Source organism: Streptomyces sp. NPDC107581 (genome assembly GCF_055657175.1).
The window spans coordinates 345102-401849 of the sequence record NZ_JBVKBH010000001.1; the positions used below are offsets into that span (position 1 = coordinate 345102).

A 56748-nucleotide genomic window follows, 5' to 3' on the forward strand; every position below is an offset into this window, starting at 1 on the left:
TGTTGTTATTGTTGTTGTTGTTCCCGCCTCCGCCGTTGTTGTTGTTATTGTTGTTGTTCCCTCCTCCGCCGTTGTTGTTGTTGTTATTGTTGTTGTTGTTCCCGCCTCCGCCGTTGTTGTTGTTATTGTTGTTGTTGTTCCCGCCTCCGCCGTTGTTGTTGTTATTGTTGTTGTTCCCTCCTCCGCCGTTGTTGTTGTTGTTATTGTTGTTGTTCCCTCCTCCGCCGTTGTTGTTGTTATTGTTGTTGTTGTTCGCGCCCTTGCCCTTGTGACGGTTATTGTTGTTGTTATTGTTGTTGTTCCCGCCTCCGCCGTTGTTGTTGTTATTGTTGTTGTTGTTCCCGCCCCCGCCGTTGTTGTTGTTATTGTTGTTGTTGTTCCCGCCTCCGCCGTTGTTGTTGTTATTGTTGTTGTTGTTCGCCCCTCCGTTGTCATTCGGCGCCGTTGCGTGAGTTCCTGTGGGTGCTGGGGCTGCGAAGGCGGCAGAGGGCGCCAGCGCGCCTCCCGCGGCAAGAGCGGCCGATGCGGTCAGCACTGCGGTACGCTGTGCGATCTTGCTGAGCATGATGGTTCCTTCCGCTGCGTATGGATTCTCTCGATTCGCGGCCAATCGCTTACGGAACGCTCTCCGCAGAATGCGCCGCCAGGTCGGTTCCCGAGGGTTCGAGTTGATCCACGCGTTTGTCCCGATGGACCGACCAGGCCCGCCCTGGCACGTCCACCGCTTCGCCCTCCGGAATCTCGTGACTCGACAGACGACGGCAACCTGGTGTGTCCGGCACTTTTTGGCTGGATTCGCTGCCGGTCGTTTCGGAGGCGTGGGGTGAGCGACATGTACCGCACGGGCCTGCGTGAGCTTCGAACCGGGAGACCCGGGTTCTGGAACTCTTCGGCCAGCATGCCCTTCAGCGGCCGGGGACACATCGGGTGAACACCCCAAGTTCCGCCCCCGCCACACCCCACGTCCCACCCCGGTGCACCTCACATCCCACCGTGGCGCGCCCCACCGCATCCCACGACACCACCCCATCGGCCGACCTGCCTTGATCGGTCCGGATCTTTTGCGCGGCTCCGGCCGCGGAGGGAAACTGGCTGGTGATGGACCTGCTAGAGCGAGAGGCCGTACTCCGGGACCTCACCGGTCACCTGCAGGCGGCCGTGAGCGGCCCTGGACGACTGGCCCTTGTGCGCGGCGAAGCCGGCATCGGCAAGACCAGCGTCGTCCACCGCCTGGCGCAGCTGACCGATCCCGACATCCGGGTCCTGGTCGGTGCTTGCGACCCGCTGGCCTCCCCCCGCCCCCTGGGCCCTCTCATGGACTTGGCGCCGCGCCTGGGCCGGGCGGTACGCACTGCCCTGACCGAGGCGCTGGGCGGCGCCTGCCGTTCCGATGAGGTCTTCGACTGTCTGCTCGCCGACCTGAGCGCCTATCCCAGCCTGCTGGTCGTGGAGGACATCCACTGGGCCGATGAGGCCACGATGGACCTGCTGCGCTACCTGGCCCGGCGGCTGCCGAGCGTTCCGGCGCTGGTGGTGGCCACCCACCGCGACGACGAGATCGGCCGCACCCACCACTTGACCGCTCTGCTCGGCACCCTGGCCGGCTATCCGTGGGTCCACCGCCACGACCTGGCCCCTTTGAGCCTCCGGGCCGTGGCCCGGCTGGCCGCCGGACACGCTGTCGACGCCGAGCAGCTGTACCACGTCTCCGCAGGCAACCCGTTCATCGTCACCGAAATCCTGGCCTCCCCCGCCGAACCCATCCCGGCCACGGTGCGCGAGGCCGTCTCCGGCCGCCTGGCCGGCCTGTCGGCCGCGGCGCGCGTGGTCGTCGACGTGCTGGCCGTCCTGGGGCGCCGGGTTCCGCTGCCGCTGCTGGCCGGCGTCCTGCCGGCCCCGGAGGAAGCGCTCGATGAGGCCGTGGCCTGCGGAATTGTGCGTACCGACGGGCAAGAGACCGAGTTCCGCCATGAGTTGACCCGGCTGGCGGTGCTGGAGGCCGTCCCCGCCGCCTCCCGACTGCGGGTACACCGGCAGGTGCTGGCGGCGATGCGGTCCGGGCCGGTCGCCGCGGACGATCTGGCGCTGCTGGCCGATCATTCCGAGGGCGCCGGCGATCCGGACGCCGTACTGGAGTACGCGCCCGCGGCGGCCGCCCACGCTGCCGCGTCGGGCGCGCACCGGGAAGCAGCCGCCCAGTACGCCCGTGCCCTGCGGCACGCCGATCGCCTTCCGCGTGACCAGCAGACCTCCTTGCTGGAGGGCCATTCGCGGGCCTGCCTCCTGTCCGGCCGGCTCGATGAGGGCATCGCTTCCCGCCGTAGGGCGGTGCGGCTGCGCCGTGCGCTGGGCGACCGGCTGCGCGAGGGGGAGGACCTGCGCTGGCTGTCGTGCTGGCTGTGGCCGGCCGGGCGGACCGCCGAGGCCGCACAGACCGGTCTGGATGCGGTGCGGGTGCTCGAAGGGCTGGGGCCGAGCCGGGAGCTGGCACGGGCGTACCTGAACCTCTGTCAGCTGGCCTGCTACGAGCACGAGGGGGCGGCGGTGACCGCCGCCTACGCCGAGAGGGCGATCGCCCTGGGTGAGCGCTTCGGCGATGCGGGAGTGGTCGTCCAGGCGCGCTTCCATGCCGCGGTGGCCCGCACGCTGAGCGAAGGGGGCGGCTGGGCGGACTGCGACCGGGCGGTGTCCAGCGCGATGGCGCAGGATCTGCCGGTGGACGCGGGCTTCATGGCGCTCGTCATGTGCTGGTCCGCCGCGCTGCAGCACGATGCCGCCCGGACCACTGCGGCCGTGCGCCGGGCGGAGGGCTATTGCCTCGACCACGACCTGCTGTCCTACGTGCTGTGCACGAGGGCCTGGGGCAGCTGGGGACTGCTGAACCGGGGCCTGTGGACTCAGGCCGCCGATGCCGCGCAGAAGGTGCTGTGCCACCCCGGCTCACCACCGGTCGTCCGGGCCCTGGCCCTGACCGTCCAGGGCCTGGTGCGGGCCCGTCAGGGCAAGGCCCAGGTGTGGCCGCTGCTGGAGCAGGCGGCGAGCCTGGTCGACTCCAACTGCCTGCTGGACACGGGGCTGGGGTGGGAGGCGCGGGTCGAGGCGGCCTGGCTGGCCGGTGATCACGAGCTGGTCCAGGAGGAGGCCCGATGCGGTCTGGCCGCGCTGGCGGAGCGTACCCATCCCTGGCTGTCCGGGCCCCTGGCCTGCTGGATCCGCCGCGTGGGAGGAACACCCCCGCAGCTGCCTGCGGCCGGACCCTACGCGCTGGAGCTGGCCGGTGACTGGGCCGGCGCCGCGACACGATGGGACGAGCTCGGTTGCCCCTACGACGCCGCGCTGGCCCGCCTGGCCGGCGACGCACCCGCGCTGCACCAGGCTCTGGCCGCCTTCGAGACGCTCGGCACCCGGCCGGCCGCGGCGCGCACCCGCGCCGTGATGCGCGCCCGCGGTGTCCGCCCGATCCGGCGTGGGCCGCGGGCGTCCACCCGGGCCAATCCGTACGGGCTGACCAACCGGGAGCTGGACGTCCTGAAGCTGCTGAACGAGGGCCTGTCGGACGCCGAGATCGCCGCCCGCCTCTACATCACCCCCAAGACCGCCGGGCATCACGTGGGCGCGGTACTGACCAAACTCGGTGTCCACACCCGCCACGAAGCCGCCCGCAGACTCCACCCCTCCGGACGCTGAAGAACAGCACCGCAGCACCTCAGTCCCGCAGTCCCGCAGTCCCGAATTGAGGAAATCCACAGATGTCGACTCGCCTGCGGGGAAACGGACGGGAATCAGATCGGGCCGCTCGGCCGCATTTCCCGTATGGAGGCCGGGAGATCATCGGGCGGTCCCCGTCCCCGCCGTGCGACAATGGAACGCGTCGGTTCACTCGCAGCTTTCAGGGTGATGCAGATGCAGAAAGCAGCCTTGCGGAGTGTCGGTCCTGCGGCTGCGGCCGTCTGCTGCATGGTGCTCGGCGCATGGGGCGCGTCACCGATTGAAGCAGGTGCCCTGCCACGGAAAGCCCAGACCGCACCCGCGGCGGAGTCGGCACTTCGATGCTATGCGACACGCGGAAATCCGAACGGAATCGTGTGCTACCGCAATTCATGGAAGGCCGAATACAGACACGGCGCCATGGTCTATGTCCCCATCCTCATCCAGGTGCCCACGCCTTCGAATCCACCGTCCGTGACGGTCGTCGACAGCCTGAACGACATTCACCCGAGCCGACCGGAGTGAGACCGCCGGGACCGACGGCAGACCCGCGGCACCTGACGCGCCGCCCCGACGGCCGCGGAACTCCGACCACGAGACAGGCGCACATACACCGAGAGACAGACGCACATAACCGACTACGGCCGCCCGTCCCGCCCGTTCCGCCCGGAGGCTCTCAGGCGTCGAGAACCTGACCCGCCCGCTTCACGACAGGCGGTTCGACCGACCACGGGAAGTTGATCCAGTCATCCGTGCGCTTCCACACGTACTCGCACTTGACGAGCGAATGCGGCTTTTCGTAGATGACCGCGGAACGCACCTCGGCGACGTGGTCCAGGCAGAAGTCGTGCACCAGCTTGAGCGTCTTGCCCGTGTCGGCCACATCGTCCGCGATCAGAACTTTCTTGTTCGAGAAATCGATCGCATTGGGCACCGGGGCCAGCATGACGGGCATTTCGAGAGTCTGACCGACTCCCGTGTAGAACTCGACGTTCACGAGATGGATGTTCTTGCAGTCGAGGGCGTAGGCGAGCCCGCCGGCGACGAACACGCCGCCGCGCGCGATGCTGAGCACGATGTCGGGCTCGTACCCGTCGTCGGCGATGGTCTGCGCCAGTTCGCGGACGGCGACCCCGAACCGCTCGTAGGTCAGGTTCTCCCGTACGTCACTCATGTCGTCCTCGCCCTCACACCTGGGTCCGATGGAAGTTCTGGAAGGACCGCGATGCGGTCGGCCCGCGCTGCCCCTGGTACCGGGAGCCGTAGCGCTCGCTGCCGTACGGGAACTCGGCGGGCGAGCTGAGCCGGAACATGCACAGCTGACCGATCTTCATCCCCGGCCAGAGCTTGATCGGCAGGGTGGCGAGGTTGGACAGCTCAAGGGTCACGTGGCCGCTGAACCCCGGGTCGATGAACCCGGCGGTGGAGTGTGTGACGAGCCCGAGCCGCCCGAGCGAGCTCTTCCCCTCGAGTCGCGAGGCGAGGTCGTCGGGAAGCGAGATGACCTCGTACGTGCTCGCCAGCACGAACTCACCGGGGTGCAGGATGAACGGCTCGTCCCCCTCGGGCTCGACCAGTCTGGTCAGGTCGGCCTGCTCGATCGAGGGGTCGATGTGGGGGTACCGGTGGTTCTCGAACACCCGGAAGTACCGGTCCAGCCGGACGTCGATGCTCGACGGCTGCACCATGGAATGGTCGTAGGGATCGATCCGTACCCGCCCGGCGTCGATCTCGGCCCGGATGTCCTTGTCTGAGAGAAGCACGCCCCGAGGATACGCAAGGCGCGCGGAGCCGTGACAATCGTGACGACCCGCGCGCCTTTCGATCTTCCCGGTCCGGTCGGCCGTCCCGCCCGCTACCGCTTCTGCAGGGTGACCGGCACCACACTGCGGAGCCGGGCGCAGCGGGGGCACCTCACCAGCCGGCCGGGGCCGAGCCGCTCGGCCTGCTGCATCGGGAACGAAGCGCTGCTGAAGACATGCCCGTCCGCACAGCGAACGACGGTGCGTTGCATCAAATCCCTCAAGTCCCTTCCCCAAGAGCCGCGTCCGGCTTACTGCCCTGACGACAAAAGCCACATTACGGGATCAAAGAGACGACTCTCCAGGAGGCTCTCCGGCCCCACCCGGACCCTCTCCCACTCCCCCACGGTACGCCCCAACTCGGGCCCTCCGCAGGGGGATCCCATGCCTCCGCCACACCCCGCCCCGGTGATCCACACACGGGGTGTCTGCGATGAGGTACAGTGAGCGAGCGTTCGGACATCAACTCTCCAAGAGTCAATCTGTCCATATTACGCGGGTGTAGTTTAATGGTAGAACATCAGCTTCCCAAGCTGAGAGCGCGAGTTCGATTCTCGTCACCCGCTCCATGACAAAGGCCCAGGTCATCGACCCGGGCCTTTTTGCTGTCCATCGTGATCAGTCGTCGCGTGCCAGATTCGTGCCAGAAGGCTTCCCGGCGGACTTCTTGGCCCATGACGGCCTCGAGGAGGCGGTATGTCCTCGGTGTTGGCGCCGGGTGTCGGGGTGTGCCACGTTCAGGCGGTGCCGGGCGCCCGCGTGTCGCCGAGCAGTCTGTCCACGAGCAGTTCGGGGTAGCCGGTGGCCGGGAGGTCGATGCCGAAGATCGCCCGAAGGCAGAGCGGGCGCGATGAGCTGGTCCAGGATCCCCTCCAGGGGCGGAGGGGTCTCGCCGCGGGCCACCGCCCGTTCCCGGATGCTCTCGACGGAGGCGATCCGGCGCCGGAACTGCTGCGCGCGTTCCCCCTGCGCGGTGGCACCGCCGGGCATGGACAGGGCGACGGCGCGGATGAGGAGCCGGCCCGTGGTCGTGCCGACAAGTCGGCCGACAGAGGGAGAGGCTGTCACCACAGCTGTGCAGGCCCCGGGCAGGCGTTGGGCGAGGCAGCATCCCCAGCCCGAGTCCGGGACTCGCGGCTGTACGTTCCTGCCACTTGCTGCCACTTGCTGCCACTTGACGCCACTTGACGCCGATGTCATGCAGCAGGCGGAGGTGTGACAACCGGTGGGTTGAGGCGGGCGAAGCCTTCCTGGCGCTGGTAAGGGAAGTACGGGTAGGGCGCCGTCTTGCCACTCGCCGCATCGAGTTTCGCCATCTGGTCGGGCGTGAGCGTCCAACCGACGGCACCGAGGTTCTGGCGAAGCTGCTCCTCGTTGCGGGCACCGATGATCACGGAGGAGACGGTCGGTCGCTGCAGCAGCCAGTTGATGGCGATCTGCGGAATGGTCCTGCCGGTCTCCTGCACGATCTCGTCGAGGGCGTCGACCACGCGGTAGAGGTGTTCGTCCTCGACCGGCGGGCCGTAGTCCGCGGTGTGGTGCAGCCGGCTGTTGGCCGGGAGCGACTGGCCGCGGCGGACTTTGCCGGTGAGCCGCCCCCAGCCCAGCGGGCTCCAGACGAGGGCTCCGAGGCCCTGATCGAGCCCGAGGGGCATCAGCTCCCATTCGTAGTCACGGCCGACGAGTGAGTAGTAGACCTGATGTGCGACATAGCGCGGGTGGCCGTACCTCTCCGCACTCGCGAGGGACTTCATCGCCTGCCAGCCGGAGAAGTTGGAGATGCCGAGGTAGCGGACCTTCCCTGCTCGTACGAGATCGTCGAGTGTGCACAGGACTTCCTCGATCGGCACGCCGGCGTCGAAGGCGTGCAGCTGGAACAGGTCGATGTAGTCGGTACCGAGCCGGCGCAGGGCGTCCTCACACGCGGTGATCAGGCGCGAACGAGAGGAGCCCGCATCGCCCGGGCCGTCACCCATCGGCAGGCCGGTCTTGGTGGACACGATCACCTGGTCCCGGCGGCCTTTGATCGCTTCGCCCAGCACCTCCTCGGAGGCTCCGCCGGAATAGACGTCGGCGGTGTCGAACATCGTGATCCCGGCGTCGAGGCAGATGTCCACGAGACGGCGGGCCTCTCGCGCGTCGGTGTTGCCCCAGGCACCGAACAGCGGCCCTTGGCCGCCGAAGGTGCCGGCGCCGAAGCTCAGTGCAGGGACCTTGAGGCCGGATGCGCCCAGCCGCCTGTATTCCATGGCTGTTCCTCTCTCGTCATCTCTCGCCGCCCGGACTGGCTAATGGTCCTGGCGTTCCGTTAACGTGTTTCCCAACGTAGCAGATGCGGGTGATTAACGGAACGGGAGTCCCGTTATGGAATTTGAGAGTGCGGATCCGGGGACCGTCCGTCCCGGAGGGCGCACGGCGCGGGTGCGGGCGTCGGTGCTGCGAGCGGCTGGGGACGCCTTGGCGGAGCATGGCTTCGCCCACCTGGACCTCGCCGACATCGCGCGCCGTGCCGAGGTGGGCAAGACCACCGTGTACCGCCGCTGGGGAACAGTGACCGGCCTGGTGGCCGATTTGCTGCTGGACATGGCCGAACAGTCACTGCCGCGTACCGAGAGCGGCTCGCTGCTCGGTGATCTCAAGGCCAACGCCCGGCTCGTGCAGCGCACCTTGGCCGACCCGCGGCAAGGAGCGCTGTTCAAGGCGGTGATCGCCGCCGCCACCTGCGAGGCGAAGACAGCCGAGGCCCTGCACCGCTTCTACGACATCCGCGTCGAGGAATGGGCACCCTGCGTCCAACAGGCCATCGACCGGGGCGAGGTGCCCGAGGGCACCGATGTCCACGAGGTGATCCGTGCCGTCTCCGCCCCCCTCTACTACCGCCTGCTGACCAGCGGCGACCGCCTCGACGAAGCCGCCGCAGACCGGGCCGCCGAGGCCGCAGTGGCTGCAGCGCGTGCGGGGGCGTACCTGCGGGGCGACGAAGGTCGCGCGTGACCGGCTCGCCGCATCCGTCGCTGAGCGCGGGTCGCCGTGAGTGATCACCTGGCGCATGGTGACGCCAGGTCCCTCCGGCCTCTTCGGCGAGCCGGGCTGCGTTCTCGTCGTTGCAGCCGGGCATCGGGGCGATCACCGGGGCCGGACCAACCGGAGTCGACCTTGGAAACGAAGTAGGCATGCGGCCCGGAGGAGGGCAACATGGCTGCGTGAGCCAGGAGCAGGGCGCAGGCCGATTGATGGCGGCGCTCCGCGACGCCGAGTCGGAGTCATGGTCTTGCAGAGCTGCCGCAGGCAGGCAGCTGGCGGCGATTGCAGGCCGGGAAGATGTCACATCGGTCCTTGAACGGCTTCTGCTGGACCCTCACGACACTGCTGTCACGCAAGAAACGGCGGAGGCGCTGCTGCAACGACGGGATCTTCTTGGTCTGCGTATCGTTCTTGCGACGCTGTCACGGGCTGAGGCGTGGTGCACTGCCGACCAGCTCGACGGCGAGGTGTTCAACCATCAGAGCTGGATGATCGCCGATGGCCGGCGGGACGAGTTCGTGCAGCAACTCGAGGCACTTACAGCCGACGCGGACGCCGACGTCCGCGGGGAGGCTCTGCGGTTGCTCGGGAGCGACCCGGGAGTGGAGGACCGAGCGCCGTAGATCCGTGCCGTGAGCCACGCGGCGGCAGCGGTCGCCACCACCATCTGGGCCGCCGCGGTGGCCTGCTGCCGGGCCGCACCCGCCGGGGAACGGCTCTGTGTTTGTTGACCGCCGAGGCCCAGTCGAGGTTCACGCCCATGTCGGCGTACATCTTCGCGTAGCCGACGTAGCAGTTGAACTTCTCGACCTTGCCGTTGTGCAGGTACCAGAAGGGAATCCCCAGGTCGGTGACCTGGGGATTGTCTGTCGTCGAGTGCAAGGTGGGGGCGCCCGCTGTGCCACCGCCGCCGACGAGGCGGAACGGCCGCGGGCGCCGGGGCGGCTACCAGGAGAGGGCGTCCGCCGCGTTGTCCTGCCAGTAGGTGACGGTGGCCGTGCTGTTGAAGAAGACACCGCCGTCCGGCAGCTTCAGGGTCTTCTCCGTGTTGATCGCGTTGCCCTTCCTGTCGGCGAAGAACACGCCCAGGGTCTTCGTCTTGTAGCCCCCTTCGCCCTCGGGGGTGGACGTCGTGATGCCCGCGTACGCGGACTGGCCCGGCCCGAGCGTCACCACGGCCTGCGGCGTGGTCTCCTCGGCCCACGCCAGCGGGGCCTGGGCGTCGGCACCGGCCCTCAGGAAGGGGGCGATGTAGGCGTAGCAGGACTTGGTGCCGGTGTTGGTCGCCGTGAGCAGCAGGTGGTTGATCGGACGGTTCACCTTGGTGACGCTCAGCTTGGTGTTCGCCGTGGTGCAGGTGACCACCGAGGCCGCCTTCTTGGTGGCGGCGGAGGCGCTCTGCTCGGTGGCCTGGAAGCCGGCGAGCGCGACGGCGGCGACGACCAGGGAGGAGGCGGCCGCGCGGGAGGCGAAGCGAGTGGCGATACGCATGGGTGGACTGCTTTCTCTGAATATTAGGAAGAGGATCTTCCGCTTGCAGGGAGTGCCGGTCTGTCCTGCTCTTGGCCGTGCTGCGTGTGGTGTGCGCAGGCGCGCCGGATGTGCGGGCCGTGAACGCGGAGTTGAGCGAGGACGATCGCCATGTCCGGCGAGGCGTCGTGCCCGGCTGACGCAAGCCTGTGCCATGCGGCGCTCCATCCGCCATTCCCTTCGGGAGTTTCGGGATGCTGGAACGCGCGAACGGGCTCTGAACTGCGGAAACGCAGCCTTCCTGGGATGCCGGATGGGATGGAGGATGGGAGATGGAGGATGGGGTTCGACTCCGACTCCGACATCGGCTTCGACATCAACACCGGCTTCGACCTCGGCATCAACCTCGGCTTCGACCTCGGCACCGGCACCGGCACCGGCATGGACGGCCAGGAATTGAGTCCTCGTCCGGACGGACGACCCGTCGCACGGCTCAGGAGCACAAGGGCACAGGGACACAGGGACACAGGGGCACAGGGGCACAGGGGCACAGGGGCACAGGGGCACAGGGGCACAGGGGCACCGATGCCTGATGGGCGCGGCCACGGTTCCGGGACGGCAGGCCCTACTCTGATCCACGTGAGGCAGGCAGGCGCTGGGAAGGGTGATCGGCGATGACGCCCCTGAGCACCCGGGACCCGGAGTCCATAGGCGGGTACACCCTCCTCGGTCGGCTCGGGGCGGGCGGCATGGGAGTCGTCTATCTGGGAGTCTCCGCCTCGGGACGGCAGGTCGCGGTCAAGCTCGTGCACGAGCCGTATGCCCAGGAGGAGGAGTTCCGGACGCGCTTCCGGCAGGAGATCGCGGCGGCGCGCAGAGTGAGCGGTGCCTTCACCGCGCCCGTCGTGGACGCCGACCCGGACGCCGACCGGCCGTGGATGGCGACGCTCTACGTGCCGGGGCTCGACCTTGCCGAAGTCGTGGACAAGGACGGCCCGCTGAACCGGCGTGAACTGCGCGCGCTGGGGCTGGGGCTCACCGAGGCGCTGCGCGACATCCACCGGGCGGGCCTGGTGCACCGGGACCTCAAACCGCGCAACGTCCTGATGACCGAGGACGGGCCGCGCGTCATCGACTTCGGCATATCGCGCGCCTCCGACAACCAGAGCCTCACCACGACCGGACGGATGATCGGCACTCCGCCCTTCATGTCGCCGGAACAACTGGAAGCTCCCCGCGACGTCACCCCGGCCTCGGACGTGTTCTCACTGGGGTCACTGCTGGTGTTCGCGGCCGTCGGCACGGGACCGTTCGACGCCGGCAGCCCGTACATAACCGGCTATCAGGTGGTGCACGGAGCACCGGACCTCGGCGGAGTGCCCGAAGCGCTCCTGGGCATCGTCGAGCGCTGCCTGGACAAGGACCCGGCCGCACGGCCGGAACTGACGGACATACACCGCATGCTCCGGGCGCTGCCGGAATCCGACGCCACGGGGTCCCCGACGACCGGGCAGTCCGCGCGGCCCCCGCGCCGCCCCGCTTCTCGGAGCGCGGCCACCGCCTCCGCGGACGTCGAGACCGGCACCGGCATGAGCACCGGCACCGGCAAGCGACGCCGAACCCGGGTGCTGCTCACCGGCCTCGGCGCGCTGCTGGCCGTCACGGGGCTGTGTATCGGGGTGGGCGTCTACGCGTCCGGTTCGGGCACCACCACCGCCTCCGGCGCCACCGCCACGGACGCCGCCCGTGCCGCGTCACTGCCCGACGGCTGGCGGCCGTGGCAGACGAAGCTGCGGTACGACGTGAAGGGCGTCCCCCTCGACTACGACAGCCCCGGGTGCGTGGCGGAGGGAAGCGCCCTGTTCTGTGGCGGTACGGGCTTCACGGCCGCCAGGATCGACGCGGCCTCCGGCCGCACCCTGTGGCGGACCGGCACCCGCCCTCAGGGGGTGCAGCCGATCGGCGTTCGCGACGGGCTGGTCTACATGTACGAGGAACCGGACGACAGGACCAGACGCGTGGTGGCCCTCGACGCCGGTACCGGGCACCGGCGGTGGCAACGCGACATCAGCCTGTCCGAGGAGGCGGTCCTGTACGACGGCGGACTGCTGACCCTGTCTCCCGACAACTCGTCGTTCGTGGCCTACGGGCCTTCCGGCAAGAAGCTGTGGCGGGCGCCCTCGCTGGACGAGTACTGCACCCCGTCGGTGCTGGGCGGCGTCCCCCACGCCCTGTGCTCGGCGGGCACCGAGCCCGGCCAGGCCCCGGTCGAGCTGATGAAGCTCGGACCCGGCAGCCTGACCGAGACCGCCACACTGCCCAAGAAGGCGGAAGCGCTCGGCGCCGTCGGCGGGCAGCCCCTGTTCCTCGCCCCCCAGACCGCGAAGGACGTGTACGAGGCCGGGTACGAGCGGCCGTACAACGCGCTGCTGCGGGTGGCCTCGGAAACCGGTCAGGTCAGACGGATACCGCTGGCACATCCGCTGACCGGCGCGGCCACCCTTGTGGACGGCGTCGTCTATTTCGTCCGGTCGGACGGGACGGTCACCGCGGTGTCGGCGGACAGCGGCAGACAACTCTGGCAGAAGGTGACGGACGTGGAGAGCCTGTCCGCGCCCGCGGTGTCGGCGACGTACAAGCGGGTCTATTTCGCCAACCGCTTCGGCCGTCTGCTGGCACTGGACAGCCGCACCGGAGCGGAGGTCTGGCGCACCTCCGCACTGGCCGACGCCGGTGACAAGGCGCAGGACTATCCGCCGCGCGTGCTGCTCGTCAGGGACGCGATCGTGGCGATGGCCGGCTACACGGCCTTCTCCCGGAGCCCGGACGGACCCGCCTGACGGGCCGCGGCCGTTCGCCCGGGTCGCGTCCTCAGGCGGTCCGGCGTTCGAGGGAGCGCAGGCAGATCCGGGTCAGCGGAAGCAGTGCCCAGCACAGGGGCGCCCAGTGCGTGACGAGGGCGACGGGTATCGACATCAGGAACGTCACGATCATCGCGGTCACCCATCCCAGGGTGTCGGCGACAGCCTCGGGCGGGGTGTGGGCGCGCAGCATCCCGGACCTGCGCAGGTCCGAGAAGGCCAGCCTGAAGAACAGCCCCGTCAGTGCCTGACCGGCCGCGTACACGATGAACTGGACCTGAAAGGCATCGGCCTCGCTGGTCAGCAGCTTTGTCGTGAACGGTGCGAGGACGATCATGAGCAGCCACAGCAGGTTCCATCGGATGACGCCGCCCGCCAGTCCGGTCGCGTAGCGGAAGAGGCGTTGATGGATCATCCAGTGCATGGCGATGGCCGAGAAGCTGACCAGAAAGGCCATGTATTCCGTCAGGTGGTCGCGCAGGAAGTGCAGCACACCGGTGTTGCCGTGGACGTTCCCGGTGGGGACCGGCAATTCCAGGGCCAGCAGGGTGATGGCGATGGCCACCACCGCGTCCGAGAAGTAGATCAGCCGCTCCGGACTGACCAACTCGCTCTCGTCGGCCCGCTCCCGCGTCCCTGCGGTGCTCCGCACCGTGGTCCCGGCCATGTTGTTGCTTCCTTCCATCAATGTCGAACCGGCATGTGGCGAACGGCCGGAGCCGGCCCTGTCGAACCGTCATGTGGCGGTCGACCGGAGCCGGCCGGATGCCGAACCGGCATGTGGCGATCGGCCGGAGCCGACCCGTCGATGTCATCGACCCGGGCCGGCCGGCGCGGCGGCCACGGTGCGGGAGTGGTCATGCCATGGCTCGTCCGGAGCCGGCCTTGGCCCGCTCGGCGTAGCGGCCGCAGAGGACGAACGGGACGACGAACGCCAGGATCTGGACGGTGACCAGCGGCAGGGCCTCGGCGTGGTCGTAGTGGACGATGGCGGCGCAGGCGAGCGCCGCGATGGTGAACGCGGTTGCCCAGATGGCGGTCAGGACCATGTTGACCCTGATGAACCGGGGGGCGTGCCAGAACTCAGGGGGCACCTGGGCCCGGGCGAAGGACGAGGTGAAGGGGCGCCGTACGGCGAGGGAGGTCAGGGCCGTGACCGCCAGGGTGCCGTTCGCCAGGGCGCAGATCCAGTGCTGCAGTGACGAGGCCGGGTCCGCTGTCGCGATGGCGGCCATGGCCACGAAGAACGCACAGGTGGCGGCGCCCAGCAGATCGATGCTGCGGGCGCGGAGCTGCCCGGCGAGCAGGAACAGAGCGGCCAGGGCAGCGGCGCATGTGCCCAGCCGCCAGTCGACCGGGCTCAGGGCCGCGTAACACAGCCAGGGCGCGAAACCGCGGACGTAGTTCACCGAAGACCTCCCCACTTGTGTCCAATGTTGGACGGTCCAAGTATGACCGGTCGACCATGCATCGTCCAGCCATGACGGGTGAAACCCGGAACGGTAGGGTGAGGCCATGAGCCTGCCCCACGCCCTTCTCGGGCTCCTCGCCGAGAAGCCCGCCAGCGGATACGACCTGCTCAAGCGCTTCGAGACCGGCCTGGACGCCGTGTGGCCGGCCCAGAAGAGCCAGGTCTACGGCGAGTTGGCCAAGCTCAGCGAGAGAGGTCTGATCGAGGTCACCGGGACAGGCGCCCGCCAGCGCCGCGAATACGGCATCACCGAGGCCGGACGCACGGAACTGCGGCGCTGGCTCACCGAGCCCGACCTCGACCTCGCGTTCCGAAGCGCCGCCCTGCTCCGCATCTTCTTCCTGTGGACCCTCACCCGGGACGAAGGCACCGCGTACCTCGAGAAGTTCGCCGACCAGAACCGCGACCGCTTCGCCATGCTGGAAGCCATCCGCGACAACGCCGAATGGATCGGCGACCCCGTCCAGGTCTGCGGCTGGCTCATCCTCGAATACGGTCTCCGGGGCTCCCGGACCGCCGAGCAATGGGCGCACTGGGCCGCCGAGCAGCTCACCGAGCATCTGTAGGCCACCGCACCCGACCGGCAAAGGTGTTGTCACTCCTCATCAAGAACGCGACGGAGCCACATCCCCGGCCGAGCGGGCGAGTTCGAGTCGCGTCACCCGCTCCACGCTGAAGGCCCAGGTCAGAGACCTGGGCCTTGTTGTTCTACGGGGACCCCTGAGCCGGATCCCTGCCACAAGAGGCCTCGGTAGCCCTGCCGGCCGGTGCTGATCCTCGCCCCGACGACCGTGTTGTACGAACCGCATTGCAGTCGGACGGCCGGGGTGGTGGTCGGGTCAGGTGCGCAGGTGGTGGGAGGCGGCGAGGCGGGAGGACAGCCATGTCGCCTCTGCGCGGTGGATGATCGGGCCGGCGACTGTGATCATCCCGTCCATCGGACCGTCGAGCCGAATCGCGTGGTCGTCGAGCCCTGTCAGCGCCCATGGCGACCATCCTCCGCATGCTGTCCTCGCTGCGCTGCCGAGCTTCGTCGTCGTAGTAGTTCTCCAGGATCTCGAGGAACAACTCGCCTCCGGCATAGGCGGCAAAGCGCCGGAAGCGCTGGGCGAGTGCGAAGTCACCGTGGAGGACGGACTCTTGAGCCACGTCCTCCAGGGGCCTGCCCTTGCCTTACGTCCCACCGAGGCCGCACATGACGTGCAGCACCGCGTCGACGCGCTCCCGGACGCGCGCATGCTCGGTGAGGTCCCGCGCCGTCCGGACCATTTGCCAGAGCGTGAAGCCGGACCGAAATGTCGTCACGCGGGCACCCTGGGGCCGGGCACTGACAACCACGCCTGGCGAAAGTACGGGTTGGTTGATGCCGCCCCGCCCTTGGCGCAAGAGTGGCATGCCTGGTTCAGGAACGCCGCCACGTCCGCGGGTCGGTGGTCGTCTGGTCGCCCGTGGCGAGGTCCTTGACCTCGTGTGCCCGGCCTTCGGAGAACGGTGGGAACCACACGAACGGGATGCCCTTGCGGGAGGCGTACCGGATCTGCTTCGCCACCTTGTCCGCCTGGTGGTACAGCTCGACGTTCAGGCCCCGCCCCCGCAGCGTGGCGGCCACTTCGGCGGCGGCGGTGCGCTGTTCGTCCCCCGGCAGCACCACCAGCACGTCGCTCGGGGACGACGGCCCCGCGGCCACCAGGCCCTCCGCGAGCAGCTTGGCGAAGATACGGGTCAGGCCGATCGACATGCCGATGCCGGGCAGGTTCCTGCGGATGTAGGAACCGGCCAGGTTCTCGTACCGGCCACCGGAGCAGATGCTGCCGTAGTGCGGCCAGTCCTTGAACTTCCCCTCGTAGACGGTACCCGTGTAGTAGTCCAGACCCCGGGCGATGGACAGGTCCGCCACCACGCTGCCCTCGGGAAGGTCGCGCAGCGCGTCCATCACGAAGGCCAGTTCGTCCAGTCCCTCGGTGAGCAGTTCGGAGCGCACTCCGGTGGCCCGAACGGCGTCCACCACGGAGGCGTGCGTGGCACGCACGGAGGCGAGTTCCAGAAAGGCGCCCACCTGACGGTTCGTCAGGCCGTCCTTGGAGGAGAGCAGTTCGCCGACCCCGGTGGCACCGATCTTGTCCATCTTGTCGACCGTGCGGATTACCTCCAGCGGATCGTCGATGCCGAGCCCCTGGTAAAAGCCCTGCAGGACCTTCCGGTTGTTGATGTTGAGAGTCCACTCCGGCAGGCCGAGTCCGGTCATCACGTCATGGATGACGCGCGGGAGCTCCGCATCGAAGTGCAGCGGCACGTGGTCGACGTTGATGACGTCGATGTCGCACTGGGTGAACTCCCTGAAGCGCCCCTCCTGGGCCCGCTCCCCGCGCCACACCCGCTGGATCTGGTACCGCTTGAACGGGAACACCAGATCGTTGAAGTGCTGCGCCACATAGCGGGCGAACGGCACGGTCAGATCGAAGTGCAGGCCCAGCCGGGAGTCCGAGGAGTCCTCCGCGTCCTCCTGGAGCCGCCGCAGCGCGTAGACCTCCTGCGACGTCTCGCCCTTCGCCATCAGCACGTCGAGGGACTCGACCGAGGGCGTCTCGACGGAGCAGAAGCCGTACCGCTCGAATCCGGCTCGGACCACGTCGAGCCAATGCTGCTCGACGAGCCGCACCTCGGGGAGCCATTCGGGGAAGCCGCTGATTGCCGCCGGGCGCACCATCTGCTGATCGGTCATGCGTGCCGCTTTCCTTGATGCGGGATACGGGATACGGGGGCGGGGACGTGACGGCTGCCGCCGGATCCGCGGTGCTCACCATCCCGCCGACGTGCACGTCCGTCGCATGGAACCGGATCATCGTACGTGGCCGCCTCGCCCGGCGGGGCGGCGTGCGGCCGTACATCACGGCGAGCAGGCCCCGTTGGCGATCCGGCGAAGGGCAACATGTTCATTCCGGTCGAGGGGCGGCCGGTGTGCGGAGGCACCCGGGAATGATTGTCTGGCCCCGGCAATCACACCCCGACCCGGCCCGGCCGGCAGGAGGACCCCGCAGCCATGAGCAGCCCCTACGCGTACGAATACAAGGTCGTCACCTTCCGGGAGTCGCTGATCGGCGACGCACTGGACAGCGACAAACTGGAGAAGGTCCTGAACAAGCATGCCGAGGACGGCTGGGGCCTGAAGGCCATCACCTCCGCCGACGTCAAGGGCCGCATAGGTCCCGGGGCCGTCGAGGGACTGCTGCTGACCTTCGAGCGTCCGCGCGCCTGACCGGACCGCCGTGGCCGGTCCCCCCGGAGACGCGGGGACCACCGTGGCCGGTCCCCCGGAGACGCGCCGGACCCAGCGGCGCTTCACTCCGGGCGGTTCATCCGCGTATGCCCCATGCGTCCATGCGTCCATGCGTCCGTGCGTCCGTGCGTCCGTGCGTCCGTGCGTCCGTGCGTCCGTGCGTCCGTGCGTCCGTGCGGGCAGTGGGCAGCGGGCAGGCCCTCTTCGGTCCGTCCCTGGGCGGGCCGAAGGGGCTTACCGCATACAGCCGTTGCGTGCTTTCGGCAGCCGGGAGCGCGGTGGACCGGTGACTCGGACGGTCAGGCCGGTGATGCGGGCGGTCACGCCGGCGACTTGGACGGTCAGGCCGGTGATGCGGGCGGTCACGCCGGTGACTCGGACGGTCACGCCTGAGACGTGGCCTCCGCGGCCGCACGGGCCGGCTCCTGTACGACGCGGCGGCGCCTGACCGGCACGAGTGTCGGGTTGGCGACGCCCCAGGCCGCGCCTTTGCAGATCAGCTCCTTGTAGACGGCGGCGAACCGTCCCGTCAGGGCCGCCCGGACGGCGCGGTCGTCGGCGGTGACGTACTGGATCAGGCCTTCCCTGCGGCCCAGCGAGATGCACTGGTTGAAGTAGCGCAGCGGCACGTTCGGGAGCTTCCCGCCGGTCAGCCGCGCCGCGATGGCGTCGGCGGCCTGCCAGGCCATGGGCGTGCCCGAGGCGCAGGACATCCGCAGCGGGCGGTCCCCGGCGCCCATCGCCATGGCCGCGTCGCCGACGGCGTACACGTCCGGGTGGGAGACCGAGCGCATGGTCCCGTCGACCACGATCCGGCCCGTCTCGGTGACGTCCAGGGCCGTGGCCCGCGCGATCGGATGGACGGCGAAGCCCGTGGTCCACACGGTGACCGCGGCCGGGACGGACCTGCCGTCGGCGATGGTGACCCGGTCGGCCCGCACGCCGGTGACGGCCGCGTGCTCGTGCACGGTGATGCCGAGCGCGCCGAAGACCTTCCGCAGGTGCCGGCGGCCCTTGGGCGAGAGCCAGTCGCCGAGGCCGCCGCGGGCGGCGAGGGCCACGTCGAGGTCCGGGCGGGCCTCGGCGATCTCGGTGGCGGCCTCCACTCCGGTGAGGCCGCCGCCCACCACGAGCACGGTCCGGCCGGCGCCCAGGCCGGCCAGGCGCTCGCGCAGCCGGAGCGCTCCGGGGCGTCCGGTGATCTCGTGGGCGTGCTCGGCGGTGCCGGGGACGCCCTGGTCGTTCCAGCCGCTGCCGAGGGCGTACACCAGGGTGTCGTACGCCAGTTCCCCGGCGCCTCCGGCGTCGGTGACGGCGACGGTCCTGCGGTCGACGTCGACGCCGGTGACCTTCGCCGGCCTCAGTTCGACGCCGGTGCCCGCGAACATCTCGCTCAGGGGCCGGGGCCTGAGGTCCTGGCCGGTGGCGAGCTGGTGCATCCGGACGCGCTCGACGAAGTCGGGCTCGGCGTTGACGAGGGTGATGGCGACGTCCTCGCGGCGCAGCCGCTTGGCGAGGCGCCCGGCGGCGATGGCTCCGGCGTACCCGGCCCCGAGGACGACGATGCGGTGCTGCATGTCCCGACTCCTGTCTTCAGCGGATTCGCCCCTTGAACCGGGCGGCCCGCCGTTTCCTGACAGGTACGGGTTGTGAAGCAGCTCACATCGGGGTCAGAAGGCCCTGAGCGCGGGTTCGCCGTGGGCGGCGGACGCCCATCGCCGGGTGGCGCGTTCGAGCTTGTCGGGGTTGACCTGGTTGCGGAACGCGGCGATGCCCTCGGCGGTGATCTCCAGGCACATGACGCCGATGACCCGGCCGTCGACGACCGCCACGACGGCGGGGCCGCCGTTGGCGGTCGTGACGTGGAGCTCGGGCGAGCCGCCGACCAGGGCGCGCTTGGCCTTGCCGGGTTTGAACAGACCCCGCATGAACGTCGCGACGGCGAGGGCGCCTTCGAACGCCTTGGCGCGGGCCGGGACCTTCCCGCCGCCGTCGCCGATCGCGAAGGCGTCCTGGGTGAGCAGCCGCACGAGCGGCTCGGTCCGGCCGCTGGTGGCGGCCGCGAGGAACTCGTCGACGATCCGCCGGACGGCGGCCTCGTCGATCTCGGTGCGGGTCCTGCCGTCCGCGACATGCTTCTTGGCGCGGTGGAAGATCTGCTGGCTGGCGGCCTCGGTGAGGTCGAGGATCTCGGCGATCTCCCGGTGCGGGTAGTCGAAGGCCTCCCGCAGCACGTACACCGCCCGCTCGTTCGGGGAGAGGCGCTCCAGCACGGCGAGGACCGCGTACGAGACCGATTCGCGCTGTTCGGCGGTGTCGGCGGGGCCGAGCATCGGGTCCCCGGCGAGCAGCGGCTCGGGGAGCCATTGGCCCACATAGGTCTCGCGCCGCGCGCGGGCCGAGGTGAGCTGGTTGAGGCACAGGTTGGTGAGAACCTTCGTCAGCCATGCCTCGGGGACCTCGATATGGCCGACGTCGGCGGCCTGCCAGCGCAGGAACGTCTCCTGCACGGCGTCCTCGGCCTCGCCCGCGGAGCCGAGAAGGCGGTAGGCGATGGCCTCCAGGCGGGGCCTGGACGCCTCGAACCGGTCCACGTCGCTCATGGTCAGGGCCATGGCCCTGGATCCTAGCCCTCGCGCTGCGCACCGGACAGGTCGTGCCCCGGTCACCGGCGCCCGCGGCGCAGCAGAACTGTCACGGCCAGTACACATCTGCGTCTCCGCCGGGGTTAGGGTTATGGCACCGGACAGAGGGGGCCGATCCTTCGGAACACGGGTGCCGCGCCCGCCCGGGTCCCTCGCCGCGCTCCCGGAACGAAGGTGCCATGCCCGCCGAGAACCCCCCTGTCGCCGGCCATCTCGACGATGACGACTACCCCGCGTACACCATGGGGCGGGCCGCCGACGTTCTCGGTACCACCCCGGCGTTCCTCCGCGCCGTCGGTGAGGCCGGGCTGATCACTCCGCTGCGCTCGGAGGGCGGCCACCGGCGCTACTCCCGCCGACAGTTGCGCGTCGCCGCCCGCGCCCGCGGACTCGTCGACCAGGGCACCCCCATCGAGGCCGCGTGCCGCATCATCACCCTGGAGGACCAGCTCGACGACGCCCTGCGCCGCAACGAGGAGATGCGACGGAAGCTGGACGACCACGGCTGAATATCTAGTGCCGCCGATGCAGAAATTCACGCCGCGGCGGCGCGAGCGCCTCTCTGTGATCAAACGCATGGGGTTTTCGCCCCGCCTGTGTTAACGTGATAGCAGTTGCAGTTTTGGTTACCAGAGACTCGTACAAGTGACTTGTTTCTTTGCAGAGCTTTCCGGATCTTTCCGGAGGGGTGATCATCGCGGCGACTCGGGCCCGTAAAGTGCGGAGTCCGGCACTGCCCCCCAAGGGAGATTCAATATGGCATCTGGCACCGTGAAGTGGTTCAACGCGGAAAAGGGCTTCGGCTTCATCGAGCAGGACGGCGGCGGCGCTGACGTGTTCGCCCACTACTCGAACATCGCCACCTCCGGCTTCCGCGAGCTTCAGGAAGGCCAGAAGGTTACCTTCGACGTCACGCAGGGCCAGAAGGGCCCGCAGGCCGAGAACATCGTTCCCGCCTGACACTGACGCGAACGTCGCGAGCCGTGCGGCTCGCGCATCATGTGGCTGGGACCCGCGCTCTTGGGGTGCGGGTCCCAGCTCATTGTGTTCCGGGATTCCCGGACCTCCCGGATTCTCCGGATTATCGACAGCCCCGGTCTCAGCACTGACAGGGCTCGGCTTTTCGCATTTCCCACGGCTCATTCTTGTGAATCTCGTGCGGCATCTCGCCGTTGGACGGAATTCCTCGATACGCCGAATCGAGGAAGGTTCCTCCATGAACCGCACCCGCGGTACCGGCGGCAGTTCCGGTCGCTTCCGCACGGACAGAAGTTCCACACGCTCGGCAGGCTCCGCTCGCGGCAGCCGCTTCCGCGCCCAGGAGACGGGCCGGCAGGGTCCCCGCCCGGGCGCCGGGCGCAAGAGCGACGGAGCACGCTCCAGCACCCGCCGGCAGGAGTTCGCCCTGCCGGTCACCGTCACCGAACCGCTCCCGGCGGTCGAGACGTTCGCCGAGCTCGACATGCCCGCACGTCTGCTGGCCGCGCTCGGCGCCGAGGGCGTGACCGAGCCCTTCCCGATCCAGGCGGCCACGCTGCCGAACGCGCTGGCCGGCCGGGACGTCCTGGGCCGCGGGCGCACCGGCTCGGGCAAGACGCTCGCCTTCGGTCTGCCGCTGCTGGCCCGTCTGGACGGCCGGCGGGCCCAGCCCCGGCAGCCGCTCGCCCTCGTCCTCGTCCCCACCCGGGAACTGGCCCAGCAGGTCACCGACGCGCTCACCCCCTACGCCCGCGCCCTGCGGCTGCGGCTCGCCACCGTGGTGGGCGGCATGTCGATCGGCCGCCAGGCGAGTGCGCTGCGCGGCGGCGCCGAGGTCGTCGTCGCGACACCCGGCCGCCTCAAGGACCTCATCGAGCGGGGCGACTGCCGGCTCGACCAGGTCGCCGTCACGGTCCTGGACGAAGCCGACCAGATGGCCGACATGGGCTTCATGCCGCAGGTGACCGCGCTGCTCGACCAGGTCGGCCCGGACGGCCAGCGGCTGCTGTTCTCGGCCACCCTGGACCGCAACATCGACCTTCTGGTGCGCCGCTACCTGAACGACCCCGTGGTGCACTCGGTCGACCCGTCCGCGGGCGCCGTCACCACGATGGAGCACCACCTGCTCCATGTGCACGACGCCGACAAGCACACCACCGCGACCGAGATCGCCGCCCGCGACGGGCGAGTGATCATGTTCCTGGACACCAAGCACGCGGTCGACCGGCTGGCCAAGCACCTGCTGTCCGTCGGAGTGCGCGCCTCGGCCCTGCACGGCGGCAAGTCCCAGCCCCAGCGCAACCGGACGCTCGCCCAGTTCAAGGACGGTCACGTCACGGTCCTGGTGGCCACCAACGTCGCTGCCCGCGGCATCCACGTCGACAACCTCGACCTCGTCGTGAACGTCGACCCGCCCGCCGACCACAAGGACTACCTGCACCGCGGCGGCCGTACCGCCCGCGCCGGCGAGTCCGGCACCGTCGTCACCCTCGTCCTCCCGCACCAGCGTCGCGCGATGGACCGTCTGATGGCCGACGCCGGCATCACTCCGAGCTCCGCACGGGTGCGCCCGGGCGAGGACGAGCTGCACCGCATCACCGGCGCCCGGACCCCCTCGGGCGTACCCGTCACCGTCACCCCACCGGTCGCCGAACAGAGCGAACGCACGGGATCCGGCTCCCGTGGCCGCAGGGGGCGGGCCGGCGGCCGCGGTGGCAGCGGGCGGACCGCCTCCCGGAGCCGTCGCTCCACCCCGAGGAACAACCCCTAGGCCAGGCACCGGGACTTGCTCCCGGCGATCGGGGCGAGCCTCCACTCGTCCTGCCCGTCCCGACGAAGAGGAGAAGCCCTTGACGCCGACTCCGCCAGGCACGCCGCGGGCCGGGAACACCGACGGCACATCGCTGACCGCCCGTGACGCCATGCACGCTCCCGGCCCCCAGGTGGACGACCGCATGACGGTCGACGTGGCCCTGTCCGTGCTCATCGGTGCCCGCGTGCCGCACCTGCTCGTCCAGGACGCGGACGGACGGTGCGCGGGACTGGTCACCCGGGCCCAGCTCGCCGCACACCGCCGCGGCTCGCGGCACGGCGACCGGCCCCGGCTGCGGGACATCCCGCTCGACCGCGGACCGTTCACCTCGTCCGGGGCCGGGCTCGGCGAGGCGGTGGACGCCATGCGGGGCCGGACCCTGCACGCGTCCCCCGTGATCGACGAGCACGGCTACGCCCTGGGCGTCCTCGCCGTCACGCCCTGACCGCCCTGCGGCCGCCGCCGCGCGGCCGCCCTCCCGTGTTTCTCCCCCAACTCTGCGGAGGCATCCATGCGCTGTGTCATCGCCCGGTTCCCCTTCGACCTGATCAAGAGCGAGGTCGAACACTCGATGAGCGGCATCACGCCCGAACCCGTCATCGGGGTGTCCGTGACCATCGGCAGCCGCGTCTACCCCGTGATGCAGGTCGGGGAAGTGATCACCAGACAGAACCGACGCGACTTCACGGCGGGCGAGATGCGCCGGGCGCTGACCCGGCTCGGCTTCACCTGCCACGACGCGCCCGCGGCCGCGCCGGCCCAGGACACGCGAGCCGACGAGGGCGCGCTGGGCTGGTGACGCACGCTCGGCGGGTGTGGGACGCCGAAGGACCGGGAGCCCCGACCGTGCGCCGGTCCGGGCCGTGCGCCGGTCGGGGCCCGCGTCACCGCACCGTCCACGTCAGAGAGTCGGACGTCTGTGCCCGGACCGCGGGGTCCCGTACGGCCGTCGTGCGGTCGGTCACGGTGGCCGTGATCTCGTGGCCCCGGCCGTGGACGCCCAGCCGGTGCGGCGTCACCGACCGGAGGCCCGTCGCCGACGGGACCTTCCTGCCATCGACGTACCAGGTCAGTTCGAGGTCCGCCAGACCGGTCAGCGGGGCGAGACGTACGGTGATCCGCCGCCCTGGCCCGACCGGCCGGGCCGTGGGGACGGACGAGGTCAGCGCGTCCGCGTCGGCGTAGAAGCCGGCGATCATCGCCTCCCGGCCGACGACATTGAACTCGGTCGAGGCCAGGTCCCGCATGATGGACGTCACGGTCGGCCGGTAGATGCCCGTCTCGTAGTACCCGCCGCCTTCGTACGTGCCCACCACCGAACCCGTCGGGTCGGCGGCTCCGAGCCAGCGGTACCACTTGGTCGTGCCCGGGTCGCGGCGGAGTGTGAGGTTGGCCGCGGCCGGTTCATCGGCGTTCGGGTAGGCGCCGTAGCCCGGGTACTGGTACTCGTCGGCCAAGTGGCCTATGGAGTGGCCCAGTTCATGGGCTCCTATGAGGTACGACCTGTCGTTGCCGGACGACATCGTCGCCACGCCGTGGAACGGCGAGCCCGACGGCAGGTCGACGGCGGAGTAGCCCGCGCCGCCGTACTTGGCGGAGTGGGCGACGACGAAGACGATGTCGGCGTCCGGGGCCCGGGCGGCGTAGTGCGCGACCTGGTCCGTGTCGACGCACAGGAGGCGTTCGAGGTCGTCGCAGTAGAAGTGGGCGCCCAGCGCGGTGTCCTTCACGACATCGGCCGTCGGGTCGCCGGAGACACCGGACTCGCGGGAGACGGTGTTGACCAGCCAGAAGTTGAACAGGCCGCGGTAGCTCCGGTACGGCTCGACGGCGAAGATCTCGTCCAGCTTCTGCTCGGCGTCCGCGGCGAACTCGCCCTGCTCGTCCGCGGTGTAGCCGTCGCCCATCACCACCAGGTCGAGCCGCCCGGTCACGGGTCCGGTCCGCTGGAGTGCCCGCACCGTCGGGGCGGCGCCCACCGCAGCCGGGGCGCGGCGGGCCGTGCGGGCCGGGGTGTCCGCCGGGACGGCCACCTGGCGGGGCTCCGCCGCGGGGCCGGGGAAGTACTCGACGTGCCGGGTGCGAGCAGGGGCCCCGGCCGCCTCGGCCGGCCCGGGGTGCACTCCGACGACCAGTGCCGCCGCGGCGGCGAAGGCGGCCCCGGCGGCGGTGATCCAGCGCGTACGCGATCTTGCGCGGTGCGGCACGGAAGCCTCGCTCAAGTAGCCGGTTAAATGGACTTAAGATCACGGTTAACGTAGAGGGCCGGGCTTGAATCGGCAAGGCTTGCAGCACAGTTGACGGAACATCAGGAATATGCGGAACCCCGGTGGGGACCTCGCGGCGATCATCGGGGACCGGCATGTGACGCGCCGCCGGCCGTGGGCGCCGGACGGGAACCCGCCCCGCCGAAGGACGGCAGCGCGCCGGCTCCGTTCAGGGCGCCCTCTAGTCTGGGGACCTGGACCGGCTTGTGAGACACGGGATTCGGGAAAGGTGACCGGCGATGCCGCTGAGCCCCGGAGATGCGGAGTCCATAGGCGGCTACGCGCTGACCGACCGGCTGGGCAGAGGCGGCATGGGGGTCGTCTACCTGGGACGCTCGGCATCGGGGCGCCAGGTCGCGGTGAAGGTGGTGCACGCCCGGTACGCACAGGACGAGGAGTTCCGGGCGCGCTTCCGGCAGGAGGTCACGGCGGCCCGCAGGGTGAGCGGAGCGTTCACCGCGCCGGTGGTGGACGCCGACCCGGACGCCGAACTGCCCTGGATGGCCACGCTGTACGTGCCGGGCCGCACGCTGTCGGAGCAGGTGACCGAAGAAGGACCCCTGCGCGGAAGCGAGCTGCGCACGCTGGGGCTGGGGCTCGCCGAGGCCCTGCGGGACATCCACCAGGCGGGCCTGGTGCACCGCGACCTGAAGCCGAGCAACGTCCTGATGGCCGAGGACGGACCACGCGTCATCGACTTCGGCATCTCACGCGCCGCCGACAACGAGACCCTCACCGTGACCGGACGGCTGATCGGCACCCCCCGCTTCATGTCCCCGGAGCAGTTCAGGTCGCCGCGGGACGTCACCGCGGCCTCGGACGTGTTCTCACTGGGGTCGGTGCTGGTGTACGCGGTCACCGGCACCGGTCCGTTCAACGCCGAGAGCCCCTATGTGACGGGCTATCAGATCCTGCATGAGTCCCCGCTCCTTGAGGGGGTCGGGGAACCGCTCCTGGGCATCGTCAGGCGTTGCCTGGACAAGGATCCGGCCGCCCGGCCCGACACGGCCGAACTGCACAGCATGCTCCGGACGCTGCCGGATTCCGCCGCAGCCGCGACCGCGGCGGAACCCCGGGGCCCGCGACGGAACCCCGGACCACCGGACGCGGCCTCCCTGCGGACCGGGGACAGCACGGCCGGAAGGTGGACCGGCCGCGGACGCCGCGGACGCCGGCTCGTCATCGGCCTCACCGCGGCCCTGGCCGCCACCGCGCTGGGCCTCACGACGCTGCACTTCGTGTCGCGCTCGGGCCCGGACACGGACGCGGCCACGACGGCATCGTCCCCGCACGCCGCCGGCCCGCGCCCCGCAGCGCTGCCCACCGGCTGGAAGCCCTGGCGGACGGACCTGGCCCACGGCTCGGGCCGCATCGACCCGATCTTCTACACGGAGGGCGGGTGCGTGCCCGGCGGGAGCGCCGTCTACTGCGCCGGAACCGGCTTCACGGTCGCCAAGGTCGACGCCGCCTCCGGCCGCGCCCTGTGGCGGGCCGGCACCAACCCGCAGGAGGTGCGGCCCGTCGGCGTCCGGGACGGGCTCGTCTACGTCTACCAGCAGCCGGACGACGCGGCCGCGGGCAACAGGGCCCTGAAGCTGGTGGCGCTGGACGCCGGCACCAAGCAGCAGCGATGGGCCCGCCGTATCGACGACGACAACGGAACGGCGCACCTGTTCAGCCGCGGGGTGCTGACGACGTCGGCCTCCGGGACGCGGTTCGTGGCCTACGGGCCGTCGGGCAGACAGCTGTGGACGTCGTCGGCCACGGCCCCGGGCGGCAGGTCCTGCGTGCCGCTGGTGCTCGGCGACACCCCGTACGGACTGTGCTCGTCGGACGAGGATCCCAACGGAGCCCCGATCAGCCTGCTGCGGCTCGACGCGTCCGACGGCACCCGCCGCGACCTGGCGACGCTGCCGCCGACGGCCGAGCCGCTCGGTGTCGTCGGCGGACAGCTCCTGTTCACCGTCCAGCAGGACCCGGACAAGGTGGCGCAGTCCGTGGGCGACGAGTCGTACACGGCCCTGGTGCGGGTGGACCCGGGCACCGGTGCCGTCGGGCGGACACCGCTGACGGGATCGCCGCGCGGCGCCGCCGCCCTGGTGGACGGCGTCGTCTACGTCGTACGGCAGGACGGAGTGGTCACCGCGGTGTCGGCGGCCTCCGGCAGGCAGCTGTGGCGCAGGGCGACACAGGTGGAGAACCTGTCCGCGCCGGTGTACTCGGCCTCGTACGGCGAACTCTGCTTCGCCAACCACTTCGGCCGTGTGCTGGCGCTGGACCGGGAGACCGGCGCCGAGCGGTGGCGCACGGCCGCGATGGACGACCTGGGGAACTCGGCGGACGGGATGGCGCCGAGCCTGCTGCTCGTCAAGGACGCGCTGGTGGCGGTGACGGGCGACACGGTCTTCTCCCTGCGTCCGGACCGTCCCTCGGCCCCGCCGTCGCCGGTCGCCCGCGACTGACCGCATCGGGCACGGCCGGCTCAGCTCGCGGCCGGGACCAGCGGTCCGAAGGACGCTGCGGCCATCTGCTGGATGCAGCGCATCTCGGTGCCGTCGAGGTTGGTCGGGTTGAGCGAGTAGACGATCTTTCGGGAGAGGTCGCGGGTGGCGAACACACCGCTGGTGTAGCCGGGGCGGGAGCCGGTCTTGCCCCAGACCTCCACGCCGTTGGCGGCCCTGACCCGCATCAGGCCCATGCTCATGCAGGCCCGGCCCGCGTCGGACTCGGTGCGGCACTGGCTGCTGTGGAAGCTCGGCACGTCGGGGACGGCGAAGAGCTTCGCCTGCTGGGCCGGCGGGAGCAGACGGCCGCGCAGGAGCGCGGTCATGAAGCGGTCGAGGTCGGCCGGAGTGGAGATCATGCCGCCCTCGGCCCAGGGCCAGGGGCTCTGCTCGGTGACGTCCGCCGGATGCGTGGTGCCGTCCGCCGCCCTGACCGTCAGATAGGCGTGGGAGTGCGGGGCCGGCAGGCGCGGGTCGTCGGCTCCGGGGACGTAGGTGTCGTGCAGGCCGAGCGGCCCGGTGATGCGGGACCGTACCTCGTGCGCGAAGCTGTGGCCGGTGATCTTCTCGACCAGCAGGCCGGCGACGTAGTAGTTCTCCCCGCTGTACTGCTGCGCGGTGCCCGGCGCGAACTGCATCGGTTGGTCCGCCATCAGATCGATCACCCGCTGCGGGGTGAAGCTCTTCAGCCGGTTGGCGGCGAACCACTCGGGGCTGCCGTCGCCGAAGTCCGGGGTCTGCGCGGGATGCGGCAGACCGCTGGTGTGGTTGAGGAGCTGGCCGACCGTGACGGGCGGGATGCCGGCGGGCAGGACGCCCGGCAGGTACTGCTGGACGGGCGTGTCCAGGTCGATCCGGTGCTCGGCGGCGAGCTGGAGGACGACAGTGGCGGTGAAGACCTTGGAGATGCTGCCGATCCGGAGGTACGCATCACGCGGAACACCGTGACCGGTCTCCAGGTCGCCCACGCCCGAGGTGCCCGTCCAGTGGCCCGCACTGCCGGTGATCCGCAGCAGGGCACCGGTGACGTCCGCGCTCGGCAGGCCGGCGATGGACGCCCGCAGCGCGGCCGGGTCGAGGGCCGGCAGCGGTGCGGTGGCGGCAGCGGCCACCGGGCGGGACGTGGCTGCGGAGGCCGGGGCGGCCATACCTGCGGCCAGGGCCACCAGCACGGCACCGGAGGCGGCCACGGCGGTCCAACGGCTTTGTCGCACAGTGCGGTTCACGAACTGTCTCCCCGTAAGAGTGGCGGTCGGCCCGGCGCACGCCCGGCCCTGCCACGAGTCTCCGCCGCACCGGCACCCCCGCTCATCAGGGAACTGCCCTGAGCAGACCCTGACCGAACCCCTACAGCCCCCCAGGCCCCAGGCCCCAGACCTCAGACCTCAGACCTCAGACCTCAGACCCCAGGGTGCCGGGTCCCAGTCCCAGCCCTCAGACCCCAGGGTGCCGGGTCCCAGTCCCAGCCCTCAGGCCCCAGGCCCCCAGGTGCCGGATCCCGGCCCTCCAGCCCTCAGGCCCCAGGCCCCAGGCCCCCAGGTGCCGGATCCCAGCGCAAGGCCTCCACGTGCCGGATCCCAGCGCTCACCGGGACCGGGCGAACTCCCCCATGCCCTCCTCGAAGTCCACCTCCGGCTTCCAGCCCAGTTCCGTGCGCAGGCGGGACGAGTCCGCGGTGATGTGGCGGACGTCGCCCAGCCGGTACTCGCCGGTGACCAGCGGCTCGGGGCCGCCGTGCGCCGCGGCCAGGGCGCGGGCCAGGTCGCCGACCGTGTGCGGGGTGCCGCTGCCCGTGTTGTACGCGGTGAAGGTGCCGGGGCGTGACGCGGCCTCCAGGGCGGTGACGTTGGCGGTGGCCACGTCACGCACATGGACGAAGTCCCGGCGCTGGCGGCCGTCCTCGAAGACGCGCGGGGCCTCGCCGCGTTCCAGGGCGGAGCGGAAGAAGGAGGCGACCCCGGCGTACGGGGTGTCGCGGGGCATCCGGGGACCGTACACGTTGTGGTAGCGCAGGGAGATCGCCGTGCCCTCCGTGCAGCGGGCCCAGGCCGCGGCGAGGTGCTCCTGGGCGAGCTTGGTGGTGGCGTACACATTGCGCGGGTCGACGGGGGCCTCCTCACCGACCAGGCCCGGGGACAGCGGCGCCCCGCACACGGGACAGCCCGGGTCGAAGCGGCCCGCCCTCAAGTCCGTCTCGGCGCGCGGGCCGGGGCGTACGACGCCGTGTTCGGGACACTCGTAACGGCCCTCCCCGTACACCACCATCGATCCGGCCAGCACCAGCCGGCGCACGCCCGCCTCGGCCATCGCGGCGAGCAGGACGGCGGTGCCCAGGTCGTTGCGGGAGACGTACTCGGCCGCGTCGGCGACACCGTTGCCGAGGCCGACCATGGCCGCCTGGTGGCAGACCGCGTCGACACCGGACAGGGCCGCGGCGACGGCCGCGGGATTGCGCACGTCGGCGCCGGGTTCGTCCCGGACGTCGTACACGACCGGCTCGTGCCCGCGCGCCCGCAGCGCGTCGACGACATGGGACCCGATGAACCCGGCACCGCCGGTGACCAGTACACGCATAGGGCCACGCTAGGTCCGCGACGCGCCCGCGGCGGCTACGACGGGCGGTACGTCACCTCTCCGTAAGATGCCCGCCCCTCAGGGCCCCTCTGTGAGAAGCCCGCACCCCCAAGGCCCCCTCCGCAAGAAGCCCGCACCCACAGCCCCCTCCCACAGGCCCCCGCCGCAACAAGCCCGCACCCGCAGCCCCCCTCCCGCAGACCCCCACCGCAACAAGCCCGCGCGCAGGAGCCCGCGCGCAGCAGCCCTCACAGCGGCTTGGCGGGCCAGTCCAGCAGGCGGGCGCCGATCACGGCCGTCTGGAGCATGTAGCGGTGCGCCGGGTCGGCCGGGTCGGCCCCGGTCAGCTTGTGGATGCGTTCCAGACGGTAGGTCAGCGCGCGCACGCTGAGGGAGAGTCGGCGGGCGGCCTCGGTGGCCACGCAGCCGGAGTCGAAGTACGCGGTCAGGGTGTCCAGCAGGGGCTGCGCCCCGCCGCGCGCCGCGGTGAGCGGGCCGAGGGTGTGGGAGACCAGGTCGGCCAGCGCCTGCCGGTCCCGGGCGAGGACCGGGTAGACGAGCAGGTCGGCGGCGCGCAGCAGCGGCTCGTCCAGACCGAGCCGGCCGGCCATCTCCAGGGTGGCGAGGGCCTCTTCGTAGGACTGCACGACCCCGCCGGCACCGGGCTGCGGGCGGCCGACCGCGACCCGGCCGCCGTCGGTGGCCGCGTACGCCTGCTTGGCGAAGTAGTTGACGACGTCGTCCTCGTCGCCGGGCGCGATGCACAGCAGCCGGCCGTTCTTGGTGGTCAGCAGGATGCTGCGGGCGTCGAAGCGGCCGAGGACGGCCCGTTGCACCTGCCGGGCCACCCGGTCGCCCTCGGTGTAGGCGGCCGGGCCCTCGGCGACGGCGACCGCGTGCGCCCTGGACAGTCTCAGGCCGAAGCGCTCGGCGCGCTCGGCGAGCCGGCCCAGGTCGCTGCGGCCGTAGAGCAGGTCGTCGATGAACTCCCGGCGTGCGGCCTCCTCACGGCGCACGGCGAGCCGCTGGGCGCGTTCGTAGCCCTCGGCGAAGGCGTCGATGGCCTGCTGCACGGCGGCCAGGGTGCTGTCGGCCGACCCGGGTGTGTGCGGCCAGGCGGCGCGGGCGGCGGCCAGGTGCGCGACGACCAGCGCGCGCAGCCCGTGACCGGCGTCGGCGGCCTGTTCGCCCAGGGAGCGGCGGGCGGCCAGCTCCTCGCGGGTCAGCCGCCGGCCGGTGGCCGCGACCTCGGCCAGGGTGGCGGCATAACCGCCCAGATAGTGCTCGGACATCGCCTGTTCGGTCACGCCGTCCCCGCTCCCCCGTGATCTTGACGTGCCGGTGACGCTTTCTTAGCGCCCCTCCGGCATCGAGAACATAGTGAACGCTGCCGGAGACCGGCAATGCGCCGGGGTGCGCCCCTCGTGCACCATCACGCAAGGGGAGCACTACAGATGGTTGCGGTGCCGGACACCGGCAGGTGTCCGGCACCACGACCGGAGCTCTTCCGTCTCCTTCGTCTGACTCACAAGGACGTATTCCATGGAAGCGCTCGGCGTGCTCGTCGCCGCCTGTCTCGTCGTCGTACTGCTCGCGCTGCTCGCCTTCTCCCGGCTGTACCGGAAGGTGGACCAGAGCCAGGCCCTGATCGTGTCGAAGACGCGGCAGGTCGGCGTGTCGTTCACCGGACAGGTCGTGCTTCCGGTCCTGCACAAGGCCGAGGTCATGGACATCTCGGTGAAGACGATCGAGATCAGCCGCTCCGGCCGGGACGGGCTGATCTGCCGGGACAACATCCGTGCCGACATCCGGATCCTGTTCTTCGTGAAGGTCAACAAGACCGAGCAGGACGTCATCAAGGTGGCCCAGTCCGTCGGCACCGAGCGCGCCAGCCACCAGGACACGCTCCAGGAGCTGTTCCACGCGAAGTTCTCCGAGGCGCTGAAGACCGTCGGCAAGCAGATGGACTTCACCGACCTGTACACCAAGCGCGAGGAACTTCGGTACCACATCATCGAGTTGATCGGTGTCGACCTCAACGGTTACCACCTCGAGGACGCGGCGATCGACTACCTGGAGCAGACCCCGCTCGCCCAGCTGGACCCGGCCAACGTCCTCGACGCCCAGGGCATCCGCAAGATCACCGAGCTGACGGCGATCGAGCACGTGCGCACCAACGAGGCGCAGCGCAACGAGCAGAAGGAGATCACCCGCCAGGACGTCGACGCCCGCGAGGCCATCCTGGAGCTGGAGCGCCGGCAGGCCGACGCAGAGATCAAGCAGAAGCGGGAGATCGAGACGTCCCGGGCCCGCGAGGAGGCCGAGACCGCGCGGGTCGTCGAGGAGGAGCGGCTGCGCTCGCAGGGCGCCTTCCTGCGCACCGAGGAGCAGCTCGGCGTCCAGCGCGAGAACCAGGCCCGCGAGATCGCCGTCGCCGCGAAGAACCGCGAGCGGGTCATCGCCGTGGAGAGCGAGCGGGTCGAGAAGGACCGGATGCTGGAGGTCATCGCCCGGGAGCGGGAGACCCAGCTGACGAAGATCGCCGCCGAGAAGGAGGTCGAGGCGGAGAAGCGGGAGATCGCCGAGGTCGTCCGGGAGCGGGTCGCGGTGGACCGTACGGTCGCCGAGCAGGAGGAGTCGATCAAGAAGCTGCGCATGGTCGAGCAGGCCGAGCGCGAGCGGCAGGCCCTTGTCATCTCCGCCGAGGCGGAGGCCCAGGAGAAGCTGGTCAAGGACATCAAGGCCGCCGAGGCCGCCGAGCAGGCCGCGACGCACCGCGCCGCCGAGGAACTCACCCTCGCCGAGGCCCGGCTGAAGACCGCCGACCTCGACGCGCGGGCCAAGCTGCGGCTCGCCGAGGGCACCCAGGCCGAGGCCGCCGCCGAGGGGCTCGCCGCCGTGCAGGTCCGCGACAAGGAGGCCGAGGTCATCGAGAAGTCCGGCCGGGCCGAGGCCCGGGCCGCCGAGGCACGGCTGCGCGCGGAGGCCGAGGGCACCCAGGCCAGGGCGCTCGCCGAGGCCGAGGGCGCGCGGGCGAAGGGACTCGCGGAGGCGGAGGGCGCGCGGGCGGCGGCGGAGGCCACCGAGGCGCGGCTGAAGGCCGAGGCGGAGGGCGCGCGGGCGAAGGCGCTCGCGGAGGCCACCGGCATCGGGGAGAAGCTGAAGGCCGAGGCGGCGGGCCTGACCGAGAAGGCCGCGGCGATGGCCGCCCTGGACGAGGCGTCCCGGGGGCACGAGGAGTACCGGCTGCGGCTGCAGGCGGAGAAGGAGATCCGGCTGGCCGGCCTGGAGACGCAGCGGCAGGTCGCCGAGGCCCAGGCCACGGTCCTCGCGACCGGCCTGGAGAACGCCGACATCGACATCGTCGGCGGGGAGTCGGTCTTCTTCGACCGGCTGGTCTCGGCGGTCTCGTTCGGCAAGGGCGTGGACGGCTTCGTCGACAGCTCACGGACCGCGCAGGCGCTGGCCAAGCCCTGGCTGGACGGCTCGGGCAGCTTCACCGACGACCTGGGCCGGATCCTCGGCTCGTTCAGCACGGCCGACGTGCAGAACCTCACCGTGTCGGCGCTGCTGATGAAGCTGATGAACTCCGGCGGCCCGGACGCCTCCCAGTTCCGGCAGCTCCTCGACCGGGCGGGCGAGCTGGGCCTGGCGGACACGCCGCTCACCGCACTGAACGGCGCCGCCCGCAACCAATGACCGGTGGCCGGGCCGCTGTACGGGGGTCGGCGGCCCGGCCACCTCCTGTTTCCCCGCAGTACCCGACGCCCTTGAAGGGATGCACTCTCCATGGCCACCGCCCCGGAGACGGGCTCGTACGACAGCGTCGACGCCGGCACCTACGAGGTGCTGCGCGACCGGCTGGCCGCCCAGGCCGCCGACCTGGCCCGGCGGGCCGAGGCGCTCAACGCGCGCCGCGCCGAGGAGTTCGGCTCCGCCGGGCTCGCCCTGCGGGCCACCGCGCAACTGCGCACCGCTCACGCGTGCGTGCCCTGCGACGTCGTCGCCGTCGGGGACGTGCTGCTGTTCGGCGGCAGCGGACGGACGGACGACGGCACCGGCGCGGCGGTGTCCGACGTCCTCGCGCTGTACGACCGGGATCTGAACCGGCTGCCCGAGGACGCCGTGCCCGCACTGCTCGACGACCCGGCGTTCGTCCGGGAGTTCACGGCCCTGCACCGCTACTACCGGCAGACCCGGCTGCTGCGGCTGCGCCACGTCGACGGCCGGCTGCTGGCGGTGTTCCGCACCGGCGAGAAGGCCGACGACGTCCGCGCCCTGCGCTGGGGTCCCGCAGCGGACGGCCGCACCCGGTTCCTGGACGCGCGCGGCGACCGCGACGACGTCTTCCCGCCGGCGTACGACTTCGCCTGGACCGACACCACCCGCGAGGACCACGTCCTGGGCCGGGACCCGTATGTGACGGTGCCGGGCGGGGCGGGCGTGGCGACCGTCGGCGGGCGGCTCACCGTGCGCGGCCCCGAGGGCGAGGAGCTGTACGCCGAACCGGTCGAGGAGCCGCTGCAGTCGCTCGCCGACGCGGCCGTCGCGCACGCGCGCGTGGGCGCGCTGGTCCTGCTGCGGGTGCGGCCGTACAAGGAGGACGGCGACCGGTATCTGGTGTTCAACACGCTGAACCGGTCGGTGGTCCGGCTCGACGGCATCGGGCAGGCCTGCCGCCGGCTGCCCGACGACCAGGGCATCGTGTTCCCGGGCGGGTACTGCCTGGCCTCGGGTGCGCACAAGACGTACGAACTCGACACCCACGGCCTGGAGTACGAGCGGGAGGTGCGCTCGCCCAACGGGGAGGACGTGCTCTACGCGTTCCGCTCGCGCGCCGGGGGCCGCACGCTGCTGCTGTCGTACAACACCCTGCGCAAGGAGGTCGCCACCCCGCTGCCCTGCCGGGGCTGGGCCCTGTTCGAGGACGGCGGCCTGGCCGTGCTGCGCGCCGAGGGCGACGAGCCCGCGCATGCGCATCCGCTCCAGTGGTGGGCCTCGCCGTACGTCTCCGACACGCATGCGGCGGCCCTGCGCACCGGCACCGGCGCCCTGGCCCGGGTCGGCAACGCGGACCTCGTGCGCGGGCTCGCCGACTGCCTGTCCGTCGCCCGGCTCGTCTCCGAGGGCATCGGGACCGGCGAGGGCTACCGCGCGCTGGCCGCCGCCTGCGTACGCGCCGCCGACACGCACCACTGGCTGCGCGATGCCGAACTCGGCTCCCTGAGCACGCCGTTGGACGACGTGCGGGAGACCGCCGAGCAGGTGCTGGCCGAGTTCGAGACCGTGCGCGCGCTGTCCCGGCAGGCCGCCGAGGCCCTGGACGAGGCGGCGGAGCGGATCGCCGCCGTGGTCCGCCGGCTGCGCGGCGAGGCCCCGCGGGACGCCGCCGCCTGGGTGCGGGGCCTGACCGAACTCCGGCACGCACACGGCCATCTGCTGACCCTGAAGGAGCTGCGGTACGCGGACACCGCCCGGCTGGACGAGCTGGCCGCCCGCGCGGAGGACGATCTCGCGGCCTTCGGGCGGCGCGCGGTGTCCTTCCTGGCCCGCGAGGACGCGTTCGCGGCCCACCACGCGGACGTCGAACAGCTGGTGGGGCAGGCGGCGTCGGTCGAGACCGTCGCCGCGGCCGCGCCCGTCGCCGCCCGGCTGGACGACCTCGCCGACGGGCTGCACACGGTCACCGAGGTCGTCACCGGCCTGGAGATCGCCGACGCCACCGTCCGTACGGCCATCCTGGAACGGATCGCCGAGGTGCTCGGCGGCGTCAACCGGGCCCGCGCCACCCTCGACGCGCGCCGCCGCGGCCTCCTGGACCGCGAGGGCCGGGCCGAGTTCGCCGCCGAGACCGCCCTGCTGGCCCAGGCGGTCACCGCCGCGCTCGCCCGGTCCGGCACCCCCGAGGCCTGCGACGACCAACTGGCCGCGGTGCTCGCCCGGGTGGAGGACCTGGACGCCCGGTTCGCCGAGTTCGACGACTTCCTCGGCGAACTCGCCGAGCGCCGTGGCGAGATCTACGAGGCCTTCGCCGCCCGCAAGCAGTCCCTCGCCGACGCCCGCGCCCGCCGCGCCGAGCAGCTCGCCGCCTCCGCCGCCCGGGTGCTGGAGACGGTCGCCCGCCGCGCGGCCACGCTGGCCGACACCGACGCGGTCACCACCTACTTCGCCTCCGACCCGATGGTCGCCAAGGTCCGCCGCACCGCCGGCGAGCTACGCGCCCTCGGCGACAGCGTGCGCGCCGAGGAACTCGACGGCCGGCTCAAGGCCGCCCGCCAGGAGGCCGCCCGCGCCCTGCGCGACCGCGGCGACCTGTACGCCGACGAGGGCCGCACCCTGCTGCTCGGCGGCCACCGCTTCGCCGTCAACACCCAGCCGCTCGACCTCACCCTGGTCCCGCACGGCGAGGGCCTCGCCTTCGCGGTCACCGGCACCGACTACCGCCGCCCGGTGACGGATCCCGGCTTCGCCGAGACCCGCCCGCTGTGGGACCGGCACCTGCCCTCCGAGGCGGCCGGGGTCTACCGCGCCGAACACCTCGCCGCCCGTCTGCTGGCCGAGCACGGGCCCGCCGCCCTCGCGGCGGCCGACCTGCCCGCCCTGGTCCGGGAGGCGGCGCAGGCGTCGTACGACGAAGGCTACGAGCGCGGTGTGCACGACCACGACGCCACCGTGATCCTCACCGCCCTGCTCCCGCTGTACGACGGCGCCGGCACACTGCGCCACGAGCCCGCCGTGCGCGCCGCCGCCCAGCTCTTCTGGGCGCACGGCACCACGGTGGAGGCACGGGAGGTCTGGACGCGGCGTGCGGTGTCCCTGGCCCGTGCCCGGGAGGCCTTCGGACCCGTCGCGGGGATCGCCGCTCTGGTGACGGAGCTGGCCGGGGCGATCGGGACCTGGGACCCGGAGGCCGGGGCCCGGGGAGCCGCCGCGTACCTCTTCGACGAGCTGACCGCCGGCGGGGCCTTCGTCCTGGGCGCGGCCGCGCGCACGCTGCTGGAGAAGTTCCGGCACACGGTGGGGGGCACGGAGTACGCAGCGGACCTGGAGGCGCTGCCCGGCCTGGCCGAGCGCCGGCAGCTGGCGCAGGCGTGGCTCACGTCGTACGCCGCCGCCTCCGGCGCCGGGGCCGCACCCGGCGAGCTGGCCGAGGCGGTCGCCGCCGAACTCTGCCCCGCCCTGCCCCGCTACGACGGCGACGCCCCGCTGACCGCGACCGCCGAGGGGCTGCTGGGCACCCATCCGCGCGTGGTGGGCGGCCGGTTGCCGCTGCGCCTGGACGAGTTCCTGGCCAGGACCGCGCGGTTCGCGGAGCGGGAGGTCCCCGCCTTCCGCGCCTACCAGCGCCGCCGTACGGCCCTGGTGGCGGCCGAACGCGACCGGCTCCGGCTGGACGACCACCGTCCCCGGGTCATGTCCGCCTTCGTCCGCAACCGGCTCGTCGACGAGGTGTACCTGCCGCTGATCGGCGACAGCCTGGCCCGGCAGCTCGGCACCACCGGCGCGGCCAAGCGCACCGACACCGGCGGGCTGCTCCTGCTGGTCTCCCCGCCGGGCTACGGCAAGACGACGCTCATGGAGTACGTCGCCGACCGCCTCGGCCTGATGCTGGTCAAGGTCAGCGGCCCGGCGCTCGGCCACACCGTCACCTCGCTGGACCCGGCCGACGCCCCGGACGCCACGGCCCGCCGCGAGATCGAGAAGATCAACTTCGCGCTGGCGGCCGGCAACAACACCCTGCTCCACCTGGACGACATCCAGCACACCTCACCGGAGCTGCTGCAGAAGTTCATCCCGCTGTGCGACGCCACCCGCCGGGTCGACGGCGTGTGGGAGGGCCAGCCGCGCAGCTTCGACCTGCGCGGGAAGCGGTTCGCGGTCTGCATGACCGGCAACCCCTACACCGAGTCCGGCGACCGCTTCCGGGTCCCCGACATGCTCGCCAACCGGGCGGACGTGTGGAACCTCGGCGATGTCCTCACCGGCAAGGAGGACGCCTTCGCGGTCAGCTTCATCGAGAACGCGCTCACCGCCAACCCGGTCCTCGCCCCGCTCGCCGCCGGCGACCACGCGGACCTGGACCTGCTGGTCAGGCTGGCCGCCGCGGACCCCACGGCCCGTGCCGACCGCCTCATCCGCCCCGTCCCGCCCGCCGAACTGGACGCCGTCCTCGCGGTCCTGCGCCATCTGCTCGCCGTGCGCCGGACGATCCTCGCGGTCAACGCGGCCTACATCGCCTCCGCCGCCCAGTCGGAGGCCGCCCGCACCGAGCCGCCGTTCCGCCTCCAGGGCTCCTACCGGGACATGAACCGCATGGCCCAGCGCCTGCGTCCGGTCATGAACGACACCGAACGCGAGGCCGTCGTCACCGACCACTACACGGCCGAGGCGCAGACCCTCACCACCGGCGCCGAGGCGAACATGCTGAAGCTGGCCGAGCTGCGCGGCACCCTCACCGCCGATCAGTGCACCCGCTGGGCCGAGGTGAAGACGGCCCATGTCCGCTCCCGCACCCTCGGCGGCCCCGAGGACGATCCGCTGACCCGGGCGGTGGCCGCCCTCGGCCTGCTCGCCGACCGGGTGGCGGCGGTGGAGGCCGCCATCACCCGGGCGACCGGTTCCCGTTCCGTCCTGTCCGGCCCGGAACGGCCGGAGGGCTGATGCTGTACTTCCTCACCCCCCTGTCGGCCGCCCTCGCCCTGGTGGCCCTGACCACGTACGCCCTGATCCGCCGGGACCGGCGGCGCTACGGGAGGCCGAACTCCCGCGCATGCGGCGCCGATCCCCGTCTGTAGGTGCCGCTCCGCAGGTGCCGCCCGTCCGCGGCCGAGGGTGTCCCGCAGGGCGGTACGGTGCTCGTCCCGGTGCGGGGAGGGCGAACGCTCCCGTCCTGCCGCACACGGCGCCCGCGCCGCCGTGCACGATCTGCCGTGCACGATCTGCCGCGCACGGTGCCCGCGCCGCCGTGCACGATCTGCCGTGCACGATCTGCCGCGCACGGTGCCCGCGCCGCCGTCCGGCAGCGGGCAGTCGCCGCGTGGCGGCAGGAGTTCCGGCCGTTGCTCCGGTCGCCCCGCCGAAGCGGAATCCGTGCGGAGCAACCGCGCGTGTCCGCGTCCGTACGACGTCGTCGATCTTGGCATCCTTCCGGACGAACCAGTCGAAAGGACCGCCATGTCACGACGGACCCCCAAGCCCGCCCGCGCCCTGATCGCGGCGCTGCTCACCGCACCGGTACTCGGTGTGGGCCTCCTCGCCCCGCCGGCCTTCGCGGACACACCGCCCGGTCAGAAGGCCGACACCACCGTCCTCGGCAGGATCTGCCAGAACGTGAACGCCGACACCGACGCCGAGGGCGGTCCGGGGCTGTCCTGCGAGAGGGACATCGCACCGTTCCTGTCACGTTTCGTCGACCCCGGGTTCCCGATCACCTGCGAGGACAAGTCCCCGACCGCCGTCGTCTGCCGCGCGGAGGACAAGTAACGGCCGCCCTCCCGCCGAAAGGACAAGTGACGGCCGTGGCCGCCCTCCCGCCGAGAGGACAAGTGGCGGCGCCCGCACGCCCGGAGGACACGTGACGGTCGCCCGTACGCAGGGAACGGCCGCTCACGCCCGCGCTGTCGGCAGGGTCACCTCGAAACGGCAGCCGCCCGGGATGTTGCGTACGGTCGCCCGGCCCTGGTGGGCCTCGACGATGCCCCGGACGATCGCCAGGCCGAGTCCCGCACCCGCCGGCGGTGTGCGTGCGTCCGTGCCGCGCCAGCCGGTGTCGAAGACGCGGGACAGGTCCTCCTCGGGGATGCCGCCGCAGCCGTCGGTCACCGACAGCACCACGCCCTCGGGAGCCCGCTCGGCGGCCACGGCGACCGTGCCGTCGGCGGGGGTCCGGCGGATGGCGTTGACCAGCAGGTTGGCCAGCACCCGGCTCATCTCCTTGCCGTCGACCTCCACCGGCAGCGGCTCCACCCCGTCCCCGACCAGCCGCACGCCCTGCTCGCGGGCGAGCGGGCCGACGCCGTCGAGGGCGTCGCCGACCAGGTCGTAGAGGGAGATGCGGGCCGGGCTGAGCGGGAGCGTTCCGGCGTGGATGCGGGAGAGTTCGAAGAGGTCGCCGACCATCTCGTTGAGGCGTTCCACCTCGGTGCGGATCTGCTTGAGGTAGCGGTCGGGGTCGGCGGCGACTCCGTCCTCCAGCGCCTCCGACATCGCGCGCAGCCCCGCGAGCGGAGTGCGCAGATCGTGCGAGATCCAGGCGACGAGTTCACGCCGGGAGGTCTCCAGGGCGCGCTCCCGCTCGCGCGAGGCGGCGAGTTTGGCGCTGGTGGCCGCCAGCTCGCGGCTGAGCCCCTCCAGTTCGGCGGTGGCGGGGACGACGGGCGCGGCGAAGGCGCCGCCGTCACCGAAGTGCCGTGCCGCGTCGGCGAGTTCACGACTGCGGGCGACCACCCAGCGACCGAGCAGCAGCGCGGTGGCCAGGGAGACGACGGCGGCCATGGCGACGACGGTCGTGACGACCCTGAGGTCGTGCGAGGACAGCAGCATCGCCTCGGCCACGGCCAGGGTCCCGGCGAGCATCGCGACGACGCCGACACCGGCCACCACGGCGATGGACATGATGAGCGAGCGCCGGCGGATCAGGCGCAGTACGGCGGCTCCGGCGAGGCCGGTGGCGGCGGCGCCGAGGAAGGCGTACAGGGCGATGAGGAGGGTGTCGCGCATGTCAGTCGCTCTCCTTCCGGTTCCCGGCGGCTTTCCCGTTCCCGACGGCCGTCCCGCCCTCTCCGGGCTTCCCGTTCCCGACAGCAGTCCCGCCCCCTCCGGGCTTCCCGTTCCCGACGGCCGTCCCGCCCCCTCCGGGCTTCCCGTTCCCGACAGCCAACCTGTTCTCGACGGCCGTCCCGCTCTCTCCGGCGCTTCCGCTCTCTCGGACGTTTCCGCTCTCTCCGGCGCTTCCGCGCTCTCCGGCCCGTCCGCCTTCTCCGGCCGTCCCGTTCTCTCCGGGCTGTGCGTGCCCTCCGGACTTCGCGTCCTCCGTGGCCGGTTCGAAGCGGTAGCCGACGCCCCACACCGTCTGGATGAGCCGGGGGCGGCCGGGGTCGTCCTCGACCTTGCCGCGCAGGCGGCGGACGTGGACGGTGACGGTCGACAGGTCGCCGAAGTCCCAGCCCCACACCTCCCGCATCAGCTCCTCCCGGGCGAACGCCCGGCCCGGGTGGCGCAGGAAGAAGGCGAGCAGATCGAACTCGCGGAGGGTGAGGGCGAGGTCGATGCCGTTCTTGGCGGCCCGGCGGGCGGCCGGATCGACCGTCAGACCGGCCGCGCCGAGCGGGCCGCGCGGGACGGCGGGACGGGCGCGGCGCAGCACCGACTCCACCCGCAGGACCAGCTCGCGCGGGCTGAACGGCTTGGTGACGTAGTCGTCGGCGCCCACCTCCAGGCCGAGGATGCGGTCGTCCTCGTCGCCGCGGGCGGTGAGCATGACCACCGGCACCGGGCCGCTCTCGCGCAGCCGCCGGCACACCTCGAGGCCGTCCATGCCGGGCAGCATCAGGTCCAGTACCACCAGGTCGGGCCGGTGTGCGGCGGCCCGTACGAGGGCGGACGGGCCGTCGGCCGCCCGGTCCACGGCGTATCCGGCACGGTCCAGATATCCCGCGACGACCTCGGCGACCGTCGGGTCGTCGTCGACGACGAGGATCCGGCCCCGGGCGCCCGGGGGCTGCCCGGTGTCCGGTCCGGCGTGCGGGGATGGGTACGGCTGCTGCATGTCCCCACCCTGTCACCACGCCGCCGCCGGGGCTCGGCCGCGCCCCCGACGTCCGCGTTTCGTAAGGAGCCGATGCCCGCTTTGACCCGATTCAGCTTCGTAGGGTGAACGCCGTGACGACCACCTCCCCGCTCCCCTCCGACGTGGATGTCGTACTGCCCTGCCTGAACGAGGCCGAGGCCCTGCCCTGGGTCCTCGCCCGCATCCCGGCCGGCTGGCGCGCCCTCGTCGTCGACAACGGTTCCACCGACGGCTCCGCCGAGCTGGCCCGCTCCCTCGGCGCGACGGTCGTGCGCGAGGAGCGGCGGGGCTTCGGCGCCGCCTGCCACGCCGGTCTGCTGGCGGCCACCGCCGACATGGTGTGCTTCTGCGACTGCGACGCCTCCCTCGACCCCGGACGGCTGGTCCCGTTCGTCCAGGAGATCCGGGCCGGCGAGGCCGACCTGGTGCTGGGCCGGCGCCGCCCGCAGGCCCGGGGGGCCTGGCCGGCGCACGCCCGCGCCGGCAACCTCGCGCTCGCCCGCCTGCTGCGCCGGCGCACCGGGCTGCGCCTGCACGACCTCGGCCCCCTGCGCGCCGCCCGCCGCACCGCGCTGCTCTCCCTCGACCTCACGGACCGCCGCAGCGGCTACCCCCTGCAGATGGTGGTGCGGGCCGCCGACGCGGGCTGGCGCATCACCGAGCACGACGTGCCGTACCTGCCCCGCACCGGCGCCTCGAAGGTCACCGGCACCTGGCGCGGCACCTGGCAGGCGGTACGGGACATGAGCCGCGTCCTGAACGAGCCCACACAAGTGCGGGCCGGCGGGGGCTGACCGCGCGGTTCCCCGCGCCCCCAGGGAGTTGCAGCCCCGTCGGCCGCGCAGGCGCCGCGGCCGCCCAGCCGCGGACAGCCGCGAGGTCACCAGTCAAGGAAGGCCCACATGACCACCCTCCTCGTCATCGCCAAAGAACCCCGGCCCGGGCGGGTCAAGACGCGGCTCACCCCGCCCTTCACGCCCGAGCAGGCCGCCTCGCTCGCCGAGGCCTCGCTCGCCGACACCCTGCGGGCGGTGGCCGGGGCCCCGGCGACGCGCCGGGTGCTCGTGCTCGACGGCCGGGCGGGTCCCTGGCTGCCGCCCGGCTTCGACGTCGTGCCGCAGTGCGCGGGCGGCCTCGACGCCCGGCTCGCCGACGCCTTCGGCCGCTGCCGCGGTCCGGCCCTGCTGATCGGCATGGACACTCCGCAGGTCACCCCGGAGCTGCTCACCGTGGACTTCGCGGACTGCGACGCCTACTTCGGGCCGGCCGAGGACGGCGGCTTCTGGGCGCTGGGCCTGGCCCGCCCCGAACCGGCGCTGCTGCGGGGCGTGCCGATGTCCACACCGGTGACCGGGGCCGTGCAGCGGGAGCGGCTGGTCGCCGCCGGGCTGCGGGTGCGGGACCTGCCCCGGCTGCGGGACGTGGACACCGCCGCCGACGCCCGCGCCGTGGCCGCCCTCGCCCCGCGGAGCGGCTTCGCCGCACGGCTCGCCGACTGCACGGCCGCCCTGCGAGCCGCCCGATGAGCCACCTGATGAGCGAGCCGATGAGCACGCCGATGACCACGCCAGTGAACACGCCGACGAGTCCGTCGATGAGCGCAACGACCGTCACGACCGCCACCACGGTCCCGTCCGCCCCGCGCGACTGGGCCGTCTCCGATCCCTACGCCGTTGCGATGCGCACCGGCCGCGGCCCGCTGTTCCTGCGCCGCACCGACGGCTGGCTGCTGCCGCTGGAGGTGGAGCGCTGGTGCGCCGGCGCGGACGACGTGGACCGGGCGGTGCTGGACCGCTGCGAGGGCGCGGTCCTGGACGTCGGCTGCGGACCGGGCCGGCTGGTGGCCGAACTCGCCGCCCGGGGCCGCACGGCCCTCGGTGTCGACGTCAGCGAGGCCGCCGTCACCCGCACCCTCACCGTCGGCGGCCAGGCACTGCGCCGCTCGGTCTTCGACCCGCTGCCCGGCGAGGGCCGCTGGGGCACGGTGCTGCTCATGGACGGCAATGTCGGCATCGGCGGCGACCCGCTCACCCTCCTGCACCGGATGGGTCAACTCCTGCGCGCAGGAGGCCTGTTGATCATCGAGACCGCGCCGCAGGACCTCGACGAGCGCGCCGAGGTCCAGGTCGTCGACGTCGCCCACGGACGGGCGAGGATGGGCGATCCGTTCCCGTGGGCACGGATCGGCACCCCCGCCCTGCTCCGGCTCGCGGACCGGGCCGGATGGCGCACGGCCGCTCAGTGGACGGCCGGCGAGCGCCGTTTCGTCGCCCTGCGCACCCGCACCGCCAGCAGCAGCGCCGAGCCGCCGAAGAGCACGGCGGTGATCAGCAGCCAGCGGCCGAGGTAGACGTCCGCGGACTGACCGGTGGCCATCCGGTAGCGCGGGCCCACCAGGTCGAGGACCAGCGGGAACCACACGAGCAGCAGCAGCCCCGAGAGCATGGCCGGCACCCGCACGTACGGCAGCCACGAGCGCCGCCCGGCGGTGTCGAGCCCATGGACGAGGACCCGGTCCGCCACCGCGTACAGCGGCACCAGGACGAGGTCGTGCAGCAGGGCGGCTCCCACGATCCACAGCGCCACCCCGAACCAGTCACCGGCGAGCAGCCTGACCCCGGCGTATCCGGCGAGCGCGAACGAACAGGCGAGCAGCAGCAGTTGGAACGGACTGCCGACCGGAAGACGGCGCAGCATCACAGATCTCCGAAGGTCAGCCGGGCCACCCACTTGGTGTTGAGCACACCGGGCGCGGCGGGCACGATGATCCGCGCCGGGTAGCCGTGGTCGGGGGACAGGTCCTCGCCGTTGACGGTGAGGGCGAGCAGGGAACGCGGGTCGGACACCTGGTTGGAGCGCAGGGCCGCGCGGCGGAAGGCACCGTGCCGCTGGATGGACTCCACGAACACGTCCGGCGGATCGCCGTCGTATCCGACGAGCGCCGCGAGGTCGCGCAGTCTGACCCCGCGCCACCACTGGTCGGCGGTGGACCAGCCCTCCACACAGGCGATCGGCAACGACGAGCTGTGCAGGGGCATCCGGAGCAGCTGGGCGCGGCTGAGGCGGACGGTTCCGGTGCGCCCGGTGACGACGAGCCGCCACGCCTCCGCGCCGGTCTCCGCCGCGTCGATCCCGGCGTACGCGGCCGTCTTGTTGATCTGGAAGCCGTTCGGGCCGCCGCCGGGATCGGCCCCGCCGTGCGGTGCGAGCAGGGCCGTGCGCCGGAAGGGGCCGCCCAGGCTCTGCCCCACCGTGGTCAGGAACAGCAGCAGCGAGCCGCCGCCGACCAGCCACAGCGCCCCGCGCCGGGAGACCGTGGCAGGGGTGGGGTCGGGGGAGACGAGGTCGTCCTCCCCCTCGCGCAGCCGGTGCCGTACGGCCCGCAGCGCGGCCGGTGTCTTCAGCACGGCGTGGGCCACGAACGCGGAGAAGAACACCCAGGCGCCGTAGAAGTGCAGCGGATAGAAGGAGCCCGGGAAGACGTAGTCCAGCTGGACGTTGAGCACGCCGGTGGTGAACTCGAACAGCCCGCCCCCGACCAGCAGCAGCAGCGAGATCCGCTCCAGCGCGTGCGCGAGGGAGCGGGCCGGCGGCAGCGTGAACAGCTTGGGCACCACGGACCACAGCTTGGCCAGCAGCACCGGGATCAGGGTGATGCCGAGGGTGACGTGGACGCCCTGGGTGAGCCGGTACAGCCATGAGGGGCCGGCCGGCCACGCGAAGAGGTAGAAGCCGAGGATCCCCTTGTCCGGGGTCGTGTCGTTCACCCGGGACAGGTTCGGGTTGTAGGCCGCGTACGACACCAGGCCGGTCACGAACAGCACGGTGATGCCGGCCAGCAGCACGAGGCCGAGCACCGAGGTGAACCAGGTGCCGCGCAGGGGGCTGCGCCAGAAACCGGGGGAGGTGGGAAGCCGGGGAAGGTCGCGCATGCCCCGACCGTAAGCCGCGAAATGCCTGGGAAAGGGTGCGCAACCCATGACGAAACGCTGACATCCGGCCCGTACGGCGGCCCTCACACGTCCGTGCGGCCTAGCGTGCCGGTGTGATCCGCTCCCGCCCCGACGCACCGGGCGCCCCGTCCACCGCGCCCCCCTCCCGCCCCGACGCACGCCGCGCGCTGCGCGGCGATCTGTACGCCGCCGCGGCCGCTGCCCTGCTCGTGACGGCGGCCGTCCTGGTCGGCCGCCACATCCAGTTCACCCGCCACACCCTGTTCGTGAACTGGCCGCCGGTGTTCGCCGACTGGCATCCGCACGTGGGTCCCGGCACCCCCACCGCCGTCCTCCTCGCGGCGGGCACCGTCGCGTACGGGCCGCGGCTCGCCGCCCGGCTGCCCTGGCGCGTCCTGCTCCCCGTGTCCTGGGCGGCGTCGACGGCCTGGATCCTCTCCCTCGCCCTCGTCGACGGCTGGCACCGGGGCATCGCGACCCGCCTCACCAGGCGCGAGGAGTATCTGCAGGTCATCGGCCGCTTCCACGACATCCCGGCCACCCTGCGCGACTTCACCCACCACATCGTCACGGGCACGCCCAGCCCCTGGCCGGCCCATGTCGCCGGCCACCCCCCGGCGTCCACGCTCACCTTCGTCCTCCTCGACCGGATCGGGCTGCACGGCGGCGGCTGGGCCGGGATGTGGTGCGTCGTCACCGGCGCGACGGCCTGTGCGGCGGTGCTGGTCGCCGTACGGGCCCTGGCGGACGAGGCGCTCGCGCGCCGCGCGGCCCCCTTCCTGGTCCTGGCCCCGGCGGCGGTCTGGATGGGCACGTCGGCCGACGCGTACTTCGCGGCGGTCGCCGCCTGGTCCGTGGCCCTGCTCGCCCTCGCGGTCACGCGCCGCTCCCTCACCTGGGCGGCCGGCTCCGGTCTGTTCTTCGGCCTGACCTGCTATCTGTCGTACGGCCTCACGCTCATCGCGCTGATCGGCGCGGCGGTGCTGTTCCTGGGCCGGGCCCATCTGCGCGCGCGCCCGGCGCTCCTGCTTCCCTTCCTCGCCGGACTCGCCGTCGTACCGCTGGTGTTCACGCTCGCCGGATTCAACTGGTGGACGGCGTACCACCTGCTGGTGACCCGCTACTACCAGGGCATCGGCGGCACCCGCCCCTACGGCTACTGGGTGTGGGCCAACCTGGCCTGCACGGCGCTGATCACGGGCCTGGCGACGGCGGCCGGCCTGCACCGGACCACCACCGCCCTGACCCGTCGCACCGACCCCGCCCGCACCCGTCTGGCCCTGCTCGTCGGCACCGCCCTGCTGGCCCTGCTGATCGCCGACCTGTCCGGGATGAGCAAGGCCGAGACGGAGCGCATCTGGCTGCCGTTCGCGATGTGGCTGCTCCCGGCGTGCGCGCTCCTCCCCCGTCCGCGGGCCTGGCTCGCCGCCCAGGCGGTGCTCGCCCTGCTCCTCAACCACCTGCTGCTGACCGGCTGGTGACACCTGGAAGCACGTGCACTGCGCCGGCTCCTTGCCGCTCCGGCTCCTGACTACCGGCTCGCGGCTCCGCGCTACTGCTCGTCCGGGTCGACCGTCTCCACGGGCCGCGTACGGCCGGGCTCGGGCAGCTCGGCCATCTCCGCGCGCACGACCAGGACGTCACCGATGAACAGGTCGTACACCAGGACCCCGATCACACCGCCGACCAGCGGCCCGACGATCGGGATCCACCAATAGCCGCTGTACACGCCGGACACGCTGCCCGGGAGGGCCAGGCTCTTCCATCCCGCCACCCAGGTGAACAGCCGCGGTCCGAAGTCACGGGCCGGGTTGATGGCGTACCCCGCGTTGGCGCCGTAGGACATGCCGATGGCGGCGACCGCGAATCCGACCATCAGGGGGCCGAGGTTGGCCTTCACGGCCTGGTTGCGCAGGTCGACGATGGCGACGACGAACATGACCAGGAAGGCGGTGCCGACGATCTGGTCGATCAGCGGGCCCCAGATGCCGCCGTGGAAGTACGCGGCCGGGAACGTGGCGAAGATCGAGAACGTGGCGTTGGTGTGCCCGTTCACCTTCGGTCCCGGCGCCGCCAGGTCGTAGGCGTGGATGGCGTCGTGGTAGACGAGGTAGACCAGCGCCGCTCCCGCGAACGCGCCGGCCACCTGGGAGAACACATACGGCAGCACCTTCGCCCAGGCGAACCCGCGGCGCACGGCCATCGCCAGTGTCACCGCCGGATTCAGGTGGGCGCCGCTGACGCCGCCGGCCACGTAGATACCGAAGACGACGGCGAGACCCCAGCCCCATGTGATCAGCAGCCAGTCACCGGCCGCCAGGAAGATCGTCGTGGGGGTGGCGGCACGGCCCGAGCCGGGCAGCGCCGCGACCGCCATCGCGACCACGCCGGCGCCGAAGGAGATGAGCACGAAGGTCCCGAGGAACTCCGCCAGGCATTCGCCCAGCAGGCCGCCCCGGCTCCTGAGCCGGGAGGGCTTGATGAGCGAAGGTATCTCGACAGCCATGGAGGCCCCCTTGAAGAGAGCAATGCGGCCAACATCCCCATATTGGCCCACAAATCCTCTTCACGCAGGGCGACGCGATCTCCAAGCCGCCCGGCCGGCCGCCGGCCCCGCTCCTCAGCCGTCGCCTCCCGGCCCTCGGCGGTGGGCGGCCGGCCGTCGGCCGTCAGCGGTCCGTGGCCGGCGCTCGGCCGTCAGCGGTCCGTGGTCAGTCATCAGTCATCAGCCGTCAGCCGTCAGCCGTCAGCCGTCAGCTGTCCAGGTCGTCGGCGTAGTGCCGGAACCCGTGCCGGTCCCGGTGCATGCCCCACAGGGTGTCCGCCAGCACGGAAGGGTCCTTCCGCACGTGCCCCGGCGTGATGGCGCCCGGAATCACCAGCTGCGCGACATGGATCCCCTCGGGGACGAGCCGGTCGTGCAGCAGATGCCCGTACGCGCTCTCCGCCGCGAAGGCGATGGAGGTGCCGGCACGCTCCGGATGAGGTACGGCGGCCGTACCGCCGTTGACGAACAGTATGGTCCCGCGCCCCAGCGCCCGCATGCCCGGCAGCACCTGCTGCACCGCTGCGACCGGCCCGTACACCGAGAACTCGATCGGTCCGAGCAGATCCCGGTGCCGGGTCTCCAGCACCGGCCGCATGAAGTCCTGGTGCGGCACCGGGCTGTACTGCAGCACCTCCACGGTCCCGAGCGCGGTGGCGGCGGCGTCCAGGGCGGCCACCAGTTCCTCCGGCCGGCGCACATCGGCCGCGAACCCGCGCGCGGTGACGTGGTCGGCCGCGAGGGAGTCCACCAGGTCGTCAAGACGCCGCCGGTCCCGGGCGAGCAGGGCGACGGCGAACCCCTCCCGTCCGAACCGGCGTGCGACGGCGGCCCCCAGCCCGGGCCCGGCACCCACGATGGCAATCGTGCTCATGGAGAAATCCTTGCCCCTGCCGCGGGACGCCACCACCCGCACGCCGCCCGGTCCCCGTCGTACGACACGTCCCGCCGCTCGGGCCTGCGACGCGTCGCTCAAGCCTGCACCCCCGTTCAGGCCTCCGGCCCGGCGTCCGGGCGGCCGGTGGTCCGACGCTCAGACCTGCGACCCGTCGGGCGCGGTCTTCGTCCCCGCGCCCTACCCCCGCAGGATCCGCTCCACCTGTGCGGCGGTGACGGCCCGCACGGCGAACGCGCCCGCCACGGCGGCGGCGACGACGGCGGCGTCGGACAGGAGAAGCGGCCAGACCCCGTCGTAGGCGCGGGCGATGATCTCGTCGGTGGAGTCGCGGTAGACGATCCCGACCCCGCTGAGCATCCCGATCAGCCAGAGCCCCCACCACACGTTGACGGAGACGGGCAGCTTCCGCCCGGGAGCCGTGGTCCGGAACGCGTCGGCGACGATCCCGCGCGGGAACCACAGGCTCACGACGGGCACGATCCACCCGAGGTAGACCCAGATCCCGGCGTACTTCGGCGCCTGTCCCGACAGCGCACGCGCGTTGTCCCGCACCCGCCACAGCCAGGCGAGGAAGAGAAGCGCACACAGGAAGGTGACGCCGCCCCCAAGGGAGGTGACGAGGTGGTAGGAGTTCTCCAGGCCGTTGAGCGACCGGTGCACCCCCTCCCCCTGGTCCGGCGGCCCCGAGGCCGGCTCCCCCGCCACGGCCAGCCTGATCTCCCACACGCCCCGCACGACCCACGCGAGCCCGGCGAGCAGCAGCGCACCGACCGTCAGGCGCTCCGACACCCGGATGGGGCGCAGGGCAAGGGACTGATCGGCGGGCTCGGATATCTGTTCGTTCACCGGTTCATCCTGACGCACTGCGCGCTCCGCTCGCCAGGGACACGCCAGGTCCGGGTGCGGGCCGGACCGCGCGTCACGGGCGCGTGACACTCCTCGTTACAGACGTGACACAGCCGCGACGGTCCCGTGACGGCGAGCTCCGAACTTCTCCCCGCAGCGCCCCATCACATGAGGTGTCCGACACGGAGCCGGGCAGACGACCGAACACCACCACACACCCACTGGGGGACCCCATGCCGAACCGTCGCGCGAACCTTCGTCTTCGCAAGAGCGTCGTGGCCCTGACCGGTGCCGCCGCCCTGATGGCCCTGCTCACCGCCTGCAACGGCGACGGTTCCTCGCCGAAGGCCGTCTCCGGCAACGCCTCGCCCGTGCCCGGCGACTCGGCCGACCGCAGCACCGCGGGCGGCGGCTCCGGCAGTGCGCCGACGGCGGCCTCCGGCGGTTCGGCCGGCACCGCGGGGAGCAAGGGCGGTTCCGGGGGCACCCGGGCGACGGCCGGCGGGTCGGCTTCCGGTGGGTCGACTGCCGGTGGGTCATCTTCCGGCGGCTCGGCTTCCGGTGGCTCGGCACCCGCCTGCCAGGCCTCCCAGCTCGGCTACTCCTGGGCAGGCACCCGTCCGGCCCCCGCCGGCAACGGCCAGATGCAGGCCGTCGTGGCGCTCACCAACAAGGGCGGACACTCCTGCACCCTGCACGGCTTCCCGGGCGTCGATCTGGTCAACAGCGGCGACCAGTGGTCGCTGCAGCGGGACAACACCACCCCGGGCACGGTCAGCCTGGCCGGCGGCGCCTCCGCCCACTTCACCCTCACCTACCTGCAGTGGCAGAAGGGCGACTCCGCCGCGTTCAGGCCGACCACGGTGGTCATCACCGCACCGGACCAGCGCAGCTCCTACGACCTGCCCTGGCGCTTCGGCGCCGTCCTGAAGCAGGACGGCGCCACCCACCCGGGGACGTTCATCGGTCCGGTCGGCAAGTGACCGACGCCCCCTCACGGACCGGCCGCGGGCCGCATCGCCCGGCCGTGGCCGCGCCGTGGCCCGGGCATCCCCGGAGTGTCCGGGCCGGGTGGGCCCTGTGCCGGCGGCGGACGGGTCGTCCGGCGGAGCGGGCTCAGGCCATCCAGAAGAAGACCGCCGTCATGCGCTTCGCCTCCAGCTCCTTGCCGAAGTAGCCGGTCGCGCTGTGCACGAGGTTGGCGTTGTAGAGGAGGAGACGGTTGTACCGGTGCGGGACGCGCACGTCCTCCTCGAAGGCGTCCGGGGCGACGAAGCGGGTGCCCAGGGCCTCGACCAGGTTGTTGTGGGGGGCCTGGACGACGTTGCCGCCGAGCCGGCCACCGGGCAGGGACTGGCGGTAGAAACTGGTGCCGCAGTCCTTGGGGACGTGCGGGTTGAGGTACAGCACGGCCGCGTACCGGCACAGCGCACGGGAGTCGGTGTGCGGGCGCGGCTCGCTCTCGCCCTCGCCGACCACCTGCACGCAGTTGTGGTTGAGGGTGCCGCCGCCGGGCGCCTGCTGCACCCACAGCTCCTTCGCCCCGGTCTCCTTCTTCACCAGCCGTTCGATGCAGCCGAGTTCGGAAGGCTCCAGACCGGGCATGGCACGCAGCCCGGGCCAGGTCTCGGAGGTGTACGGGTACCCCTCGACCCAGTCGTCCTTGGCCAGACACCGCTCGCGTACGGCGTCGGCGTCCGGGAGTACGTCGTCCAGCACCCAGTAGTCGCGGCCCTTGGTGGGCTTGCGGTAGGGCAGGACGGGAAGCGCGGCGGGAACGGGCGGGCGTCCGGGGGTCCTTCGGGGCGGTGGCTGTGGGGGCATGCCGCGAATCTAGGCCTGCGTTTCCTCTCCGGCTCCCGAGGAATGGTCAACCTTTCGCCAACTGCCGCCCAAGCGACAGCCGGTGGGCACGGCAACTGCCGCCCAAGCGAAAGCCGGTGGGCGCGGAATGGCACGGCACGGCACGGCACGGCACGGCACGGCACGGCACGGCACGGCACGGCACGGCACGGCACGGCACGGCACGGCAACGGCAACGGCGGCCTCGTCCGGGCGTCCCTGCCGATTCTTTACTCCGGGCAGCGGATCTTTACCCGGGCCACCGATACGAATCGCCTCCGCATCCGTACTGCTGTGCGTCCCCACCGCCTGGAGGCGGGATCCACGACCGGACAGGAGTCACGGTGCGCTTTTCGCGGAACGCGACGGGAACGCTCTTCGTGGGCGGTGCGATGGCCCTGACCCTCGCGGCACTCGTCTACCCGGGCATGCTCGGTCTGAGCACCGTCTCCAGCTCGCCGACCCGGATCATCGCCCAGACGCAGTGGGGGCCACTCACCGAGGGCGACCGTGACTTCGTGGTCAAGGTGCGGGCGGCCGGACTGTGGGAGTACCCGGTGGGCCAGATCGGACTGCAGAAGGGCACCACGAAGGGGGTCCTGGAGGCCAGCAAGCACCTGATCGACGGCCACGCGGCGCTCGACGCCAGCTGCCGCAAGATCGCGCCCATGCTGAACATCACGCTGCCCAACATCGCGAGCCCGCAGCAGGAGGGCTTCGTCAGCACGCTGAAGTCGGACAGCGGCAGGAAGTTCGACACGGACTTCGCCAACATCCTGCGGATGACGCACGGAGCGATCTTCAACACGATCGCGAAGATCCGCTCCACCACCAAGAACTCGCTGGTGCGCGCCCTCGCCGACCAGGCCAACGACACCGTGCTCGACCACATCACGGTGATGGAGAAGACGGGCCTGGTCGACTTCGACCAGACCATCTTCCAGCAGACCACCCCGCCGAAGCTGCCGTCCTCCGACCTGACCCCGCCGCCCCCGCCCGCAGGCCAGCCGGAGGTGGTGCTCACACCGCCGCCGAACGCCACCTCCACCCCACTGGATCTCAGCGGCCTCGACGGCGGCGGCGGCCAAGGCACCACCGGGAACACCGGCCCGGGCGCGGGCCCGAGCCCGAGCCCGACGGTCGGCTAGGGCCCGTCCGGCCCTAGGCAAGCCACACGGTGGTGTCCGGCCCGAGCGTGCCGTCCCCGGTGAGCCGGGTGCTGGCCAGCACCACCTCGCCCGGCGGCAGCGGCACCGGCCCGGCGGAGAGGTTGGCGACGCACCGCCAGGTCTCGGTGCGGGCGAAGTCCAGCACTCCGGCCGGGGCCCCGGGCGTCCAGGTCAGCGTCTCGCCCTCCAGCAGCTTGCGGCGCAGCCGCAGCGCCGTGCGGTACAGCTCCAGGGTGGAACCCTCGGCGCCGGCCTGTGCCTCGACGGCGTAGGACGCGAAGGAGGCCGGCTGCGGCAGCCAGGCGGCCCCGGCCCCGAAGCCGTACGACGGTCCGGACGTCGTCCACGGCAGCGGCACCCGGCAGCCGTCCCTGCCCTTGCGGACGTGCCCGGTCTGCTCCCAGACCGGGTCCTGCAGCACCTCGGTGGGCAGGTCGGCGACCTCGGGCAGGCCGAGTTCCTCCCCCTGGTAGAGGTACGACGACCCCGGCAGCGCCAGCATCAGCAGGGTCGCGGCCCGGGCCCGGCGCACACCGGCCTCCGGATCGACCGCCGGGGCCCGGCCGCCGGCCAGCAGCCAGGCGTTGTCGTCGGTGCCGGACGGCAGCATCAGCCGGGAGGCGTGGCGGACGACATCGTGGTTGGAGAGCACCCAGGTGGCGGAGGCGCCGACGGTACGGGCGGTGGCGAGGGAGCCGGTGATGACGCCGCGCAGCTCGTCGGCGTCCCAGCCCGCCTGGAGGTACTCGAAGTTGAAGGCCTGGCCGAGTTCGTCGGGGCGGGCGTACAGGGCGCGGCGGGCGTCCGGGACCCAGGCCTCGGCGACCGCGGTGCGCGGCGGGGTGTAGGCGTCGAAGATCTTGCGCCATTCGCGGTAGATCTCGTGGACCTCGTCGCGGTCCCAGTACGGGTGGGTGCCGGGCGGGACGCGCAGCAGGGCCTCCTCGCCGGTGGCGCCGATGCCGCCGGTGTCCCGCAGGGGTTCGCCGAGGTCCTTGGCCAGGCCGTGGGCGACATCGACGCGGAAGCCGTCGACGCCCCGGTCGGACCAGAAGCGCAGGGTGGCACGGAAGTCGGCGCGGACCTCCTCGTGGGCCCAGTTCAGGTCGGGCTGTTCCGGGGCGAAGAGATGCAGGTACCAGTCGCCGTCGGGCACCCGCCGCCAGGCGCTGCCGCCGAAGACGGACTGCCAGTCGGTGGGCGGGAGTTCGCCGCGGCGGCCGCGGCCGGGGCGGAAGACGTAGCGGTCCCGGGCGGCGGATCCGGGGCCGGCGCGCAGCGCCTCCCGGAACCAGGGGTGCTGGTGCGAGGTGTGGTTGGGGACGAGGTCGACGACGACCTTCAGGCCGAGCCGGTGGGCCTCGGCGACCAGGGCGCCGAAGTCGTCCAGGGTTCCCAGGCGCGGGTCGACGTCCCGGTGGTCGGCCACGTCGTAGCCGCCGTCGGCGAGTTCGGAGGGGTAGAAGGGGCTGAGCCACAGGGCGTCGACGCCGAGCGTGGCGAGATGGTCCAGGCGCTGTGCGACGCCCCGGAGATCACCGAGCCCGTCGCCGTCGGCATCGGCGAAGCTGCGCGGATAGACCTGGTAGATGACGGCCTGGCGCCACCAGTCGGGATTGCGGGAGGAGAGGTCTGCCATACGGGCTCCGTTCGGACGGGACGAGAGCGGGTCGACACAGGGACTCTGTCCACATTGCCCGGAAAGGGAACCTTCCCCGCCGGGTGCGCGGGCGTACGGTGGCCGTATGACCGGCAGTCCGAAAGACGTCGTCGTGGCCGCGTTCCGGCACTACCTGGCGCAGGACAGGGCCGCGGCCCGCCCCCTGTACGCCGACGACTTCACCTTCACCAGCCCGCAGGACGACCACATCGGCAAGGCCGCCTTCTTCGACCGGTGCTTCCCGACCGCCGGCCGGCTCAGGGAACAGCGGCTGCTCCATGTCACCCCGGCCGACGGCGAACTCGTCTTCGCCTACTACGAGTACGAGCTGACCACGGGCGCCCGGCACCGCAACGTCGAGGCCGTCACCGTGCGCGACGGCCTCATCCGGGAGGTGCAGGTCTTCTTCGGCGGCGAGGTGAGCGGCGGCTAGGACCGCTCCACCGTCTCCAGGTACAGCTTCACGTACCGGTCCACGTCCACGTCCAGGGCCACGTCCACCAGCGCCTGTTCGCGGGTGCCCTCGTGGATCTCGGACTCCCCGGGGCGCGGCCTGCGGTCCACGACCGTCTGGCCGCGGGCCGGGCCGGGGGCGAGGGAGACCTCGACGGGCAGCAGCCGGGTGGTGAGGCCGTCCGGGTCCGCGACCGCGCACACCGCGCCCGCGTCGCCGAGGCCGCCCGCCGGGTCGTCGCCGTCGGGGTCGGGCGCGGACGGGCGGTGGGCCAGCAGCTCACCGGCCAGCCGGGTGCCCGCTTCCGTGCTCGCCCGCAGCCGCCGTACGTCCGCGCCCGGGACGGCGACCCGGGTGAACACGTCGAGCCCGTACATGGTGATCGGCACCCCGGCGGTGAGCAGGACCGCCGCGGCCTCCGGGTCGTGCCAGACGTTGAACTCGGCGACGGGCGTGGCGTTCCCGGTGGCGACCGCGCCGCCCATGAAGACGATCCGCTCGATGTTCCCGGTCACCTCCGGATGGGTGCGCAGGAGGAGCGCGATGTTGGTGAGCGGTGCGGTCGGGATCAGGGTGACCGGGCGCGGGGAGGCGAGGATCTCCCGGCGCAGCAGGGCCACCGCGTTCTCGGCCGCGGGCAGGCGGGTCGGTGCGGGCAGGCCCAGGTCGCCCATGCCGTCCGCGCCGTGCACATGCCGGGCCGAGCGGGCCGGCTCGATCAACGGGCGGGCGGCGCCCCGCGCCACCGGGATGTCGGGGGCGCCCGCCTGCTCCAGCACCATCAGGGTGTTGCGCACCACCCCGTCGACGTCCGTGTTCCCGGCCACACAGGTCACCGCCCGCAGGTCAAGGCCCGGGTGGCGTACGGCGAGCAGCAGGGCCAGGGCGTCGTCGACGCCGGTGTCGCAGTCGATGATCACGGGAATGGGCTGACCGGTCACAGCGGACTCCTTCCGTCGTACCGACCCTAGATCAGGCCCAGAGCGAGGTGCCCCGTACCGCCACCCGTTCGGCGATTCGGTCCAGCAGTTCGGGGACGGGGAGCGCGCCGGGGCGTCGCCCGTCCCTCAGGCGTACGGCCGCAAGGCCGGCGCCGGCCTCCCGCTCGCCGATGACCGCCTGGTACGGGACCAGGCGGGCCGCGCGGATCCTGGCGCCCAGGGTCCCCTGGTCGGGGGTGGCGAGTGCGGCGCGCAGGC

At 71.9% G+C, this 56748-nt stretch carries 49 protein-coding genes, 1 tRNA gene and 1 pseudogene (1 of these 51 cut by a window edge); 24 read left to right on the plus strand and 27 right to left on the minus strand.

Features of this window, described 5'->3' with window-relative positions:
- The coding region (locus ACZ7P3_RS01600; protein ID WP_472078345.1) for a hypothetical protein at positions 1-565 on the minus strand (565 nt) is incomplete at its 3' end.
- A 533-nt stretch (positions 566-1098) separates the two neighbouring features.
- Between ACZ7P3_RS01600 and ACZ7P3_RS01605 the strand changes: the two genes are divergently transcribed.
- A complete protein-coding gene (locus ACZ7P3_RS01605) occupies positions 1099-3687 on the plus strand; it encodes an ATP-binding protein (protein WP_472078346.1) in 2589 nt (862 codons plus the stop codon).
- A 697-nt stretch (positions 3688-4384) separates the two neighbouring features.
- Here the strand turns inward: ACZ7P3_RS01605 and ACZ7P3_RS01610 are convergent.
- Both ACZ7P3_RS01610 and dcd read right to left on the minus strand, forming a co-directional pair.
- A complete protein-coding gene (locus ACZ7P3_RS01610) occupies positions 4385-4882 on the minus strand; it encodes a phosphoribosyltransferase (RefSeq protein ID WP_472078347.1) in 498 nt (165 codons plus the stop codon).
- Positions 4883-4895: 13 nt separating this feature from the next.
- Complete coding sequence (dcd, locus tag ACZ7P3_RS01615; RefSeq protein WP_472078348.1) at positions 4896-5471, minus strand: dCTP deaminase; 576 nt, start codon at positions 5469-5471, stop codon at positions 4896-4898.
- Between the two features lie 534 nt (positions 5472-6005).
- Here dcd and ACZ7P3_RS01620 point away from each other — a divergent pair.
- Positions 6006-6079, plus strand: a tRNA-Gly gene (locus tag ACZ7P3_RS01620).
- Between the two features lie 627 nt (positions 6080-6706).
- Here ACZ7P3_RS01620 and ACZ7P3_RS01625 read toward each other — a convergent pair.
- Positions 6707-7759 (minus strand): aldo/keto reductase, encoded by a 1053-nt coding sequence (locus ACZ7P3_RS01625; protein ID WP_472078349.1) that lies wholly within the window; start codon positions 7757-7759, stop codon positions 6707-6709.
- 115 nt (positions 7760-7874) lie between these two features.
- On the opposite strand from ACZ7P3_RS01625, the gene ACZ7P3_RS01630 reads away from it, so the two are divergent.
- Entirely contained in the window at positions 7875-8504 is a 630-nt protein-coding gene (locus ACZ7P3_RS01630; protein WP_472078350.1) for a TetR/AcrR family transcriptional regulator, read from the plus strand.
- Positions 8505-8713: 209 nt separating this feature from the next.
- Complete coding sequence (locus ACZ7P3_RS01635; protein ID WP_472078351.1) at positions 8714-9157, plus strand: hypothetical protein; 444 nt, start codon at positions 8714-8716, stop codon at positions 9155-9157.
- A gap of 322 nt (positions 9158-9479) precedes the next feature.
- Here ACZ7P3_RS01635 and ACZ7P3_RS01640 read toward each other — a convergent pair whose 3' ends face one another.
- Positions 9480-10025: a DUF4232 domain-containing protein gene (locus ACZ7P3_RS01640; RefSeq protein ID WP_472078352.1), complete on the minus strand. Its 546-nt coding sequence runs from the start codon at positions 10023-10025 to the stop codon at positions 9480-9482.
- 653 nt (positions 10026-10678) lie between these two features.
- On the opposite strand from ACZ7P3_RS01640, the gene ACZ7P3_RS01645 reads away from it, so the two are divergent.
- Positions 10679-12844 carry a protein kinase domain-containing protein gene (locus tag ACZ7P3_RS01645; RefSeq protein WP_472078353.1) on the plus strand — a complete coding sequence of 722 codons (2166 nt, stop codon included), beginning with the start codon at positions 10679-10681 and terminating at the stop codon, positions 12842-12844.
- Between the two features lie 31 nt (positions 12845-12875).
- Here ACZ7P3_RS01645 and ACZ7P3_RS01650 read toward each other — a convergent pair whose 3' ends face one another.
- Together ACZ7P3_RS01650 and ACZ7P3_RS01655 are read right to left on the minus strand one after the other, a co-directional pair.
- The gene (locus tag ACZ7P3_RS01650; RefSeq protein ID WP_472078354.1) at positions 12876-13532 is read right to left on the minus strand and encodes a TMEM175 family protein; all 657 of its coding nucleotides are present in this window, start codon (positions 13530-13532) and stop codon (positions 12876-12878) included.
- Positions 13533-13722: 190 nt separating this feature from the next.
- Positions 13723-14274: a DUF3159 domain-containing protein gene (locus ACZ7P3_RS01655; RefSeq protein ID WP_472078355.1), complete on the minus strand. Its 552-nt coding sequence runs from the start codon at positions 14272-14274 to the stop codon at positions 13723-13725.
- A gap of 106 nt (positions 14275-14380) precedes the next feature.
- On the opposite strand from ACZ7P3_RS01655, the gene ACZ7P3_RS01660 reads away from it, so the two are divergent.
- Positions 14381-14902: a PadR family transcriptional regulator gene (locus ACZ7P3_RS01660; protein WP_472078356.1), complete on the plus strand. Its 522-nt coding sequence runs from the start codon at positions 14381-14383 to the stop codon at positions 14900-14902.
- A 607-nt stretch (positions 14903-15509) separates the two neighbouring features.
- On the opposite strand, the gene ACZ7P3_RS01665 is transcribed toward ACZ7P3_RS01660, so the two are convergent.
- On the minus strand, positions 15510-15641 hold the full coding sequence (locus ACZ7P3_RS01665; RefSeq protein ID WP_472078357.1) for a hypothetical protein: 132 nt from the start codon (positions 15639-15641) through the stop codon (positions 15510-15512).
- A gap of 97 nt (positions 15642-15738) precedes the next feature.
- Complete coding sequence (hisS, locus tag ACZ7P3_RS01670) at positions 15739-17058, minus strand: histidine--tRNA ligase (protein WP_472078358.1); 1320 nt, start codon at positions 17056-17058, stop codon at positions 15739-15741.
- Between the two features lie 318 nt (positions 17059-17376).
- Here hisS and ACZ7P3_RS01675 point away from each other — a divergent pair, with 318 nt between their 5' ends.
- Positions 17377-17592, plus strand: coding sequence for a DUF4177 domain-containing protein (locus tag ACZ7P3_RS01675; protein ID WP_472078359.1), 216 nt, complete (start codon positions 17377-17379; stop codon positions 17590-17592).
- Positions 17593-17847: 255 nt separating this feature from the next.
- Here ACZ7P3_RS01675 and ACZ7P3_RS01680 read toward each other — a convergent pair whose 3' ends face one another.
- From ACZ7P3_RS01680 to sigJ, 3 genes are all read right to left on the minus strand, one after another.
- On the minus strand, positions 17848-18000 hold the full coding sequence (locus ACZ7P3_RS01680) for a hypothetical protein (protein WP_472078360.1): 153 nt from the start codon (positions 17998-18000) through the stop codon (positions 17848-17850).
- Positions 17997-19190, minus strand: a complete 1194-nt coding sequence (locus ACZ7P3_RS01685; RefSeq protein ID WP_472078361.1) for an NAD(P)/FAD-dependent oxidoreductase — start codon at positions 19188-19190, stop codon at positions 17997-17999. The genes ACZ7P3_RS01680 and ACZ7P3_RS01685 overlap by 4 nt, the downstream gene beginning before the upstream one ends.
- A 93-nt stretch (positions 19191-19283) precedes the next feature.
- Positions 19284-20228: an RNA polymerase sigma factor SigJ gene (gene sigJ, locus ACZ7P3_RS01690; protein ID WP_472078362.1), complete on the minus strand. Its 945-nt coding sequence runs from the start codon at positions 20226-20228 to the stop codon at positions 19284-19286.
- Positions 20229-20437: 209 nt separating this feature from the next.
- Here sigJ and ACZ7P3_RS01695 point away from each other — a divergent pair, with 209 nt between their 5' ends.
- The 5 genes from ACZ7P3_RS01695 (at position 20438) to ACZ7P3_RS01715 (ending at position 23848) form a co-directional block, all read left to right on the plus strand.
- Positions 20438-20767, plus strand: coding sequence for a MerR family transcriptional regulator (locus ACZ7P3_RS01695; RefSeq protein ID WP_472078363.1), 330 nt, complete (start codon positions 20438-20440; stop codon positions 20765-20767).
- Between the two features lie 247 nt (positions 20768-21014).
- The gene (locus ACZ7P3_RS01700) at positions 21015-21218 is read left to right on the plus strand and encodes a cold-shock protein (RefSeq protein ID WP_007383480.1); all 204 of its coding nucleotides are present in this window, start codon (positions 21015-21017) and stop codon (positions 21216-21218) included.
- Between the two features lie 256 nt (positions 21219-21474).
- The gene (locus tag ACZ7P3_RS01705; RefSeq protein WP_472078364.1) at positions 21475-23007 is read left to right on the plus strand and encodes a DEAD/DEAH box helicase; all 1533 of its coding nucleotides are present in this window, start codon (positions 21475-21477) and stop codon (positions 23005-23007) included.
- Positions 23008-23086: 79 nt separating this feature from the next.
- Complete coding sequence (locus ACZ7P3_RS01710) at positions 23087-23494, plus strand: CBS domain-containing protein (RefSeq protein WP_472078365.1); 408 nt, start codon at positions 23087-23089, stop codon at positions 23492-23494.
- 66 nt (positions 23495-23560) lie between these two features.
- Positions 23561-23848 carry an SCO5918 family protein gene (locus tag ACZ7P3_RS01715; protein ID WP_472078366.1) on the plus strand — a complete coding sequence of 96 codons (288 nt, stop codon included), beginning with the start codon at positions 23561-23563 and terminating at the stop codon, positions 23846-23848.
- Positions 23849-23933: 85 nt separating this feature from the next.
- Here the strand turns inward: ACZ7P3_RS01715 and ACZ7P3_RS01720 are convergent, their stop codons facing one another.
- The gene (locus ACZ7P3_RS01720) at positions 23934-25271 is read right to left on the minus strand and encodes a M64 family metallopeptidase (protein ID WP_472078367.1); all 1338 of its coding nucleotides are present in this window, start codon (positions 25269-25271) and stop codon (positions 23934-23936) included.
- Positions 25272-25555: 284 nt separating this feature from the next.
- Between ACZ7P3_RS01720 and ACZ7P3_RS01725 the strand changes: the two genes are divergently transcribed.
- The gene (locus tag ACZ7P3_RS01725; RefSeq protein ID WP_472078368.1) at positions 25556-27778 is read left to right on the plus strand and encodes a serine/threonine-protein kinase; all 2223 of its coding nucleotides are present in this window, start codon (positions 25556-25558) and stop codon (positions 27776-27778) included.
- Positions 27779-27798: 20 nt separating this feature from the next.
- Here ACZ7P3_RS01725 and ACZ7P3_RS01730 read toward each other — a convergent pair whose 3' ends face one another.
- The 3 genes from ACZ7P3_RS01730 to ACZ7P3_RS01740 form a co-directional block, all read right to left on the minus strand.
- Positions 27799-29046, minus strand: a complete 1248-nt coding sequence (locus tag ACZ7P3_RS01730; RefSeq protein ID WP_472078369.1) for a serine hydrolase domain-containing protein — start codon at positions 29044-29046, stop codon at positions 27799-27801.
- 358 nt (positions 29047-29404) lie between these two features.
- The gene (locus ACZ7P3_RS01735; RefSeq protein WP_472078370.1) at positions 29405-30394 is read right to left on the minus strand and encodes an NAD-dependent epimerase/dehydratase family protein; all 990 of its coding nucleotides are present in this window, start codon (positions 30392-30394) and stop codon (positions 29405-29407) included.
- A gap of 248 nt (positions 30395-30642) precedes the next feature.
- Complete coding sequence (locus ACZ7P3_RS01740) at positions 30643-31686, minus strand: PucR family transcriptional regulator (protein ID WP_472078801.1); 1044 nt, start codon at positions 31684-31686, stop codon at positions 30643-30645.
- A gap of 250 nt (positions 31687-31936) precedes the next feature.
- Here ACZ7P3_RS01740 and ACZ7P3_RS01745 point away from each other — a divergent pair, with 250 nt between their 5' ends.
- The 4 genes from ACZ7P3_RS01745 (at position 31937) to ACZ7P3_RS01760 (ending at position 39877) form a co-directional block, all read left to right on the plus strand.
- Complete coding sequence (locus tag ACZ7P3_RS01745; protein ID WP_472078371.1) at positions 31937-34093, plus strand: flotillin family protein; 2157 nt, start codon at positions 31937-31939, stop codon at positions 34091-34093.
- Between the two features lie 90 nt (positions 34094-34183).
- Positions 34184-39055 (plus strand): DNA repair ATPase, encoded by a 4872-nt coding sequence (locus ACZ7P3_RS01750; protein WP_472078372.1) that lies wholly within the window; start codon positions 34184-34186, stop codon positions 39053-39055.
- Positions 39055-39189 carry a hypothetical protein gene (locus tag ACZ7P3_RS01755; protein WP_472078373.1) on the plus strand — a complete coding sequence of 45 codons (135 nt, stop codon included), beginning with the start codon at positions 39055-39057 and terminating at the stop codon, positions 39187-39189. Before ACZ7P3_RS01750 ends, ACZ7P3_RS01755 begins: the two co-directional genes overlap by 1 nt.
- Positions 39190-39568: 379 nt before the next feature.
- Positions 39569-39877 carry a hypothetical protein gene (locus ACZ7P3_RS01760; RefSeq protein WP_472078374.1) on the plus strand — a complete coding sequence of 103 codons (309 nt, stop codon included), beginning with the start codon at positions 39569-39571 and terminating at the stop codon, positions 39875-39877.
- Positions 39878-40000: 123 nt separating this feature from the next.
- Here ACZ7P3_RS01760 and ACZ7P3_RS01765 read toward each other — a convergent pair whose 3' ends face one another.
- Positions 40001-41113: a sensor histidine kinase gene (locus ACZ7P3_RS01765; protein WP_472078375.1), complete on the minus strand. Its 1113-nt coding sequence runs from the start codon at positions 41111-41113 to the stop codon at positions 40001-40003.
- Positions 41114-41417: 304 nt separating this feature from the next.
- Positions 41418-42161: pseudogene (locus tag ACZ7P3_RS01770) on the minus strand (response regulator transcription factor); the annotation flags it as partial.
- Positions 42162-42265: 104 nt separating this feature from the next.
- Between ACZ7P3_RS01770 and ACZ7P3_RS01775 the strand changes: the two are divergent.
- The 3 genes from ACZ7P3_RS01775 (at position 42266) to ACZ7P3_RS01785 (ending at position 44532) form a co-directional block, all read left to right on the plus strand.
- Positions 42266-42976 (plus strand): glycosyltransferase family 2 protein, encoded by a 711-nt coding sequence (locus tag ACZ7P3_RS01775; protein ID WP_472078376.1) that lies wholly within the window; start codon positions 42266-42268, stop codon positions 42974-42976.
- Between the two features lie 108 nt (positions 42977-43084).
- A complete protein-coding gene (locus tag ACZ7P3_RS01780; RefSeq protein WP_472078377.1) occupies positions 43085-43708 on the plus strand; it encodes a TIGR04282 family arsenosugar biosynthesis glycosyltransferase in 624 nt (207 codons plus the stop codon).
- 68 nt (positions 43709-43776) lie between these two features.
- A complete protein-coding gene (locus tag ACZ7P3_RS01785; protein ID WP_472078378.1) occupies positions 43777-44532 on the plus strand; it encodes a class I SAM-dependent methyltransferase in 756 nt (251 codons plus the stop codon).
- Here the strand turns inward: ACZ7P3_RS01785 and ACZ7P3_RS01790 are convergent.
- Both ACZ7P3_RS01790 and ACZ7P3_RS01795 read right to left on the minus strand, forming a co-directional pair.
- Positions 44421-44879 (minus strand): hypothetical protein, encoded by a 459-nt coding sequence (locus tag ACZ7P3_RS01790; protein WP_472078379.1) that lies wholly within the window; start codon positions 44877-44879, stop codon positions 44421-44423. The two genes, ACZ7P3_RS01785 and ACZ7P3_RS01790, sit on opposite strands and share 112 nt — an antisense overlap.
- A complete protein-coding gene (locus ACZ7P3_RS01795) occupies positions 44879-46114 on the minus strand; it encodes a molybdopterin-dependent oxidoreductase (protein WP_472078380.1) in 1236 nt (411 codons plus the stop codon). The genes ACZ7P3_RS01790 and ACZ7P3_RS01795 overlap by 1 nt, the downstream gene beginning before the upstream one ends.
- 116 nt (positions 46115-46230) lie before the next feature.
- Here ACZ7P3_RS01795 and ACZ7P3_RS01800 point away from each other — a divergent pair, with 116 nt between their 5' ends.
- Positions 46231-47616: a hypothetical protein gene (locus ACZ7P3_RS01800; protein WP_472078803.1), complete on the plus strand. Its 1386-nt coding sequence runs from the start codon at positions 46231-46233 to the stop codon at positions 47614-47616.
- A 71-nt stretch (positions 47617-47687) separates the two neighbouring features.
- On the opposite strand, the gene ACZ7P3_RS01805 is transcribed toward ACZ7P3_RS01800, so the two are convergent.
- The 3 genes from ACZ7P3_RS01805 to ACZ7P3_RS01815 form a co-directional block, all read right to left on the minus strand.
- Positions 47688-48641: an MIP/aquaporin family protein gene (locus ACZ7P3_RS01805; RefSeq protein WP_472078381.1), complete on the minus strand. Its 954-nt coding sequence runs from the start codon at positions 48639-48641 to the stop codon at positions 47688-47690.
- Between the two features lie 247 nt (positions 48642-48888).
- On the minus strand, positions 48889-49554 hold the full coding sequence (locus tag ACZ7P3_RS01810; protein ID WP_472078382.1) for an SDR family NAD(P)-dependent oxidoreductase: 666 nt from the start codon (positions 49552-49554) through the stop codon (positions 48889-48891).
- A 201-nt stretch (positions 49555-49755) separates the two neighbouring features.
- A complete protein-coding gene (locus ACZ7P3_RS01815) occupies positions 49756-50424 on the minus strand; it encodes a DUF4328 domain-containing protein (RefSeq protein WP_472078383.1) in 669 nt (222 codons plus the stop codon).
- Between the two features lie 233 nt (positions 50425-50657).
- On the opposite strand from ACZ7P3_RS01815, the gene ACZ7P3_RS01820 reads away from it, so the two are divergent.
- Positions 50658-51407 (plus strand): DUF4232 domain-containing protein, encoded by a 750-nt coding sequence (locus ACZ7P3_RS01820; protein WP_472078384.1) that lies wholly within the window; start codon positions 50658-50660, stop codon positions 51405-51407.
- Positions 51408-51540: 133 nt separating this feature from the next.
- Here ACZ7P3_RS01820 and ACZ7P3_RS01825 read toward each other — a convergent pair whose 3' ends face one another.
- Positions 51541-52248, minus strand: a complete 708-nt coding sequence (locus ACZ7P3_RS01825) for a DUF6445 family protein (protein WP_472078385.1) — start codon at positions 52246-52248, stop codon at positions 51541-51543.
- 398 nt (positions 52249-52646) lie between these two features.
- Between ACZ7P3_RS01825 and ACZ7P3_RS01830 the strand changes: the two genes are divergently transcribed.
- Entirely contained in the window at positions 52647-53414 is a 768-nt protein-coding gene (locus ACZ7P3_RS01830) for a DUF4142 domain-containing protein (protein ID WP_472078804.1), read from the plus strand.
- Positions 53415-53427: 13 nt separating this feature from the next.
- On the opposite strand, the gene ACZ7P3_RS01835 is transcribed toward ACZ7P3_RS01830, so the two are convergent.
- Complete coding sequence (locus ACZ7P3_RS01835) at positions 53428-55074, minus strand: glycoside hydrolase family 13 protein (protein WP_472078386.1); 1647 nt, start codon at positions 55072-55074, stop codon at positions 53428-53430.
- A gap of 106 nt (positions 55075-55180) precedes the next feature.
- On the opposite strand from ACZ7P3_RS01835, the gene ACZ7P3_RS01840 reads away from it, so the two are divergent.
- Positions 55181-55528: a nuclear transport factor 2 family protein gene (locus ACZ7P3_RS01840; protein WP_472078387.1), complete on the plus strand. Its 348-nt coding sequence runs from the start codon at positions 55181-55183 to the stop codon at positions 55526-55528.
- Here ACZ7P3_RS01840 and ACZ7P3_RS01845 read toward each other — a convergent pair.
- A complete protein-coding gene (locus ACZ7P3_RS01845; protein ID WP_472078388.1) occupies positions 55525-56490 on the minus strand; it encodes a nucleoside hydrolase in 966 nt (321 codons plus the stop codon). The genes ACZ7P3_RS01840 and ACZ7P3_RS01845 overlap by 4 nt on opposite strands.
- A 31-nt stretch (positions 56491-56521) precedes the next feature.
- Positions 56522-56748, minus strand: partial view of a threonine--tRNA ligase gene (gene thrS / locus ACZ7P3_RS01850; RefSeq protein ID WP_472078805.1) — the 3' end only. The gene runs 1024 nt beyond the window's last position; the window shows 227 of its 1251 coding nt (coding positions 1025-1251); the start codon falls outside the window, past its right edge; its stop codon occupies positions 56522-56524.

Bases quoted from the DNA above. Each gene is read 5' to 3' on its own strand.
- ACZ7P3_RS01790 (WP_472078379.1), bottom strand. From the start codon at position 44,879: ATGCTGCGCCGTCTTCCGGTCGGCAGTCCGTTCCAACTGCTGCTGCTC.
- ACZ7P3_RS01610 (WP_472078347.1), bottom strand. From the start codon at position 4,882: ATGAGTGACGTACGGGAGAACCTGACCTACGAGCGGTTCGGGGTCGCC.
- ACZ7P3_RS01675 (WP_472078359.1), top strand. From the start codon at position 17,377: ATGAGCAGCCCCTACGCGTACGAATACAAGGTCGTCACCTTCCGGGAG.
- ACZ7P3_RS01695 (WP_472078363.1), top strand. From the start codon at position 20,438: ATGCCCGCCGAGAACCCCCCTGTCGCCGGCCATCTCGACGATGACGAC.
- ACZ7P3_RS01750 (WP_472078372.1), top strand. From the start codon at position 34,184: ATGGCCACCGCCCCGGAGACGGGCTCGTACGACAGCGTCGACGCCGGC.
- ACZ7P3_RS01700 (WP_007383480.1), top strand. From the start codon at position 21,015: ATGGCATCTGGCACCGTGAAGTGGTTCAACGCGGAAAAGGGCTTCGGC.
- ACZ7P3_RS01725 (WP_472078368.1), top strand. From the start codon at position 25,556: ATGCCGCTGAGCCCCGGAGATGCGGAGTCCATAGGCGGCTACGCGCTG.
- ACZ7P3_RS01660 (WP_472078356.1), top strand. From the start codon at position 14,381: ATGAGCCTGCCCCACGCCCTTCTCGGGCTCCTCGCCGAGAAGCCCGCC.
- ACZ7P3_RS01840 (WP_472078387.1), top strand. From the start codon at position 55,181: ATGACCGGCAGTCCGAAAGACGTCGTCGTGGCCGCGTTCCGGCACTAC.
- ACZ7P3_RS01640 (WP_472078352.1), bottom strand. From the start codon at position 10,025: ATGCGTATCGCCACTCGCTTCGCCTCCCGCGCGGCCGCCTCCTCCCTG.
- ACZ7P3_RS01715 (WP_472078366.1), top strand. From the start codon at position 23,561: ATGCGCTGTGTCATCGCCCGGTTCCCCTTCGACCTGATCAAGAGCGAG.
- ACZ7P3_RS01825 (WP_472078385.1), bottom strand. From the start codon at position 52,248: ATGCCCCCACAGCCACCGCCCCGAAGGACCCCCGGACGCCCGCCCGTT.
- ACZ7P3_RS01650 (WP_472078354.1), bottom strand. From the start codon at position 13,532: ATGGCCGGGACCACGGTGCGGAGCACCGCAGGGACGCGGGAGCGGGCC.
- ACZ7P3_RS01685 (WP_472078361.1), bottom strand. From the start codon at position 19,190: ATGCAGCACCGCATCGTCGTCCTCGGGGCCGGGTACGCCGGAGCCATC.
- ACZ7P3_RS01810 (WP_472078382.1), bottom strand. From the start codon at position 49,554: ATGAGCACGATTGCCATCGTGGGTGCCGGGCCCGGGCTGGGGGCCGCC.
- ACZ7P3_RS01785 (WP_472078378.1), top strand. From the start codon at position 43,777: ATGAGCGCAACGACCGTCACGACCGCCACCACGGTCCCGTCCGCCCCG.
- ACZ7P3_RS01795 (WP_472078380.1), bottom strand. From the start codon at position 46,114: ATGCGCGACCTTCCCCGGCTTCCCACCTCCCCCGGTTTCTGGCGCAGC.
- ACZ7P3_RS01755 (WP_472078373.1), top strand. From the start codon at position 39,055: ATGCTGTACTTCCTCACCCCCCTGTCGGCCGCCCTCGCCCTGGTGGCC.
- ACZ7P3_RS01740 (WP_472078801.1), bottom strand. From the start codon at position 31,686: ATGTCCGAGCACTATCTGGGCGGTTATGCCGCCACCCTGGCCGAGGTC.
- ACZ7P3_RS01820 (WP_472078384.1), top strand. From the start codon at position 50,658: ATGCCGAACCGTCGCGCGAACCTTCGTCTTCGCAAGAGCGTCGTGGCC.
- ACZ7P3_RS01645 (WP_472078353.1), top strand. From the start codon at position 10,679: ATGACGCCCCTGAGCACCCGGGACCCGGAGTCCATAGGCGGGTACACC.
- ACZ7P3_RS01735 (WP_472078370.1), bottom strand. From the start codon at position 30,394: ATGCGTGTACTGGTCACCGGCGGTGCCGGGTTCATCGGGTCCCATGTC.
- ACZ7P3_RS01745 (WP_472078371.1), top strand. From the start codon at position 31,937: ATGGAAGCGCTCGGCGTGCTCGTCGCCGCCTGTCTCGTCGTCGTACTG.
- ACZ7P3_RS01705 (WP_472078364.1), top strand. From the start codon at position 21,475: ATGAACCGCACCCGCGGTACCGGCGGCAGTTCCGGTCGCTTCCGCACG.
- hisS (WP_472078358.1), bottom strand. From the start codon at position 17,058: ATGACCGATCAGCAGATGGTGCGCCCGGCGGCAATCAGCGGCTTCCCC.
- ACZ7P3_RS01630 (WP_472078350.1), top strand. From the start codon at position 7,875: ATGGAATTTGAGAGTGCGGATCCGGGGACCGTCCGTCCCGGAGGGCGC.
- sigJ (WP_472078362.1), bottom strand. From the start codon at position 20,228: ATGGCCCTGACCATGAGCGACGTGGACCGGTTCGAGGCGTCCAGGCCC.
- ACZ7P3_RS01760 (WP_472078374.1), top strand. From the start codon at position 39,569: ATGTCACGACGGACCCCCAAGCCCGCCCGCGCCCTGATCGCGGCGCTG.
- ACZ7P3_RS01605 (WP_472078346.1), top strand. From the start codon at position 1,099: ATGGACCTGCTAGAGCGAGAGGCCGTACTCCGGGACCTCACCGGTCAC.
- ACZ7P3_RS01765 (WP_472078375.1), bottom strand. From the start codon at position 41,113: ATGCGCGACACCCTCCTCATCGCCCTGTACGCCTTCCTCGGCGCCGCC.
- ACZ7P3_RS01625 (WP_472078349.1), bottom strand. From the start codon at position 7,759: ATGGAATACAGGCGGCTGGGCGCATCCGGCCTCAAGGTCCCTGCACTG.
- ACZ7P3_RS01835 (WP_472078386.1), bottom strand. From the start codon at position 55,074: ATGGCAGACCTCTCCTCCCGCAATCCCGACTGGTGGCGCCAGGCCGTC.
- ACZ7P3_RS01780 (WP_472078377.1), top strand. From the start codon at position 43,085: ATGACCACCCTCCTCGTCATCGCCAAAGAACCCCGGCCCGGGCGGGTC.
- ACZ7P3_RS01805 (WP_472078381.1), bottom strand. From the start codon at position 48,641: ATGGCTGTCGAGATACCTTCGCTCATCAAGCCCTCCCGGCTCAGGAGC.